This window comes from Nucisporomicrobium flavum (assembly GCF_016464385.1).
Classification (GTDB): Bacteria; Actinomycetota; Actinomycetes; order Mycobacteriales; family Micromonosporaceae; genus Actinoplanes; species Actinoplanes flavus_A.
Map to the genome: position 1 here is coordinate 113,669 of NZ_JADMLH010000016.1, position 57,161 is coordinate 170,829.

50 protein-coding genes and 2 tRNA genes (2 of these 52 running past the window's edge) are annotated in these 57,161 nt (G+C 71.5%); 29 read left to right on the forward strand and 23 right to left on the reverse strand.

The features are described 5' to 3' along the window. The 5 genes from IT780_RS30925 to IT780_RS43280 form a co-directional block, all read left to right on the forward strand. A protein-coding gene (locus IT780_RS30925; RefSeq protein ID WP_199515348.1) for a copper resistance CopC/CopD family protein crosses the window boundary here: on the forward strand, window positions 1-1,117 show its 3' portion. The gene continues 536 nt to the left of window position 1, outside the view; 1,117 of the gene's 1,653 nt are visible here — the last part of the coding sequence; its start codon lies beyond the left edge, outside the window; it ends in the stop codon at window positions 1,115-1,117. 165 nt (window positions 1,118-1,282) lie between these two features. Beyond that, window positions 1,283-4,435 carry a hypothetical protein gene (locus IT780_RS30930; RefSeq protein ID WP_199515349.1) on the forward strand — a complete coding sequence of 1,051 codons (3,153 nt, stop codon included), beginning with the start codon at window positions 1,283-1,285 and terminating at the stop codon, window positions 4,433-4,435. Between the two features lie 298 nt (window positions 4,436-4,733). Continuing rightward, entirely contained in the window at window positions 4,734-5,324 is a 591-nt protein-coding gene (gene orn / locus IT780_RS30935) for an oligoribonuclease (RefSeq protein WP_199515350.1), read from the forward strand. A 219-nt stretch (window positions 5,325-5,543) separates the two neighbouring features. After that, a tRNA-His gene (locus IT780_RS30940) sits at window positions 5,544-5,619 on the forward strand. A gap of 155 nt (window positions 5,620-5,774) precedes the next feature. Further along, complete coding sequence (locus IT780_RS43280; RefSeq protein WP_199515351.1) at window positions 5,775-7,172, forward strand: hypothetical protein; 1,398 nt, start codon at window positions 5,775-5,777, stop codon at window positions 7,170-7,172. A 228-nt stretch (window positions 7,173-7,400) separates the two neighbouring features. Here the strand turns inward: IT780_RS43280 and IT780_RS30950 are convergent, their stop codons facing one another. Next, entirely contained in the window at window positions 7,401-7,892 is a 492-nt protein-coding gene (locus IT780_RS30950; RefSeq protein ID WP_199515352.1) for a MarR family winged helix-turn-helix transcriptional regulator, read from the reverse strand. A gap of 108 nt (window positions 7,893-8,000) precedes the next feature. On the opposite strand from IT780_RS30950, the gene IT780_RS30955 reads away from it, so the two are divergent. The 12 genes from IT780_RS30955 (at window position 8,001) to IT780_RS31010 (ending at window position 22,693) form a co-directional block, all read left to right on the forward strand. Continuing rightward, on the forward strand, window positions 8,001-8,375 hold the full coding sequence (locus IT780_RS30955; protein WP_199515353.1) for a DoxX family protein: 375 nt from the start codon (window positions 8,001-8,003) through the stop codon (window positions 8,373-8,375). A 206-nt stretch (window positions 8,376-8,581) separates the two neighbouring features. Continuing rightward, window positions 8,582-10,216 (forward strand): DHA2 family efflux MFS transporter permease subunit, encoded by a 1,635-nt coding sequence (locus tag IT780_RS30960; protein ID WP_199515354.1) that lies wholly within the window; start codon window positions 8,582-8,584, stop codon window positions 10,214-10,216. Between the two features lie 70 nt (window positions 10,217-10,286). Beyond that, window positions 10,287-11,288, forward strand: a complete 1,002-nt coding sequence (dhaK, locus tag IT780_RS30965; protein WP_199515355.1) for a dihydroxyacetone kinase subunit DhaK — start codon at window positions 10,287-10,289, stop codon at window positions 11,286-11,288. After that, window positions 11,288-11,911 carry a dihydroxyacetone kinase subunit DhaL gene (gene dhaL, locus IT780_RS30970; protein ID WP_199515356.1) on the forward strand — a complete coding sequence of 208 codons (624 nt, stop codon included), beginning with the start codon at window positions 11,288-11,290 and terminating at the stop codon, window positions 11,909-11,911. The genes dhaK and dhaL overlap by 1 nt, the downstream gene beginning before the upstream one ends. A gap of 17 nt (window positions 11,912-11,928) precedes the next feature. Further along, window positions 11,929-14,340, forward strand: a complete 2,412-nt coding sequence (gene ptsP, locus IT780_RS30975) for a phosphoenolpyruvate--protein phosphotransferase (protein WP_199515357.1) — start codon at window positions 11,929-11,931, stop codon at window positions 14,338-14,340. A gap of 75 nt (window positions 14,341-14,415) precedes the next feature. Then, complete coding sequence (locus tag IT780_RS30980; RefSeq protein ID WP_199515358.1) at window positions 14,416-16,122, forward strand: YncE family protein; 1,707 nt, start codon at window positions 14,416-14,418, stop codon at window positions 16,120-16,122. 4 nt (window positions 16,123-16,126) lie between these two features. Then, the gene (locus IT780_RS30985; RefSeq protein ID WP_199515359.1) at window positions 16,127-17,134 is read left to right on the forward strand and encodes a hypothetical protein; all 1,008 of its coding nucleotides are present in this window, start codon (window positions 16,127-16,129) and stop codon (window positions 17,132-17,134) included. Window positions 17,135-17,176: 42 nt separating this feature from the next. Beyond that, window positions 17,177-17,980 (forward strand): DUF1206 domain-containing protein, encoded by an 804-nt coding sequence (locus IT780_RS30990; RefSeq protein ID WP_199515360.1) that lies wholly within the window; start codon window positions 17,177-17,179, stop codon window positions 17,978-17,980. A gap of 75 nt (window positions 17,981-18,055) precedes the next feature. Continuing rightward, window positions 18,056-18,589 (forward strand): SigE family RNA polymerase sigma factor, encoded by a 534-nt coding sequence (locus tag IT780_RS30995; RefSeq protein ID WP_199515361.1) that lies wholly within the window; start codon window positions 18,056-18,058, stop codon window positions 18,587-18,589. Next, window positions 18,576-19,766: a hypothetical protein gene (locus IT780_RS31000; RefSeq protein ID WP_199515362.1), complete on the forward strand. Its 1,191-nt coding sequence runs from the start codon at window positions 18,576-18,578 to the stop codon at window positions 19,764-19,766. The genes IT780_RS30995 and IT780_RS31000 overlap by 14 nt, the downstream gene beginning before the upstream one ends. Window positions 19,767-19,924: 158 nt before the next feature. Beyond that, entirely contained in the window at window positions 19,925-21,385 is a 1,461-nt protein-coding gene (locus tag IT780_RS31005) for a GGDEF domain-containing protein (RefSeq protein ID WP_199515363.1), read from the forward strand. Window positions 21,386-21,463: 78 nt separating this feature from the next. Further along, a complete protein-coding gene (locus IT780_RS31010) occupies window positions 21,464-22,693 on the forward strand; it encodes an alpha/beta hydrolase (protein WP_199515364.1) in 1,230 nt (409 codons plus the stop codon). A gap of 43 nt (window positions 22,694-22,736) precedes the next feature. Here the strand turns inward: IT780_RS31010 and IT780_RS31015 are convergent, their stop codons facing one another. After that, window positions 22,737-24,377 (reverse strand): glycoside hydrolase family 44 protein, encoded by a 1,641-nt coding sequence (locus IT780_RS31015; RefSeq protein WP_199515365.1) that lies wholly within the window; start codon window positions 24,375-24,377, stop codon window positions 22,737-22,739. 63 nt (window positions 24,378-24,440) lie between these two features. Continuing rightward, window positions 24,441-25,004, reverse strand: a complete 564-nt coding sequence (locus IT780_RS31020; RefSeq protein WP_199515366.1) for a dihydrofolate reductase family protein — start codon at window positions 25,002-25,004, stop codon at window positions 24,441-24,443. A 95-nt stretch (window positions 25,005-25,099) separates the two neighbouring features. Between IT780_RS31020 and IT780_RS31025 the strand changes: the two genes are divergently transcribed. Continuing rightward, entirely contained in the window at window positions 25,100-26,062 is a 963-nt protein-coding gene (locus IT780_RS31025) for an RNA polymerase subunit sigma-70 (protein ID WP_199515367.1), read from the forward strand. Here IT780_RS31025 and IT780_RS31030 read toward each other — a convergent pair. The 7 genes from IT780_RS31030 to IT780_RS31060 form a co-directional block, all read right to left on the reverse strand. Further along, window positions 26,052-27,134 carry an amidohydrolase family protein gene (locus IT780_RS31030; RefSeq protein WP_199515368.1) on the reverse strand — a complete coding sequence of 361 codons (1,083 nt, stop codon included), beginning with the start codon at window positions 27,132-27,134 and terminating at the stop codon, window positions 26,052-26,054. The genes IT780_RS31025 and IT780_RS31030 overlap by 11 nt on opposite strands. Continuing rightward, complete coding sequence (locus tag IT780_RS31035) at window positions 27,131-27,748, reverse strand: hypothetical protein (protein WP_199515369.1); 618 nt, start codon at window positions 27,746-27,748, stop codon at window positions 27,131-27,133. Before IT780_RS31035 ends, IT780_RS31030 begins: the two co-directional genes overlap by 4 nt. Further along, window positions 27,730-28,407 carry a hypothetical protein gene (locus IT780_RS31040; protein WP_199515370.1) on the reverse strand — a complete coding sequence of 226 codons (678 nt, stop codon included), beginning with the start codon at window positions 28,405-28,407 and terminating at the stop codon, window positions 27,730-27,732. Before IT780_RS31040 ends, IT780_RS31035 begins: the two co-directional genes overlap by 19 nt. Further along, on the reverse strand, window positions 28,404-28,721 hold the full coding sequence (locus tag IT780_RS31045; protein WP_199515371.1) for an antibiotic biosynthesis monooxygenase: 318 nt from the start codon (window positions 28,719-28,721) through the stop codon (window positions 28,404-28,406). Before IT780_RS31045 ends, IT780_RS31040 begins: the two co-directional genes overlap by 4 nt. Window positions 28,722-28,730: 9 nt before the next feature. Beyond that, on the reverse strand, window positions 28,731-30,068 hold the full coding sequence (paaK, locus tag IT780_RS31050) for a phenylacetate--CoA ligase PaaK (RefSeq protein ID WP_199515372.1): 1,338 nt from the start codon (window positions 30,066-30,068) through the stop codon (window positions 28,731-28,733). Window positions 30,069-30,234: 166 nt separating this feature from the next. Continuing rightward, entirely contained in the window at window positions 30,235-30,843 is a 609-nt protein-coding gene (locus IT780_RS31055) for a TetR/AcrR family transcriptional regulator (protein ID WP_199515373.1), read from the reverse strand. Window positions 30,844-30,879: 36 nt separating this feature from the next. Then, a complete protein-coding gene (locus IT780_RS31060; RefSeq protein WP_199515374.1) occupies window positions 30,880-31,173 on the reverse strand; it encodes a putative quinol monooxygenase in 294 nt (97 codons plus the stop codon). Between the two features lie 105 nt (window positions 31,174-31,278). Between IT780_RS31060 and IT780_RS31065 the strand changes: the two genes are divergently transcribed. Beyond that, window positions 31,279-31,917: an NAD(P)-dependent oxidoreductase gene (locus tag IT780_RS31065; RefSeq protein WP_199515375.1), complete on the forward strand. Its 639-nt coding sequence runs from the start codon at window positions 31,279-31,281 to the stop codon at window positions 31,915-31,917. Here the strand turns inward: IT780_RS31065 and lpdA are convergent. From lpdA to IT780_RS31090, 5 genes are all read right to left on the reverse strand, one after another. After that, window positions 31,907-33,289 (reverse strand): dihydrolipoyl dehydrogenase, encoded by a 1,383-nt coding sequence (gene lpdA, locus IT780_RS31070; protein WP_199515376.1) that lies wholly within the window; start codon window positions 33,287-33,289, stop codon window positions 31,907-31,909. The genes IT780_RS31065 and lpdA overlap by 11 nt on opposite strands. A 473-nt stretch (window positions 33,290-33,762) precedes the next feature. Further along, complete coding sequence (locus IT780_RS31075) at window positions 33,763-35,472, reverse strand: amylo-alpha-1,6-glucosidase (RefSeq protein ID WP_199515377.1); 1,710 nt, start codon at window positions 35,470-35,472, stop codon at window positions 33,763-33,765. 21 nt (window positions 35,473-35,493) lie between these two features. Next, a complete protein-coding gene (locus IT780_RS31080; RefSeq protein ID WP_199515378.1) occupies window positions 35,494-36,303 on the reverse strand; it encodes a carbohydrate ABC transporter permease in 810 nt (269 codons plus the stop codon). Beyond that, window positions 36,300-37,244 (reverse strand): carbohydrate ABC transporter permease, encoded by a 945-nt coding sequence (locus tag IT780_RS31085; RefSeq protein ID WP_199515379.1) that lies wholly within the window; start codon window positions 37,242-37,244, stop codon window positions 36,300-36,302. Before IT780_RS31085 ends, IT780_RS31080 begins: the two co-directional genes overlap by 4 nt. A gap of 3 nt (window positions 37,245-37,247) precedes the next feature. Further along, the gene (locus tag IT780_RS31090) at window positions 37,248-38,513 is read right to left on the reverse strand and encodes a sugar ABC transporter substrate-binding protein (RefSeq protein ID WP_199515380.1); all 1,266 of its coding nucleotides are present in this window, start codon (window positions 38,511-38,513) and stop codon (window positions 37,248-37,250) included. Window positions 38,514-38,844: 331 nt separating this feature from the next. Between IT780_RS31090 and IT780_RS31095 the strand changes: the two genes are divergently transcribed. The 3 genes from IT780_RS31095 to IT780_RS31105 all read left to right on the forward strand — a co-directional run bounded on the left by IT780_RS31095 (window position 38,845) and on the right by IT780_RS31105 (window position 43,244). Beyond that, the gene (locus IT780_RS31095) at window positions 38,845-39,858 is read left to right on the forward strand and encodes a LacI family DNA-binding transcriptional regulator (protein WP_199515381.1); all 1,014 of its coding nucleotides are present in this window, start codon (window positions 38,845-38,847) and stop codon (window positions 39,856-39,858) included. Window positions 39,859-39,987: 129 nt separating this feature from the next. Then, on the forward strand, window positions 39,988-41,784 hold the full coding sequence (locus tag IT780_RS31100; protein ID WP_199515382.1) for an RICIN domain-containing protein: 1,797 nt from the start codon (window positions 39,988-39,990) through the stop codon (window positions 41,782-41,784). Next, complete coding sequence (locus tag IT780_RS31105) at window positions 41,781-43,244, forward strand: arabinofuranosidase catalytic domain-containing protein (RefSeq protein ID WP_233413779.1); 1,464 nt, start codon at window positions 41,781-41,783, stop codon at window positions 43,242-43,244. The genes IT780_RS31100 and IT780_RS31105 overlap by 4 nt, the downstream gene beginning before the upstream one ends. Window positions 43,245-43,331: 87 nt before the next feature. Here the strand turns inward: IT780_RS31105 and IT780_RS31110 are convergent. Further along, window positions 43,332-43,407, reverse strand: a tRNA-Lys gene (locus tag IT780_RS31110). Window positions 43,408-43,584: 177 nt separating this feature from the next. Between IT780_RS31110 and IT780_RS31115 the strand changes: the two genes are divergently transcribed. Then, complete coding sequence (locus IT780_RS31115; protein WP_199515383.1) at window positions 43,585-44,859, forward strand: L,D-transpeptidase; 1,275 nt, start codon at window positions 43,585-43,587, stop codon at window positions 44,857-44,859. 225 nt (window positions 44,860-45,084) lie between these two features. Beyond that, a complete protein-coding gene (locus IT780_RS31120; protein WP_199515384.1) occupies window positions 45,085-46,335 on the forward strand; it encodes a L,D-transpeptidase in 1,251 nt (416 codons plus the stop codon). A gap of 5 nt (window positions 46,336-46,340) precedes the next feature. On the opposite strand, the gene IT780_RS31125 is transcribed toward IT780_RS31120, so the two are convergent. Next, complete coding sequence (locus IT780_RS31125; RefSeq protein ID WP_199515385.1) at window positions 46,341-46,754, reverse strand: hypothetical protein; 414 nt, start codon at window positions 46,752-46,754, stop codon at window positions 46,341-46,343. A 73-nt stretch (window positions 46,755-46,827) separates the two neighbouring features. On the opposite strand from IT780_RS31125, the gene IT780_RS31130 reads away from it, so the two are divergent. After that, window positions 46,828-47,598 (forward strand): nucleotidyltransferase domain-containing protein, encoded by a 771-nt coding sequence (locus tag IT780_RS31130; RefSeq protein ID WP_199515386.1) that lies wholly within the window; start codon window positions 46,828-46,830, stop codon window positions 47,596-47,598. Between the two features lie 115 nt (window positions 47,599-47,713). Here IT780_RS31130 and IT780_RS31135 read toward each other — a convergent pair whose 3' ends face one another. From IT780_RS31135 to IT780_RS31145, 3 genes are read right to left on the reverse strand one after another with little or no spacing between them, the layout of a single operon-like run. After that, a complete protein-coding gene (locus IT780_RS31135; RefSeq protein ID WP_199515387.1) occupies window positions 47,714-50,464 on the reverse strand; it encodes an AfsR/SARP family transcriptional regulator in 2,751 nt (916 codons plus the stop codon). A gap of 5 nt (window positions 50,465-50,469) precedes the next feature. Next, on the reverse strand, window positions 50,470-50,925 hold the full coding sequence (locus IT780_RS31140) for a PRC-barrel domain-containing protein (protein ID WP_199515388.1): 456 nt from the start codon (window positions 50,923-50,925) through the stop codon (window positions 50,470-50,472). Between the two features lie 38 nt (window positions 50,926-50,963). Further along, entirely contained in the window at window positions 50,964-51,395 is a 432-nt protein-coding gene (locus IT780_RS31145; RefSeq protein WP_199515389.1) for a response regulator, read from the reverse strand. A gap of 281 nt (window positions 51,396-51,676) precedes the next feature. Here IT780_RS31145 and IT780_RS31150 point away from each other — a divergent pair, with 281 nt between their 5' ends. Continuing rightward, window positions 51,677-54,331: a transglycosylase domain-containing protein gene (locus IT780_RS31150; RefSeq protein WP_199515390.1), complete on the forward strand. Its 2,655-nt coding sequence runs from the start codon at window positions 51,677-51,679 to the stop codon at window positions 54,329-54,331. On the opposite strand, the gene IT780_RS31155 is transcribed toward IT780_RS31150, so the two are convergent. Both IT780_RS31155 and IT780_RS31160 read right to left on the reverse strand, forming a co-directional pair. Further along, a complete protein-coding gene (locus IT780_RS31155; RefSeq protein WP_199515391.1) occupies window positions 54,289-54,630 on the reverse strand; it encodes a DUF2750 domain-containing protein in 342 nt (113 codons plus the stop codon). The genes IT780_RS31150 and IT780_RS31155 overlap by 43 nt on opposite strands. Before the next feature lie 78 nt (window positions 54,631-54,708). Next, window positions 54,709-55,182 carry a DUF2000 domain-containing protein gene (locus tag IT780_RS31160; RefSeq protein ID WP_199515392.1) on the reverse strand — a complete coding sequence of 158 codons (474 nt, stop codon included), beginning with the start codon at window positions 55,180-55,182 and terminating at the stop codon, window positions 54,709-54,711. 71 nt (window positions 55,183-55,253) lie between these two features. Here IT780_RS31160 and IT780_RS31165 point away from each other — a divergent pair, with 71 nt between their 5' ends. From IT780_RS31165 to IT780_RS31175, 3 genes are read left to right on the forward strand one after another with little or no spacing between them, the layout of a single operon-like run. Beyond that, on the forward strand, window positions 55,254-55,724 hold the full coding sequence (locus IT780_RS31165; protein ID WP_199515393.1) for an Lrp/AsnC family transcriptional regulator: 471 nt from the start codon (window positions 55,254-55,256) through the stop codon (window positions 55,722-55,724). A 5-nt stretch (window positions 55,725-55,729) separates the two neighbouring features. Then, entirely contained in the window at window positions 55,730-56,227 is a 498-nt protein-coding gene (locus tag IT780_RS31170) for a GNAT family N-acetyltransferase (RefSeq protein ID WP_199515394.1), read from the forward strand. 9 nt (window positions 56,228-56,236) lie between these two features. After that, window positions 56,237-56,680 carry a hypothetical protein gene (locus IT780_RS31175; RefSeq protein WP_199515395.1) on the forward strand — a complete coding sequence of 148 codons (444 nt, stop codon included), beginning with the start codon at window positions 56,237-56,239 and terminating at the stop codon, window positions 56,678-56,680. A gap of 10 nt (window positions 56,681-56,690) precedes the next feature. Here the strand turns inward: IT780_RS31175 and IT780_RS31180 are convergent, their stop codons facing one another. Further along, window positions 56,691-57,161, reverse strand: the 3' end of a protein-coding gene (locus tag IT780_RS31180) for a lipopolysaccharide biosynthesis protein (RefSeq protein WP_199515396.1). It continues 2,124 nt past the right edge of the window; only the last 471 of its 2,595 coding nucleotides appear in the window; its start codon lies off the right edge, out of view; it ends in the stop codon at window positions 56,691-56,693.

Below are 57,161 nucleotides of genomic sequence, written 5' to 3' on the forward strand. Positions count from 1 at the left end.
GTCCCGGGTGGGGCCGGCCCGGCTGGTGTGGACCGGTGTGGGTCTCGTGCTGGGCAGCACCGTCCTGGCGCTGTGGCTGCAGGCCCCGTACACGACCGGCACGGGGCTGTTCGACGTCTCCGGCGGCGACCTGCGCGACGTGCTGGGCAGCACGTTCGGCGCGGTCATGCTGGTGCGTCTCGGCGTGATCATCGCTGCGGCGTTGCTGCTGCGGCCGCTGCTGACCGGCTCCGGCGGCGACTCCCGTGCCGACCTCGCGCTGCTCGGCGTCCTCGGCGTGGCGGCGCTGGCCACCTGGCCGCTGACCGGGCACCCCACCGCCTCGCCGGTCGCCGGGGTCTCCGTCGTGGTCGACGCGATCCACCTGGCGGCGATGTCGGTCTGGCTCGGCGGGCTGGTCATGCTCGTCGGGTTCCTGCTGCGCAGCGCCGACGAACGCGAGCTGGGCGCGATCCTGCCCATCTGGTCACGCTGGGCGGCCACCGCGGTGGCGGCGCTCATCCTGGCCGGGACGGTGCAGGCGCTCATCGAGATCGCGTCCTTCAAGGGCCTGTACGACAGCACGTACGGGCGGCTGATCCTCGTGAAGGTGGCGCTGGCCGCGACGGTGATCGGCGTGGCCGCGTACTCGCGGAAGCTGGTGCGCAGCCGCAGCGCCGAGACCAGCCCGGGCACCCTGCGCCGCGTCGTGGCGGCCGAGCTGGCCATCACCGCGGTGGTGCTCGGCGTGACGGCCGCGGTGGTGCAGATCGCGCCGCCGCGCACGGCCGAGGCGGCGGAGACCGCGCAGACCAGCACCACGATCACGCAGACGATCTCCGACGACGCGATCAGCCTGCAGGTCGACGTGTTCCCGGCGACCGTGGGCAACAATTCGCTGCACCTGTACGCGTACACGCGCGACAACAAGCCGCTGCCGGTCGTCGAGTGGACCGCCACGGCGGCGCTGCCCGCCAAGGGCATCGAGCCGATCGAGGTGCCGCTGCTGCGCATCACGGACTTCCACGCGGTCGGCGACATCGCGCTGCCGGCGGCGGGGGAGTGGACGTTCAAGTTCACCGTACGCACCAGCGACATCGACCAGTCCACGCTGACGATGAAGGCGACCATCTCGTAACCGCCCCCTTTCCGATGAGGCCCGCGCTCGTGGAGCGCGGGCCTCTGTTTTTGCTCGTCAGCGGCGCATCTCATGCTTATAGGGTCTAAGTAACCGTTTATCCATTTTGGTGTTATTTGGGTCTGTATGGTCTGCGCAGTACGCACCGAGAAGGGGGAGATCGAGATGCGGGTGCTCCGCACGATCCTCGGCATGCTGTTGCTGACCGCCGGGCTGCCGGCACTGCTCGCCGGGGGTGCCTTCTGGGCCGCCATGCAGCACCGTGACGCGGGCGGCGCCTTCAGCGGCACCATGCAGCGGGTGGCGACCTCCGGCTACGCCGTGGTCGTCGACGACGTGGACGAGCTGCTGCGCAAGGACGCCCCGTTCGCCCGCGTCGGCGACACGCGGCTGCGCATCACGGCCACCTCGGGCGACGCCCCGGCCTTCGTGGGCCTCGCACCCCGCGACCGCGCCGACGCGTACCTCGCCGACATCCCGCGCATCTCCGTCTCGGCGATCGACCTGGGCACGGGCGCGCTGCCGGTGACCAGCAAGCTCGTACCGGGCACCCGCGCCCCCGAGCAGATCCCCAACCGGGAACGCTTCTGGCTCGCCGCGGGCGTCGGCTCGGTCGACTGGAACCCGACCATGCTGCGCGACACCCGCTACAGCCTCATCATCATGAACCCGGCGGCGCAGCCGGGCGTACGCCTCGAGTCGACGGCCGCCGTCCGCCCCGGCTGGCTCAACCAGGCCACCTGGGCGCTGCTCATCGGCGGCACCCTCCTCGTGATGCTCGGCATGATCATCCTCGGCTGGCCGGCCCGCCGCCGCGAGGTCGTCTACGTCGTGGAACCCAGCCAGGTCCCCGACCTGATGCAGGCCATCGGCGCCCCGCTCCCGCTGAGCCGCGTCGGCGGAGGCCGCCACTCGGCCACCCACCGCCCCCGTACGCTCGCCGATTGCCAACCCCGAAGCCGCCCGCCGGCGCTGACGTGGCCGCCCGCGAGCAAGACCGGCAACCCTTCGGAGCGGGGCGCGGCCATCCCGATGCCCGCGACTGCTTCCGCCGCTGCTCCTGCGCCTGCTGCTCCTTCTTTGGCTACCGCCTCGGCCGCCGCTTCTGGTTCTGCCGCTTCTGGTTCTCCGGCTCCTGGTTCTCTCGCTTCTGGTCCTCCGGCTTCCGTTTCTCAGGCTTCCCTTTCTCAGGACGCGGCCGCGCCGGCTCCGGGTGCGCCGCTCGGCCTCATCACGCCGCGCAACACTCCGGCCCCTGACGCTTCGCCGTCGGAGCCGCACGGCGCCCGTACGCCGGCCCGCCGCCGTCCCGCCGGGCCGCAGCCCACCGACCCGCCGATCTTCCAGGCGTCGGCGGTCGGCGCCTGGGTGGCGGAGACCGCTGCGGCCCGCGCTCGCGAGACTGAAGTACGCGCGGCTGCTGCGTTGAACGCTTCCCGCAAGGGCGGGGGAGAGCAGGCGGCGACCTCCCGGGCGGCCGCGACCCAGGCTGCCGGCGCGGCTTCGAGCGAGCCTGTTCCTGCCAGGACTCCGGGCGCTTCCGCCCCTGAGGCTCCGGCCGCTCCTGTGGCTCCGGCCGGGGCGGCGGGCGGTTCGGGTACGGCCTCTTCCGCGGCTTCTCCGGTGCGGCCGACCGAGTCGGTGCCGGACGGTTATGACGTTGTCGTGGTGGGACTGTCGGTGCCGAAGGGCGCGGAGCCCGGAGCGCCGGCTTTCGTACCGCCGGCCTCGGCGCCCGCGGCCGCGGTTACGGACAAGCCGACTGCCGAACCGGCGGCGGCGGGCAGGACCGAGGCGACGAAGCCGACTGCCGCCCGCGTTCCGGCTGAGCCGGCCACGGTGGACAGGCCCGAGGCGACGAAGCCGACTGCGGCGAAGGTCGAGTCGAAGGACCCGGCCGAGCCCGCGGTGGATTCGCTCCCGGCGAAGCAGGGCACCGACACTTCGCGGCAGCCGGCGGTGACTCCGTTGGCGCCGTCCGCGACGAAGCCGGTACGCCCGGCGAAGGCTGCCCCACGAAACGCGCTGTTCGGCGGCCCGCCGACGAACGCGTGGGCAGCGACCGGCCTCACCCGCGCCGACTCCGGCCGCGTGGGCGCCGCCGCCGACGCCCCGAAGCCACCCACCCCGCCGACGGCTCCCGAGAGGAAGCCGTCCACCGCCCCGGCGCCGCAGTCGTCCACCCCGGCCGCAGCCAAGTCGCCGGCTGCCCCGGCCCCGGCAGCGAGCCCGGCCCCGGCAGCGAGCCCAGCCCCGGCAGCGAGCCCAGCCCCGGCTCCGGCTGCGGCCAAGCCGTCGGCTGCGGCCAAGCCGTCGGCTGCGTCCATCCCGCCCGCCGCGAAACCGTCGATCCCGTCGACCGCTCCGATCGCGAAGCCGTCCGTTCCGCCGGCCCCGCCGGCAGCGAAGCCGTCGACCGACCCCGCCGCCGCCCCGAAGCCGCCGCAGCACGACGCGGCCGGGACGCCGGTCAAGCCGGTTCAGCCGACGGAGGCCTTGCCTGCGGCCAAGGCGGAAGTCCGGCCGGCACCCGGCGACGGGGGGACGGCGGCTGCGCCGGCCAAGGGTGACACCGCGCCGACGCCTGCCAAGCCGGTCTCTCCCGCCCCGGTTCCCTCGGCACCGGTTCCGGCCCCGAGTTCTCCCTCGGCGCCGAGTTCGCCGGCTCCTGCTCGTCCGGCCGTACCTGCGCCGTCGCGGCCGACCGAACCGGCTCGGGAGCCGGTGCCGGCGGGCTCGGCCAAGGGGGAGAGCGCCAGGCAGGCCTCGCCGGCTCAGGGTCAGGGACACGGCGAGAAGGTCGCGGACGGGTCGGAGGCTCGGATCGCCGGGCAGCGTACCGAGCAGCGCAGCCCCAGTGCTCCGCTCGCTCCGGTACGGGCAGACCAGGGCAAGACGACGCCCAGCCAGAAGCTTGCTGAGCAGCTGAAGAAGCAGCCCGAGCAGCCTCAGGTCACCGACCAGCACAAAGCCGGTGCCCAGCACGACCCAGCCGCCCAGCCGAAGGCGGCAGAGCAGCCCGCGGAGCAGGCCAAGCCCACGGGGCAGGCCAAGGTGGCCGAGCGGCCTGCGGAGGTCGCGCAGGTGCAGGTCGCTGAGGGTGCCAAGCCGGCGGACCGGCCGAAGGCGGCTGCGCCGAAGAAGGGGCTTCTCGGCAGCTACAAGGACGAGGTCGCCGAGTTGCTCAGCGGCGGGAAGGCGAAGCGGCGGCGGAATGTCACCGCTTCCGGGTTGCCCGCTCCCGATCCGGAGATGCAGGAGCCTCCGATCAAGCTGACCCGGCCGCCTCGCCGCAGCCGGGGGACAGGCAAGGACTGACCTGACGACATAGAGGAAGCCCCGGGCGTAGTCGCCCGGGGCTTCTGTCTTGACGCGATGAAACAGGGGAGCCGAAAGGGCCCTCCGCGCTGCCGACGCGGAGGGCCCTTTACCGGGGGAACGGAGTAACCGAAGGGGGGCTTCGTCCGTTAAGCACAGTTTAGCGCCTCGACGGGCGAAGTGGGTAGTCCTGGGGCTAATACGGACAATCTAGGGTGAATAAGCGTTCGGGTCCCGAACAGGTGGGTACGGTGCCACGTGGCCGCGCATGCCGCCCTGTACCGCGTAGGCTGATCGCGTGGCGGATCTTCTGGTATGGATCGACTGTGAGATGACCGGGCTCGACCTCGGCAAGGATGCCCTGATCGAGGTGGCGGCCCTCGTCACCGACCCGAACCTGAACGTGCTGGGCGACGGCATCGACCTCGTCATCCACGCCGACGATGCCGCGCTCGACGCGATGCCCGACGTGGTCCGTGAGATGCACGCGAAGTCCGGCCTCACGGACGAGGTACGCCGCTCCACGGTCACGATGGCCGAGGCGGAGGAGGCCGTCCTCGCGTACGTGAAGCAGTTCGTGACCAGCCCGCGCACCGCCCCCCTGTGCGGGAACTCGATCGCGACCGACCGCGGTTTCCTGGCCCGCGACATGCCGGCGCTCGACGGCTTCCTGCACTACCGCATGATCGACGTCTCGTCGATCAAGGAGCTGGCCCGCCGGTGGTATCCGCGCGTGTACTTCGGCCAGCCGCAGAAGGGCCTGGCGCACCGGGCGCTCGCGGACATCCGGGAGAGCATCCGGGAGCTCGAGTACTACCGCCGCACGATCTTCGTCCCGCTGCCCGGCCCGGACGTCGACCAGGCCCGAGCCATCGCCGCGGAGCTGTAACCCGCGCCGCCCCCGCCCGGCAACAACTGAGCCGCCGCGCCGACCCGGGCCGAGCCGAGCCGCGCCGCGCCGACCCGAGCCGGGCCGGGCCCGAGGCCGTGCTGCTCGGGGCCGGGGGCGACCGCGGCACGCCGGGCGGTAACCCGGTCGACGGCCGGGCGGGGGATCCGGCTATGCTTGTCCGGCGCACGCTGCGGGGGCTTCCTCGCCGGCGGCATGGTGGTCGTAGCTCAGCTGGTAGAGCACCGGGTTGTGGTCCCGGGGGTCGCGGGTTCAAGTCCCGTCGATCACCCCAAGAAAAGCCCGCTCCTAGGAGCGGGCTTTTTGCTGTCCGGAAGCGGATGTCAGATGGATCGGGGCTTTTGTCATGCATCGCCCGAGCGGGTCCCCGCGGCGGACCGCGAGTGAGTAGGGTCTGGCCCTCTTCCACCGCACGGGGGTTAACACCGAATGACCAGATACCTACGATTGGTAGTCGCATCGGCCGCGGTTCTGCTCGGGTCGGCCGTCCTGCCGGGGGTCGCCGCCGCGGCTCCGGACACCCCTGATTCCGTACGCCTGGAATCGGTCGGTCTGCGCTCGATCGAGTCCGGGCGCATGCACGGGCTGGACTTCCGCCCCGGCGGCATCACCCGTGATCCCATGGGCGTGCACAACCGCAACGGGTCGACCGTCGACGGCCTCGTCGCGCACCTGACGTTGCCCAGCGACGACATCGTGTTCGCCCGCCAGTACGACAACTGCTGGTACGCGCTCGACGGCAAGCCCGATTCCGCCTGGTGCGAGTTCGACGCGAAGATCCCCAACCGGGCCACGTTGCAGCTGGCCGGGCCGGTCGTGAAGGCCACGGACGACGCGGTCCAGGTGGTCGACGACATGGTCGTCGTACGGTGGGTCAGCCGCGCCTGGGCGGAGGCGGCAGGCGGCATCGAGGCGCTGGCCAACGAGGACGCCACCGAGGGCACCTCCGCCGTGCGCGGCGCCGAGGGCACGTTGACGCTGGAGCCGGGCTCCCCGTGGCTCAGCACCTTCATGGGCGCCTCCACCATGTTCCCGGTGCACGTCAAGGCGACCGCGGGACCGTCGGGCGCCCCGAACATCCTGCCGCCGTCGAACCCGGACAGCGCCGACCTCGAGGCCGTGCAGGAGCGTACGACCGCAGGCGAGCGCCCGGCGGTCCAGGACGGCGAGCGCGGCAAGGTCGTACCCGGCGTGATCGGCGTGCGCAACGCGGGCGACGCGGCGGTCGACGGCCTCGTCGTCGAGCTGCGCCTGGCCGACGAGGACATGGTCTTCGCCAAGAGGTACGACAACTGCTGGTACGCCCTAGAGGGCAAGCCGGACTCGGCCTGGTGCGAGTTCGACCGCGCCCTCGCACCCGGCGCCACGCTGAAGCTGGCCGACGGCGTGGCGATCGCCACCCAGCAGATCCTCGGCGACATCACCAAGGACATCCGTTTCCACTGGGTGAGCGCCGGCTGGGCCGAGGGCCACGGCGGCATCCGCGACCTCGCCGAGATGTCCGCCACCCCCGGCACCGGCGTGGTCCGCGGCACCGAGGGCACGCTGACCCTCGAGACCGGCCCGGCGGCCCTCAAGCCCGGCCTCACCGGCCCGGTCGACTACATCCTGTTCACCGTCCCGCCGCTCGGCGACCCGGCCACGACGCCGCCGGCAACCCCGCCCGCGACGCCGGGCACGGGCACGGGCAATGGCGAGGGCGGCGGGGGTCTGCCCATCACAGGTACGCAGACCGCGGTCATCGCGGGAGTCGGCGGCGGATTGCTGGCGGCAGGCCTCATCGGGTACGCGACAGCCCGCCGGCGCAGAACCCGCTTCGTGGCCTGACCGGCCTCGTCGTCGGCGCGAGACGCCCGCGAGCCACCTGCACTGTCCGGTGTGGTGGCCCGCGGGTACGAAAAAGCGCCGTTGCGAATTCCACGGGGGAAGAACTCGCAACGGCGTTGTCAGTGAGAGTAGTCGATGGAGTGTCAATCGTCCATCTCGGCCGTCGAAAATGGCGCAACAGGCACCACGAGCAGGGCCGGTATGCCCGTGCCACCCCTCAGGTAGGGGTCAGTCGATCGCGGGACGTTCCCCCGGGCAGCGGCTCTCCGGGTCGACCGCCCGCAGGATCCGGCGGCTGATCTCGGTCAGCTGGCGGGCCTGCGCCCTGGTCAGCGGGTCGAAGACGTACGTCCGGGTCGCCTCCACATGGCCCGGTGCCGTCTCCCGCACCTTCTCCCACCCGGCCTCCGTGAGGATCGCGAGCGTGAACCGCCCGTCGGTCGGGTCCGGGGTTCGGCGTACCCAGCCTCGTTTCTCCAGGCGGCCGACCGCCTGGGACATCCGGGGGAGGGAGCCCTCGGCGAGCATCGCCAGGTGGCTCATCCGCATGCTGCGCTCCGGCGCCTCCGACAGCGAGGCCATCGTCTGGTACTCGAAGAGGCTGATGCCGGCGTCGCGCTGCAGCTGGGCGTCGAGGGCCGACGGGAGCCGTACGAGCAGGCCGGCCAGCGTGTACCAGGTCTGCAGCTCCTCGGCGTCCAGCCAGCGCGGCTCCTCCATGGGCTCACTATAACTTAAGCAATTAACCGAACATGGCTTGCATGTTTAAGTAACGACGCACTACGGTTCACTCAACTGTTGAAGTCATTCGAGCCCTTTGGGGGCAGTATGGGCACCGTTCTGTGGGTGATCGCGATCCTTCTCGCCGTCGCGTTCCTGGCGGGCGGGGTGATGAAGCTGGTGCAGCCGAAGGAGAAGCTGGCGGCGTCCGGCATGGGCTGGGCCGAGGGCTACAGCGCCGGCGCGGTCAAGGCGATCGGCGCGCTCGAGGTGCTGGCCGCGATCGGGCTGATCCTGCCCGCGGTGCTGGACATCGCTCCGATCCTGGTGCCGCTCGCCGCCACGGGCCTCGTGCTCGTCATGATCGGCGCGATCGTCACGCACGCCCGCCGCGGCGAGACCCAGCCGATCATCATCAACGTGGTCCTGCTGATCCTGGCCGCCGTCGTGGCGTGGGGCCGCTTCGGCCCGTACTCGTTCTAGCTTGCCGGATCAGCAAACAGATTTGCCGAACCAACAGCCTTTGCCCATCATGGTCGCCGGGTGGAAGACGTCCGCAACTGGGAAAACCCGGGGCGCGGCGCCGCCCGCCCTGTTACCGTCCGCCAGCGAAGCCGCGACCGCGCAGCGAGCAGGACCCCGGTCGCGGCCCTCGCCGAAGAACTGACCTGACGCCGCCCGCGGGGGAGATGCGCGGCCATCGGCGCCCGCCGCACTACCGGAGAGATTTGCTTGTGACCAGTCAACCCGTGGCCGCGCCCGACAAGCTGGACGCCGCCGTACTCAAGATCGCCGGGGTCGTGGTCCTCGGCGCGATCATGTCGATCCTCGACGTGACCGTGGTGAGCGTCGCGCTGCCCACGTTCCAGACCGTGTTCGACGCCTCGTACGCCCGGGTCGCCTGGACCATGACCGGCTACACGCTGGCGCTGGCCACGGTGATCCCGCTGACCGGCTGGGCCGCCGACCGGTTCGGCACCAAGCGGCTCTACATGACCGCGCTCGTGTTCTTCACGCTGGGCTCCGGGCTGTGCGCCACCGCTGACTCGATCGGCGAACTCATCTCGTACCGGGTGCTGCAGGGCCTGGGTGGCGGCATGCTGATGCCGCTCGGCATGACGATCATGACCCGGGCCGCGGGCCCGCAGCGGATCGGCCGGCTGATGGCCGTGCTGGGCATCCCGATGCTGCTCGGGCCGATCGGCGGCCCGATCCTCGGCGGCTGGCTGATCGACATCGCGAGCTGGCACTGGATCTTCCTGATCAACCTGCCGATCGGCGCGGTCGCGCTGCTCTACGCGTGGCGCGCGCTCGCGAAGGACGCCCCGGAGCCGTCCGAGTCGTTCGACTTCATCGGCATGCTCATGCTCTCGCCCGGTCTGGCGCTGTTCCTCTACGGCGTCTCCTCGCTGCCCGAGGCCGGCACGTTCTCCGCTACCAAGGTGTGGCTGCCGATGGTGGCCGGCGCCCTGCTCGTGGTGGCGTTCGTCCTGTACTCGTTCAAGCCGAAGCACCCGCTGCTGGACCTGCGCCTGCTGCGCGACCGCAACCTGACGGTCGCGTCGATCACGATGGCGGTGTTCGTGGTCGCGTTCATGGGCGCGGGCCTGCTGTTCCCCAGCTACTTCCTGCAGGTACGCGGCGAGTCGACGCTGCACGCCGGCCTGCTCATGGCGCCGCAGGGCATCGGCGCGATGGTGACCATGCCGATCGCAGGCACACTGGCCGACCGGATCCCCGTGGGCCGTACGGTGCCGTTCGCGATCGTGCTGATGGCCGCCGGCTTCTTCACGTTCACCCAGGTCGGCACCGACACGTCGTACGTGCTGCTGTGCGGGTCGCTGTTCGTCATGGGCCTGGGCATGGGCGGCACGATGATGCCGATCATGACTTCGGCGCTGAAGACGCTGACGAACCAGGAGGTGGCCCGCGGGTCGACGCTGCTGAACATCGTGCAGCAGATCGCCGGGTCCATCGGCTCGGCGACGATGTCGGTGATCCTGACCAGCGACCTGAACGACTCGCCGGCCATCCCCGGCGTGGTGGACCCGCAGACCGGCGCACCGGTCACCGAGGCGGGCCTGGCGATCGCCGCGCAGCAGAACCCGGCGCTCACCCAGCAGTTCCCGGTGGAGCCGAGCGTGCTGCAGCGCGGGCTGGAGTTCGTGGCGGACGCCTTCGCGTCCACGTTCTGGGTGGGCTTCGTGCTGATGCTGCTCACGCTGGTGCCGGCGTACTTCCTGCCGCGCCGCCGTCAGGTCGCCCACCTGAACGACGACGCGCGCAGCGGCGAGGCCGCACCCACCCCGGTGGTTCTGCACTGAGAAAAAGGTCCAGGTCGGCGTAGCTTGTTGGTTGGCAGCTCACTCCAGCACACCGGCGAGGAGTCAGGCGATGAACAAGCTCATCAACGACCCGTCCACTGTGGTGTCCGACGCGCTCCGCGGGATCGCCGCCGCCCATTCCGAGCTCCATGTCGATCACGAGAACCGGGTCGTGCATCGCGCCGACGCCCCGGTCCGCGGCAAGGTCGGCCTCGTCTCGGGCGGCGGCTCCGGGCACGAACCGCTGCACGCGGGCTTCGTCGGGCCCGGGATGCTGGACGCCGCCTGCGCGGGCGAGGTCTTCACGTCCCCCGTACCGGATCAGATGGTGGCCGCCACCAAGGCGGTCGACGGCGGCGCCGGGGTGCTGCACATCGTCAAGAACTACACCGGCGACGTCATGAACTTCGAGATGGCCGCCGAGCTGGCCGAGGCGGAGACCGGCGTGTCCGTGGTCTCCGTCGTGACCGACGACGACGTGGCCGTGCAGGACAGCCTCTACACGGCCGGGCGCCGCGGCGTGGGCGTCACCGTGCTGGTCGAGAAGATCGCCGGCGCCGCGGCCGAGGAGGGCCGCCCGCTCGCCGAGGTCGCCGACGTGGCGCGCAAGGTCAACGCGAACGGCCGCAGCATGGGCGTGGCGCTGACCTCGTGCACCGTCCCCGCGGCCGGCAAGCCCACGTTCGACCTGCCCGACGGCCAGATGGAGGTCGGCATCGGCATCCACGGCGAGCCGGGGCGCCGCCGCGTGCCCACCGCGCCCGCCGCGGAGATCGCCGAGATGCTGGTGCAGCCGATCCTCGCCGACCTCGACTTCACCGGCGGCGACGGTGTGATCGCGTTCGTCAACGGCATGGGCGCCACCCCGCTGCTCGAGCTGTACGTGATGTACCAGGAGGTCGCCACGCTGCTGAGCAAGGCCGGCGTGTCGATCGCGCGGTCGCTGGTCGGGCCGTACATCACCAGCCTCGACATGGCCGGCTGCTCGGTGACGCTCGTGAAGGCCGACGACGAGCTCCTGCGCCTGTGGGACGCACCGGTGCAGACCCCGGCGCTGCGGTGGGGGCGCTGATGGACGCCGCAGCTGTGGCCGCCTGGCTGCGCGAGTTCGCCCGGCTCATCGCGGAGAACAAGGAGCTGCTGACCGAGCTCGACTCGGCAATCGGCGACGCCGACCACGGCACCAACATGGACCGCGGCATGACGGCGGTGCTGACCGCGCTCGACGGCGCGGCCGGGACCCCGGGCGCGCTGCTCAAGCGCACCGGGATGACGCTGGTCAGCACGGTCGGCGGCGCCAGCGGCCCGCTCTACGGCACCGCGTTCCTGCGCATGGCGACGGCCGCCGGCGACGCCGACAGCCTCGACGCTGAAGGCTTCGCCAAGGTGCTGCGCGCCGGTCTCGACGGGGTCGTGGCCCGCGGGAAGGCCGAGATCGGCGACAAGACGATGATCGACGCGCTCACCCCCGCGGTGGACGCGCTGGACGCCGCACTCGCCGACGGGCAGCCGCTCGGCGAGGCGCTGCGGGCCGCGGTCCGCGGCGCCGAGCAGGGCCGGGAGGCGACGATCCCGCTGGTCGCCCGCAAGGGCCGCGCCAGTTACCTGGGCGAACGCAGCGCCGGCCACCAGGATCCGGGCGCCACCTCGGTGACGATGCTGGTGGCGGCCGCCGCGAAGGCGCTCGGGGCCTGAGCCCGATGGTCGGCCTGGTGGTGGTCAGCCACAGCCGCGCGCTGGCCCGCGCGGCGGTGGCGCTGGCCGCCGAGATGACGCAGGGCCGGCCGGTGCCGCTCGAGATCGCCGCCGGGCTCGACGAGACCACCACCGGCACCGACGCGGTCGCGATCACCACCGCGATCCAGGCCGCCGACCGCGGAGACGGCGTCGTCGTGCTCATGGACCTCGGCAGCGCCGTGCTCTCCGCCGAGCTGGCGCTCGAGATGCTCGACGACGACGCCCGCGAGCGGGTCGTGCTCTGCGCGGCCCCGCTGGTCGAGGGTCTGGTCGCCGCGGTGGTCACGGCCGCCGGCGGCGCCGGCCGCAAGGAGGTCGCCGGGGAGGCGATGGGCGCGCTCGCCGGCAAGCTCGCCCACCTGGGCGGCCAGGAACCCCGCCAGCCGGAAGGTACGGGCACAGACTCCGACGCCGATTTCGTGGTGCGGATCCCTCACGGACTGCACGCCCGTCCCGCCGCCCGCCTCGTCACGCTGGCCCGGGACTTCGACGCGCGGGTGGAGCTCCGCAACGGCACGACCGGATCGGGCTGGGTGCCGGCGTCCAGCCTCTCCCGGGTCGCCACCCTCGGCGTCCTGCCGGGGCACCGGGTCGACGTCCGCGCGTCCGGCCCGCAGGCGCGGGAGGCCGTCGACGGGATTCTCGCCCTGGCCGCCGCCGACTTCGGCGAAACCGAGGGGGACAGAGCCGTCCCCGAGCCGCCCGCCCGCGCGCCGGTGGGCGCCGGTGTGCCCGCCTCCCCGGGCATCGCCGTCGGCCCGGTCCGGCACGCCGCGTCCGCCGTGCCGGAGGTTCCCGACGAGCCGTACCGGGGGGCTGAGCAGGAACGCGGCCGGATCGAAGCGGCAACCGCCACGGTCCGCGACGAGCTGAGGAGGCTGCGCGCGGCCACGGCCCGGGAGGCGGGCGAGGGGCACGCCGGCATCTTCGACGCCCACCTGCTGCTGCTCGACGACGCCGACCTGCTCGACGACGTCCGCGCCCGCATCGACGACGGCTCCCCGGCCCCGCGAGCCTGGGCCGATGCCACCGGGCGGGTCGCCGCGGAGTTCGACGCGCTGGAGGACCCGTACCTGCGGGGGCGGGCGTCCGACGTGCGCGAGGTCGGCTCGCAGGTGCTGCGTACGCTGCTCGGCGCCGGTTCCGCCGCCATGCCCGGGGCGGGAGTGCTCGTGGCCCCCGATCTCAGTCCGGCGGAGGCGGCGGTCCTGGATCCCGAGCGGGCGGCCGGGGTGCTGCTCGCGTACGGAAGCCCCACGTCACACGGCGCGATCCTGGCCCGTACCCGGGGAATCCCAGCGGTGGTGGGCCTGGGCCCGGCCATCCTGGAGGTCCCGGACGGCACGCCCGTCGCGCTGGACGGCGGCACCGGCGAGGTCGTCGTCGCCCCCGCCGATTCCGTCGTCGCGGAGTTCACGAAGCGGTCCGCCGAGCAGGCGTCGCGGCGCGATCGGGCGGCGGCCCGCGCGTCCGCACCGGCGGCGACCCGCGACGGCGAACCGCTGACGGTCGGCGCGAACGTCGGCTCGGTGGCCGACGCGCGGGCCGCCGCCGGCAGTGGGGCTGACCTGGCGGGCCTGGTCCGCACGGAGTTCCTCTTCCTCGACCGCGACGCGGCGCCCGATGCCGACGAGCAGGAGGCCGTCTACCGGCAGATCGCGGAGGCGCTGGGCGGCCGGCGGCTCACGCTGCGCACCCTCGACGTCGGCGGCGACAAACCGCTGCGCTACCTGCCGGCGGCCGCGGAGGCCAACCCGTTCCTGGGCGTACGCGGCATCCGGCACTCCCTCGCCCACCCCCACCTCCTCGCCGACCAGCTCCTCGCGTTCGTCCGGGTGGCGTACGACGTGCCGGTCAGCGTGATGGTCCCCATGGTCAGCACGGTCGCCGAGGTGGTGACCGTGCGGCGGATGCTCGACGAGGCGGTCGCCCGGGCGGGCCGCGGAACCCCGCCCGGCCTGCGCGTGGGCGTCATGACCGAGGTGCCCGCCACGGCGCTGAAGACGGCCGCGCTCACGCCGTACGTGGACTTCTTCAGCATCGGCACCAACGACCTCACCCAGTACGCCCTGGCCGCCGAGCGGGGCAACGCCGCGCTGGCCGGGCTCGCCGACGGCCTGGACCCCGGCGTGCTGCGCCTGATCGACGCGGTGTGCCGCGGCGCGGACGGCAGGGCGACGGTCGCGGTCTGCGGCGAGCTGGCGTCGGACGAGGCCGCGGTGCCGCTGCTGGCCGGTCTGGGCGTGCGGCAGCTGAGCGTGGTGCCGCGGATGGTTCCGCTGGTGAAGGAGGCCGTCCGGGCCACGGACCTCGCCGCGGCCACCCGGGCCGCCGCCCGGGCGCTGGACGCCCCGGACGCCGCAACGGTACGCGGGCTCATCCCTTGATAACGATGCATGCCAATTTCGTCTGACGGGTTCCCCTGACCCCTTTGGTCACTGCATGCTGATCGAGGGGGCACTATGAGTGAACATGGCTTGCCACCGCAGGTGCTGACGGAGATCGACAGCCCGGTCCGGGAGACCCGCCTGACCGGGGTGGAGGAGCTGGCCCGGCTCGCGTACGGTGCCGACCTGGCCACGGCCGCGGCTGCCCGGGCCGTCCTCACGCGCCTGACCGGCGATGACAGCCGGAGCGTCGCCGCCGCCGCGGCCGCCGCGCTGGAGCGCACGTCGCTGCGCCTCGAACCGGACCGCGTCGACTTCGGCCAGGTCGCGTCCGGTACGCCGCGGCTGCTGGCCGACGTGCTGGTCACCGGTCCGCCGCTGGCCTTCGCCTCCGCCTCGGTCGCCGTGTCCGGCCCGGGCCTGCGCGCGGTGCTGATCGGCCGCCGGCTGCGCATCGAGTGGCAGCCCCGGACGTCCTGGCTGGACGGTGCGGTGACCGTACGCGGCCACGCCGGCTGGGCGGAGGTGCGGGTGACCGGCCAGGTCGAGGCCGCCACCACCGAGGTCGAGGCGCTGCTGGAGTCCGCCGGCGACTCCGGGTACCTGCCCGAGGGGCGGGTGACCGTCCTCTCCCCGCCGCCCCCGCGCCGTCGCCGCCGGGGCGCCACCGCCCTCGTGGCCGGGCTGACCGCGCTCTTCGTGCTCGGCGGTGTCGGCGTCGCCGTGGCGCTCACGCGGGACCGGCCGGTGCTGCGTAGCGAGGCCGCTCTGCCGTCCGTCGCGGCCACCGCACCGGCCGAGCCCACCCCCGCGTCGACGACCGGCGCCGCTCCCGCGCCGGCGGCCGTGGCCCGCGTACCGCTGGCCGCGCGCGTGGTCAGCGTCGCCAAGCCCGCCGTCACCGGCACGATCCGGGTGGGTGACGAGCCTGAGGGCGTGGCCGTCGCACCGGACGGCTGGACGATCTACGTGGCCAACCAGAACTCGCGCGTCCTGTCCGTCGTCGACACCCGGACGCGGCGGGTCAGCTCCATCTGGCTGCGCAACACGCCCCGGTTCGTGACGATCTCCCGGGACGGGGAGCTCGTCTACGTGTCCATGTATGAGAAGGACAAGTCGGGCAGCGGGATGGCCGTGGTCCGCGCCGCCGATCGCAAGGTCATCCGGTACGTGGCCACCGGGCAGCAGCCGTACGCGCTGTCCGTGGGCCCGGACGGCCGGGTGTGGGTACCCATCCACAGCCAGCGCAAGGTCGAGGTGTACGCACCCGGCCGCACGGAACCGGCCGCGCAGGTGACCGTCCCGCCGAACCCGCACGCGGTGGCGTTCTCCGCCCAGCTCCATCGGGCCTTCACCGCCAACCACGAGTCCAATGCGCTGTCCATCATCGATACGCAGACCGACCGGCTGCTCGCCTCCGTACCGGTCAGCAAGGCCCCGCACAGCGTCGCGGTCGCCCCGGACGGCCGGACGGTGCTGGTCGCCGGCTACGAGGCGGACACCGCCGACCTCATCGACGCGGTCACCATGCGGCGCATCGGCCCGCTCCGGGTCGGCGACATGCCGCAGAGCGTCGCGTTCGCCGCCGACGGGGCCCACGCGTACGTGGTCAACGAGGGCGACGACACCGTGTCGGTGCTCGACGGGCGTACGGGCAAGGTCACCGCGACCGTGGCCGTGGGCGGCAGCCCTCGCACGATCGCCGTCGCACCGGACGGGCGGTGGGCGTACGTGTCCAACGGCGACGACGACACCGTCTCGGTGCTGCGCGTGGGGGAGTGACGCGATGATGACGACGGCGGGCTGGATCGCGCTGGGCATCACCGTGTTCGGCGCCTTCAGCTACGCCACCGCGTCGATCCTGCAGGCCGTCGCGGCCCGCCGCAGCAGTGGCACGGTCGAGACGATGCGCCACCCGCTGTACCTGCTCGGCATCCTCTGCGACATGCTCGCCTGGATCGGCGCGATCGTCGCCCTCCGCGAGCTCGCCGTCTACGTCGTCGAATCGATCCTGGCCGGGTCGCTGGCCATCACCGTGGTGGCGGCCCGCATCGTCCTCAAGTCCCGCCTGCGCGGGCGCGACGTCACGGCCGTCATCGTCTCCGTCGCCGCGCTGACCGTCCTGGCCATGTCCGCCGGCCCCCAGCACGACGTCGTGGCCACCACCGCCCTGCGCTGGTCCATCTGCGCGGCCGCGCTCGCCATGGCGGTGCTCGGCTGGAGCGCGGCCCGGGCCGCGCCGGCCGGGGTGATCGCGGCGATGGGCGGGCTGTGCCTGGGCGGTGCGGCCATGACCGGCCGCGCGCTCCCGCGCGCGCCGATGGACATCGTCACGGACCCACTGACGGCGGCCCTGTTGACGTTCGCGGTGACGGGCATGCTCATGTACGCCCACGCGCTCGGCAAGGGCGAGGTCGGCCCGGTCACGGCGATCCACTGGACCGCGGAGGTCGTCGCGCCGTCCGCCGTCGCCCTGCTGCTGCTGGGCGACAAGGTGCGGACCGGGTGGGAGATCCCCGCGGCGGTCGCCGTCGTCGTCACCATCGCGGCGGCTGTCATGCTGGCCCGGGCGCCGGCGAGCGAGGCGGCCGCGGGCGAACCGCTGGCCCTCGAGTGCCCGCTGACCCCGTCGATCGAGGCGCCGCCGCTGCCGGTGCTCGCCCGGGCGGGCATCCCGGTGGTCGCGCACCGCGCCGGCACGACGGGTGAGCGGATCATCTGGTGGGGACCGCCGCCGATCTGGCGCCCGCCGGCCCGGCCCCGCCCGGCGTCGCAGCCCGCGAGCCGGCTGTAACGTACACGTTTTGCCGGCGGGCGGATCGGTGAAGGCGTCGGCATGCCCTCCGCCACCTCGCAAGCGCGCGGCGCCGCCTCCCGCGCGGCCGACAACACCTGGCTCGAGCGCCTCATCCGCGCCGGCTTCATCTGCTACGGCGTGCTCCACCTGCTGTTCGCGTACCTCATCGCGCAGATCGCCTTCGGGGTCGGCGGCGCGGACGGCGACCAGTCGGGCGCGATGCACAAGCTCGCCGGGAAGCCGTACGGCACCGCGCTGATCGTGGTCCTGGTCGTCGGCCTGGTCGCGCTGGCGGTCTGGCAGCTGCTCGAGATCGTGACCGTACGCAGCCACCTCGAGCGCCTCGCGTCCGCCGGCCGGGCCGCGTTCTACCTCTACCTGGGCTGGAACGGCGTCAAGGTGCTGCGGGGCAAGAAGACGTCCAGCGCCGACACGCAGCAGGACGCCACCGAGGGCCTGCTCGGCTCGGACCTGGGCCGCTTCACCGTCGGGCTGGCGGGCGTGGTGGTCGCGGCGATCGGCGTCGGGCTCGCCTACGCCGGCCTCACCCGGCGCTTCGAGAGGCACCTCAAGATCAGCCGGATGAACGCGGCGACGCGACGGGTGATCGGCCGCCTCGGCACCGCCGGGTACACCGCCAAGGGCATCGCGTACGGAATCGCCGGGGTGCTGTTCGTGGTGGCCGCCGTGCGGTACGACCCGGACAAGGCCCGCGGCCTGGACGCCGCGCTGCAGGAGCTGGCCGAGCAGAGCTACGGGACGTGGTTGCTGCTGCTCACGGCCGCCGGCTTCGCCGCGTACGGTTTGTTCGCCGTCGGTGAGGCCCGCTACCGCAAGGTCTGAGATTTCTCGCCGGCCCGTGCAACGTTTGGTCCGACGGCTGACGTTCTACCTCCGTCATGAGGGAGGCAGCCGAAGGTGAAAGCCGAAGACGAGCAGGCGTTCCGGGAGTTCGTGACGTCGCAGATGGCGTCGCTGCGCAAGCTGGCGTACATGACCTGCGGTGACTGGCACACGGCGGAGGACGCCGTGGCCAACGCGCTGGTCAAGTTGTACCCGCGCTGGCGCAAGCTGGAACGACCCGACCTGTACGCGAAGACGATGGTGTACCGGGCCGCGATCGACGAGAGGCGCCGTCCGTGGCGGCGCGAACGGTCGGCCGGCGAGGCGCTGCCGGACGTCGCGATGCGGGATCCAGCCGGCGCGACCGACGAGCGGTTGCGCATCCGCGCCGCCCTCGAAGCGGTGCCGCCGAGGCAGCGGGCCGCCGTGGTGCTCCGGCACTACCTGGGCCTGAGCCTGGAGGACACCGCCGGGGTTCTCGGCTGCAACGTCGGGACCGCCAAGAGCCAGACGTCGCGCGGGCTGGCCAAGCTCCGCGAGCTGCTGGCCGCCGAACGCATCAATCTCAGCGGGGGACCGGTAGAGGAGTGGACCAGTGCAGTTGCATGAGATCGTCGACGCGGTGACCGCCGACGAGCCGCCCCTGGCACACAGGGTCGACGACATCATCGCGGCCGGCCGGCGGGCCGAGCGCCGCCGCCGGGCCGGGTTCGCCTCGGCGGGAGCGGCCGGCCTGGTCGCCGTCGCGGTGGGCGGCGTGTTCGCGCTGTCGCCCGGCGGCAGCCCGGCCCCGGACGGCACCCGTACCGGCACCGTCGGCGCGGCGTCCAAGGGCACCAAGGCCGCCGCCACGTGGGGCGCGTCGGAGCCGTTCACCTTCACCTTCCAGGGGTACGACGCCGGCAAGTTCCAGGTGCAGGACCCGATCGTGGCGTCGACCGCGTACCAGATCGCGTCGGTCTACGAGAAGGGCCGCACCACGAACGACAGGCCCTCGACGGAAGACGCGACCGGCGGCCTCGAGGAGAAGAAGCGGGGCGGTGGCGACCCGACGCTGTACGCGTACCTGACCCTCTACCGGCCGGGCGCGTTCGACCCCTCCGGGATCAAGGGCGGCAAGGCGGTGACCGTGGCCGGGCACAAGGCGGTGCAGTCCTCGCTGCCGGTCGGGCTCGACCCGAAGAACGCGATCGATCCCGCCAACAAGCAGCTCGCTTGGGAGTACACCGACGACGCCTGGGCGGTCGTGACGTCGATCTCCAGCGACGAGGCCGACCCGTCCTTCGCCGACCTCGGTGAGCTGGCCGCGGGCCTGAAGCCGAGCACGCCCCGGCCCGCCACGGTGCCGTTCACGGTCGGGTACACGCCCGCCGGGTTCGAGCCGGTCCAGACCGGTACGCACGCCCTGCCCGGCCTCGACGGCATCGCCTCCGCCCGCGAGGGCGACTACGGCGGCGCGACGTTCGCCAAGCCGGCCCCGGCCACGACCGGCCTGACCGAGCCGTTCGACACCGGTGAGAACGGCGTCAAGGGCAGCTTCCAGATCTTCGTCACGCCCAGCCGCAACTCGAACCAGAAGGCGCAGGCCGGAAAGACGAAGTGCTACGCCAACGGCTTCTGCAACGTGTGGAGCGCCGACGGCAAGGTGCAGGTCCAGGTCAGCGACGAGGGTACGGGCGCGGACCTGCCGGAGGCCGAGCTGAAGAAGATCGCCCAGTCGGTCAAGGTCGCCGACGTGACCGACGCGGGCAGCTGGACCCCGGCGGCGAAGGCGCTGCGGCCGTAGCACCCGGACCGGTACGACCACGACGACGGCGCCGCACCACCGCGGCGCCGTCGTCTCCGTCTTTCCGTCGGGCACTCCGATTGGTCCAGTTCTGCTACTTCCGCCTGGTCCACTGACGTTCCGGTGTCCCGCCGGAGGATCAACGTCGGGGAGGGCGAATGCGGCGAGCGACAGTGCCACCGTGGTGCTGGTATCTGGCCTTCTCGGCGGCTGCCGTCATCGGGTACTTCCAGACACCCGACACCTGGGTGCAGACCGTCTGCTACGACACGATCGCGGCGTCCGGCGTCGTCGCCATGGTCGTCGGCGTCCGGCGCAACGGCGGGGCCGCCGTCCGGCTGTGGCTGATGTTCGCCGCCTGCCAGCTGATCGCGGTGTGCGGCGACTTCACGTACGCCTGGTACGCCCGCTACCTCGACAACTCGTCCTACCCGGCGCCCGCCGACGCGTTCTACCTGGCCGCCGGCGTCCTGGAGGTCGTGGTCCTGATCCTCGTGCTGCGCCGCCGGCTGCCCGCCCGCGACGCCGCCGGCGTCATCGAGGCGTTGATCATCGCGGGCGCGTTCGCGCTGATCGCCTGGGTGTATCTGATGAAGCCGGTGACCCAATCCAGCGACTTCACGATCGCCGGGAAACTGGTGGCGATCAGCTATCCCGTCATCGACCTGCTGCTGCTCGCGCTGCTGGCGCGCATGCTGGTGGGCGGCGGTGCGCGCAACGGCGCCTTCCGGCTGCTCGCGGCGGGTATGACGAGCTACCTGGCGGCCGACTACGCCTGGGCGCTGACCGACCATTTCCAGTTCGAGGCGGGCACCTTCGCCAGCCACCTGATGGACGCCGGCTACCTGCTCGCCTTCGTCCTGTACGGCGCCGCCGGCCTGCACCCGGGCATCCGTACGCTGGCCGAGCCCGTCCAGGTCGCCGGTCAGCGTTTCTCCCGGTGGCGGTTCGTGCTGCTGACCACCGCCACGATGATCGCGCCGCTGCTGCTCGCCGCCCAGGCGTGGCGCAACGACAACCGCGTGACCGACGCCGGTGCCATCGTGCTCGGCTGCGTCGGGATGTTCGTGCTGGTGGTGACCAGGATGGCCGGGCTGATCCGGCAGATCGAGCGGCAAGCGTCGATCCTGGGACGGCAGACCGAGGAGCTGACCGAGCTGGCGCAGCGCGATCAGCTGACCGGCCTGGCCAACCGGCGCGCCTGGGAGCGGGCCCTGCCGCTGGCCCTGGAGCACGCCCGGCGCGACGGCACCGTGCTGACCCTCGCGGTCATCGACCTCGACCACTTCAAGCACTTCAACGACCGGTACGGCCACCAGGCCGGCGACCGGCTGCTGAAGGAGGCCGCCGCGGCCTGGATGAGCGGGCTGCGCGGCAGCGACGTGCTGGCCCGGTACGGCGGCGAGGAGTTCACGCTGATCGTTCCGGACGGCGGCGCCCAGGCGGCCGCGCTCCTGGACCGGCTGCGCCCCCTGACCCCGTCCGGGCAGACCTTCTCCGCCGGCTTCGCGGTGTGGAACGGCGAGGAGTCGCCGGATGCGCTCTTCGCCCGCGCGGACGCCGCCCTGTACGACGCCAAGGGCGCGGGCCGCAACCGGGTGGCGGTCGCCGCGGCCTGACAGGTACAGCAGCCTGTACCCGAAGACGGCGGCCAGCAGGATCGATCATGGAGGCCACCGGCCATAGCGTTTCTGCGTATGACAGCCACGAAGAGCCACCGCAAGCTGACGATCGGCATCACCACCGCCGCCATCCTCGCCGCGGGCGTGGGAGTCGCCAACGCTGACGTCTCCCCGAGCGCCCCCGCCGGGGCCGTCGCCGGGTCCTCCCGGCACTCCGGCTGGGCGGGCATCACCCGGGAGCAGGTGCAGATCGACTTCGGCAAGGGCTGGGTCACGAAGGCGGAGCTCACCTATCCGAGCAACGCCCGGGGCCGCCTGCCGGTCGTCGTCTTCCTGCACGGAAGCGGGCACAACGACATGAACCAGACGCTGCCCGAGGGCAAGGGCTCCACGTTCGTCCCGCTCGCGCAGGCCGCCGGCCGGGAGGGGTTCGCGACCCTGCGCTTCAACAAGCGCGGGGTCACCGACATCGGGCCCGTGGAGAGCACCGACCCGGCCCAGCTGCTGCCGGAGAACCCGTACCGGCAGATCCAGCTGGACGCCGCCTCCGTGATCCGGTTCGCGGCCCGGTCGCCGAGGATCGACCCCTCGAAGATCTACCTGCTCGGCCACAGCGAGGGCACCAACGTGGCCGCGAACCTCGCCGGTGACCCGAAGAAGTACGGCATCCCGAAGCCGGCCGGCGTGGTCGAGATGGGCGTCGTCGGCAAGCCCATCGAGGATCTGCTGACGTTCCAGATCTACGGCCGGCTGCTGCTCCAGCTGCACGACGAGTTCGACGTCGACGGCGACGGCCGGCTGACCGCCACCGAGGCGACCGACGGCCTCGTGGGCCTGCCGAAGGCGGAGGCCGACCAGTTCCGCTCCGTCCTGCTCGACGGCCGCAAGGTGTCGGCCGCCACGGACCGCGACCACGACGGCCGCATCGCGATCGACGCCGAGGCCGGCGCCGTGCTGCGCGAGACGACCCACATCGACGACTACCCGAACGTGCCGGGCCTGGACCCGTACGTGGTCAGCTACGCGAAGGACTTCGCCCGCTTCCCGACCGTGACCCAGGCGTTGCCGAAGTTCCGCGGCCCGACGCTGATGCTCAACGGCGAGAACGATCTGCAGACCCCGGCCCGTGCCGCGATCGCCGCCGACGCCGCGGTCGCCGCAGCCGGGAACAAGGACCACAAGCTGGTCATCTACCCGGGCATGGCACACACCATGAACATCACGCCGAAGTTCCACCCGGTGTTCGGCGAGCCCGACAAGCAGGTCATCACGGAGATCCAGGGCTGGCTCAAGTCCCACCGCTGACCCATCGCCGACGAAGCGGCCGCCGGGGAGGCGGCCGCTTCGGTCATGCTTTCGGCAGCACCAGCATCGTGATGGAGTTCGCCGGGTACGTCGCCACGGCGCTGCCCCGGTTCACCGTGAGATCGTCGCCGCGGACGATGGAGCTGAGATCCGCGGGGCTGTAGGTGTAACGCTTCGCCGTGCCGGTGGTGCGGCAACCGGCGATCGACAGGGACGAGGTCAGATCGTCGCCCGTCTTGTTGACGACCATGAGGGTCAGCGCCTTGTCGGACGAGCGCTGTGCGGCGTACACGGCGAGCTGTCCCTGGTCTCCGCTGGTCGCCGACACGCTGACGTCGCCGAACCGGCCGCCCGCGCCGTCGTAGTTGCGATACATCCGGAACGCGTACGCGCCGGGCTGCGTCGGCTGGGGTTCGCCCCACATGGTGGCCAGATCGAGCCCTTCGCGCCCGAAGATCCCCAGGACGTCGGCCTCGGCCAGCGCGCCGTTGACGGTGTCCAGCGCACCCCAGTTGTACTCGGTGATCGCGACCTTCGTGCCGGGGTAGTACTGGGCCACCCACGCCTTCATGGTGCGGATGAACTGCAGCGGCGGGGCGTTCACGCCACTCGGGCCGATCCACGACTCCTCGACGTACGCGGGATCCCACAGCGAGCGGGTGGACCGCAGCCGCAGCGCGTTCGCGTCGGGGTCCGTACCGCCGCCGATCTGCGGGTAGTAGTGCTGATCGAAGTAGTCGAGGAAGCGCTTGCCGCCGTGGGCCGCGCCGTAGTCCCTCATGTTCTTCAGGTACCACTGGGAGAGGTTGAGCCCGCCGTGCGCGGCCGCGTCGGCGCCCGGCGCGCACCCGTCGGCCCCGGAGGCCACCCACTCGCAGTAACCCCAGCCGGACGGGCCCAGCACGGCGGCACTGCGGTCGGCCGCCTTGATCGCCGCGGCGGTCGCCGTACCCTTCCCGCCCAGCTCGTCGTAGGTGACCGCGTCGGGGTGCACGTCGCGGTGGGTGGAGCTCCACAGCACCGGCTCGTTGTCGAGCTCGTAGATCCGTACGCCGCCCCGCGCCGCCGTGCCGAAGTTCTTCACGAGGTGCGACACCATCTCGCCGCCGAACGAGGGACCCACCGGGATCGACGTGTCGGCCGGGTCAGCGCCGGTGAGGTTCGCGCCGTCGAGCTTGCCGTTGCCGCAGTTGGGATCCCACTGATCGAAGCTGTCCTGCGCCGGGAAGCGGGTCGCGGGGAAACCGCAGGCGAACGGGTGCTCCTGCGGCGAGTCCTTGGCGACCCACCCGATCAGCGGAACCGTGACGATCTGCTTCGTACCGTGGTCCCGGTTGGTCTGGACGAACGCCTCGACCGTCTTGTCCGGCGAGGCCACGATGTTCTCGAAGTACCAGTCGCTACCGGTGTTGTAGGTGTGGTTGCGGAAGTTGTAGCGGCTGCTCGCGTTGCCGCCCCAGCGCGCCACCGGCATGCCGATCTCGGCGGCGAACGCGGGGTCGGCCCCGTTGAGCCCGTAGATGTCCGGGCTGATCGCGTGGCGGGCGGCGGACACGTCGACCGACAGCGCCGGCCCGGCCGCGGCGGCCAGCGCCGCAGCCGGGTGGGCGGTCAGGACCGCCGCGACGAGGGTCAGCGCGCTGCCGCCGGCCGTGATCCGGAGTTTCCGCCGCCGAGTACGCATCGCCGCCTCCATCGATATACGTCACTGGAGTCGTACGGTAACACGTTTGGGAGCGCTCCCATATCACTCCCGGTCGCGGCGCAGCATGGTGAGTACCGCCGGCCCGGCGGACTCGACGCCGGTGAACTGGAAGTCGGCGGGCGTGCCGGTGGCGAACAACCGGTCGCCCGCTCCGGCGACCGTGGGGAAGGTCAGCACCCGGTACTCGTCGACCAGGTCGGCCGCGGCGAGCGCGTGCACCACGCTGAGGCTCCCGATGACCACGACGTCACGCCGGGCGCGCTCGCCGGCGACCCAGGCGAGCAGGTCACCCTCGACGGCCGCCGAGTTCGGCCAGGCGCCGGCGTCGATGCCGGTCCGGGTCGCCACCCGCTTGGGCACGGTGTTCATCAGCTTCGCGAAGTCACCGTCGCGGCCCGGCCAGAGCTGCGCGAAGTGCTCCCACGTACGCCGCCCGTACAGCTGCACGCCCTGTTCCATCCGCGCGCCGAGGCGGAACTTGTCGTCGGTGACCGGTCCCGGCCCGAACCGGAACGCCCAGCCGCCGTAGCCGGTGCCGGCCCGGCCGTCCGGGTCGGAGACCACGCCGTCGAGCGTGGCGAACTGGATGACGATGACGTCGCCCATCAGGAGTTCCTTCCGCAGGAGCGGCCCCGATCGGCCGCCGTCTGCGTGCACATACCGCGCGGCCGGCCCGAACTCATCGGTCCTAGGCTCGCCCCATGGGGGATGCGAGCCGGCGCGACTGGGACGAGTGGCACGAGACCTACCGCGGCGACGTGCTCGCCCACTGCTACCGGATGCTCGGCTCCGTCGACGAGGCCGAGGACCTGGTGCAGGAGACGTTCCTGCGGGCCTGGCGGGCGGCCGACCGGTACGACCACAGCCGCGCGTCGGTCCGCACGTGGCTGCACCGCATCGCGACCAACGTCTGCCTGACCGCCCTGGAGGGACGCGCGCGGCGGCCGCTCCCGAGCACGCTGGGCCCGGCCGGCGACGACCCGTACGCGCCGCTGACCCCGAACCTGGACGTACCGTGGCTGCAGCCGTTCCCGGACGCCCGGCTCGGCGACCCCGCGGAAACCGCCCAGCAGCGCGCGGGCCTGCGGCTGGCGCTGATCGCGGCACTGCAGCTGCTCCCGGCCCGGCAACGGGCCGCGCTCGTGCTGCGTGAAGTGCTGGAACTGCCCGCGGCCGAGGTCGCCTACGCGCTGGACAGCACCGTGGCATCGGTCAACAGCAGCCTCCAACGGGCCCGGGCGACCCTGCGCGCCGCGGGCCCCGTCCTCGAGGGACTCCGCGAGCCGGCCGACCCGGGCGACCGGGCCGTGGTCGAGCGCTACCTGAAAGCGTTCGAGGCGGCCGACATCGAGGGCCTGACCAGGCTGCTCGCCGAAGACGTCGCCCTGGAGATGCCGCCGGTCGACCTGTGGCTCGCCGGGCGCGGCCACTACCGCGAGTTCATGGAGCGCGTCTTCGCCATGCGGGGCACCGGCTGGCGTCTCGAACCGGTGCCGGCCAACGGAGGCGTCGCCCTGGCCGCGTACACCCCGGATCCGCAGACGGGGGTGCTGCGGGCCCATTCGGTGCAGGTGTTCACCGTGGCGGAGGGCCGGATCCGGCGCTGCGTCACGTTCGCGGACCCGGCGGTCTTCGACCTCTTCGGACTACCTGCTACGGCCTGACAGCGTCACCCTGGCCGGGTGGGTCGGGCAGACCGAACAAGTCCCGGGTGTTGGCCTCCAGCAGCCGGCGGGCCACCGCCGGTTCGAGCCGCTTGACCAGCCGGACCAGGCTGCGGTTGTAGGTCTCCCGCAGCTCGAGGTTCGGCGGCTCCCGGACGAAGTGCGTGGGCCCGTCCGTCGCCGCGTCCGACCCGAAGAGCACCCGCTCCGGGCCCACCTCGTCGATCAGCCGCTCGACCTCGGCGGAGCCGCACCAGGACGTCTCGAGGTACAGGTTGGACAGCCGCCGGGCGTGCCGGCTCGCGCGCAGCCGCCCGTTCCCCGGACCGAGAAACGTGTGGTAGAGCACGAAGCTGACCTCGGGAAAGCGTTCGGCCAGCCGCCGGATCAGATCCGGATCGGCCGGTCCCGGGCCGCTGTGTACGGTCACCGGCACCCGCGCCTGCTCCGCCACTTCCAGGTACGGGTCGAGCCCCGCGCTGTCGGCAGGGTACGCGTCGTACGCGGGATGCAGCTTGAGCCCCGCCGCACCGTCCGCCAGCCGCCGCCGTACGTCCTCCGGGCCGGGACCGCCCGGCCGCACCCAGACCAGGGGCGTCAGCCACGGCGCCGCCTCGGCGGCGAGCTCCACGAAGTCGTTGTCGCCCCAGGACACCAGCGCGTGCGTCATCCCGCCGGAGTAGGCGGCGGCGCACAGGCTGCCGAAGCCGAGCGCATCGGTGCCCGGGGCGCGGACGTGGACGTGCGCGTCCACCGGGTCGAGGTCGATCCACAGCCGGTAGTCGGCGTTCTCGTTGTTGTCGCAGCCGGACCGGTCCTCCTCGCGGACGACGCAGTCGAGGACGTGCCCGGCGTCGACCTGCACGCCGGCCTCCCAGCTGCGGGCACCGGTCCTCTCCATCCGGATGTCCCGCGGCTTGGTCCAGCCGTCGTGGCCGACGTGCAGCACGAGCCGGCGACCGCCGCGAGCCAGGGAACCGGTGTAGCGGACCCGGGCCTCGCCGCGCCGCTGCGCCGCCGGTGCGAGCCATTGCAGCGGCCGGTCGAAACGTCGCGGCGGGTCCGCGCTCACAGCTCGACGACCCAGCCGGCGCCGGCGTTGTCGTCCCAGCTCTCGGCGTTGTCGGCCGGGTCGGGCCGCCCGTGCCGGATCAGGTGGTAGCCGTACCGGACGGAGCTGCCGCGGACACCCCAGACCGTGCCGCGGAAGACGTGCGGCAGCGGCTGGGCCCGGACGAACTCGTAGATGCTGCCCTCCTCGGGCGCCTCTCCCACCGACTCGAACGGCAGGCCGTCCATCGCCATGCTGGTGTAGTTGGGCGTCTCGCCGTCCGCGTTCCACATCACGCCGACCGACGTGTACGCGCCGTCGGGGTCCGCGTAGGTGATCTCGCGGGCGACGACCTCCTCGGTGAAGATCGGTGAGGCGGCGCGGTCGCCCGCGGTCACCACGAAGAAGAAGTAGTGCAGCGAGAGCTCGGTGCGGGGAACCTCGAGCACCGCCGTACGCCGCGGGCCACCGTCGGACGGGGCGAGCACGACCTGCTCGGCGTCCGCCCAGTCCGGCGCGGCGCCCGGCGCCGACCAGGTGTAGTGCGCCCACACCATGGCGATGCCGGGCCCGGGGTCGACCCAGGTCTTGCGCAGGCCGAAGATCGGCGCCGTGGTCACAGGTGGTGTACCCAACAGTTGCCCCCTCCCGGTGCCGACGGGCCGTCGGGGCCCAGCCAGGTCTCGCTCTTCTCCTGCGGCGGATACATGCGCCCGATGTGGTACTGCTGCACCAGCGTCGAGTCGCGGGGGCCCCACATGCGGGAGTGGAACCGGTGCGGGAGATCCAGGGCGTACAGCATGTGGTACTTCTCGTGGTGGAAACGGTCCTTGTCCTCGTACGTGTAGTAATTCTTCGCCAGGAACTCGGAATCCGCCGGGATCCTCGGCTCCTCCATCGGGCTGTACACCGGGGCCGTCCAGTCACCGACCGACCAGTAGATGCAGATGTTGGTGAGCCAGCCGTCGTTGTCGGTGTACTCGAGATCGCGGTACACGATCTCCTCGGTGAACAGGTCGGTCGTCCACCGGCTGCCGTGCTGGTACACCTCGAAGTAGTAGTGGAAGCGGTATTCGGGGGTCGGCCAGCCGTGCTCCATGTCCCACACCTGGCGGGGCATGCGCAGCACCTTGAGCCGCTGCCGGGGATAGCCGCCGAGGTCCTGCAGCACCCGGGCGTCGTGCCCCCAGCTCCAGTCCGGCCACTGGCCCGGCGGCGTGCAGGTGTAGTGGATCAGGACCTGCTCGATCCCGTCCTCCCGGTCGGTCCAGCCCTTCGGGTAGTACCAGCTCACGCCGACCGCCACCCGTCGCCGGCGCCGTCGGGGCTGATCACCTCGAACGTCCGCACGCTCGGCATGCCCATCAGCAGCTCGGGCAGCGCGCGGTAGAACGTGCCGGTCACCGGCCGGTCGAGGTAGCGCTGCATGTCCTCGACCGAGCGCCAGCTGGACACCGCGAGCACCCGGTCGCCGCTGCGCAGGGACTGGACGAAGACGATGCCCTCGGCGTGGGCCACCACCTCCTGCTGCTGCTGGACCAGCAGCTCCGCGACCCGGTCGATGGAGCCGGGCCGCGCGGTGGCCTCGAGGATGCGGAAAACCGCCATGGATCCCCCTCAACGGTTGCGGTGATCGACGAGTCGCTGGATCTTGCCCTGGGAACGGGACAGCGTCTCCGGCCCCACGACCACGATCTCGACGCTGCTGCCGATCGTGTCCTTGACCGCCTTCGCCACCTCGGCGGCCGCGTGCCCGCGCCGTGCGGCCGGGCAGTCCAGGCGCGCCTCCACCTGGACCGTGAGCTGGTCCATCCGCCCCTTGGTGGTCAGCACCAGCTGGAAGTGCGGGGCGAGTCCCGGGGTACGGAGGATGATCTCCTCGATCTGGGTGGGGAACAGGTTGACCCCGCGCAGGATGATCATGTCGTCGGTCCGGCCGGTGACCTTCTCCATCCGCCGCAGCCCCGGCCGCGCGGTGCCGGGCAGCAGCCGGGTCAGGTCGCGCGTGCGGTACCGGATGACCGGCATGGCCTCCTTGGTGAGCGAGGTGAAGACCAGCTCCCCGCGCTCGCCCTCGGGCAGCACCGCGTCGGTCACCGGGTCGATGATCTCGGGGTAGAAGTGGTCCTCCCAGACGTGCAGGCCGTCCTTGGTCTCGACGCACTCCTGGGCCACGCCCGGGCCCATCACCTCGGACAACCCGTAGATGTCGACGGCGTGGAGGCCGGCCCGCTCCTCCATCTCGAGCCGCATCTCCTCGGTCCACGGCTCGGCGCCGAAGATCCCGATCTCCAGGCTGGACTCCCGCGGATCCAGCCCCTGCTTCTCGAACTGGTCGATCACGGTGAGCATGTAGGACGGCGTCACCATGATGATCCGCGGGCGGAAGTCGACGATCAGCTGCACCTGGCGCGGCGTCATCCCGCCCGACACCGGGATGACCGTGCAGCCCAGTCGCTCGGCGCCGTAGTGCGCGCCCAGCCCGCCGGTGAACAGGCCGTACCCGTACGCGTTGTGCAGCCGGTCGCCGGCACGCCCGCCGCCGGCCCGGATCGAGCGGGCCACCACGTTCGCCCAGACGTCCAGGTCGTGCTCGGTGTAGCCGACCACGGTGGGCCGCCCCGTGGTGCCGGACGACGCGTGCACCCGCCGGACGTCGGCCTCGGGGACGGCGAACATGCCGAACGGATAGTTCTCCCGCAGGTCGGCCTTGCTGGTCGTCGGGTACCGGGCGAGGTCGGAGAGCTCACGGCAGTCCTCCGGGCGGACGCCGGCCGCGTCGAACGCGCGCCGGTAGTGCGGCACATGCTCGTACGCGTGCCGCAGCGTCCTTTGCAGGCGCTCGAGCTGCAGGTGCCGGAGCTCGTCCACGCTCATCCGCTCGGCCGGGTCGAGCAGCTCGGCCGGGGGAGCTTCGCCGACGGGCGTACGGGATCGGTCGGCCGGAGTCGTCATGGCACTCCTCCATCGAGCGCCCGGACGCCGGCGGCATCAGTCAGTGACCGTCGATGGACGCTCCGTCAACCAAAGACGTCGGCGGGGAGGCCTGTCAACGGAATCCAGCTCTTTCGCGGTCTCTGCTCAAGTGAACAAATGGCACGCCTGAAGGCCGAGCGAGAGCTCAGGCCGGCCGGGGCCGGAGCCCGTCGCAGGCGATCTCGATCATGCGTTGCTGCGCGGCGCCGTCGCTGCCGCGAGCGATGCAACCGGCGATGAGGGCCTTGATGTCGGCGCTGTCGGCGTCCCCGCGCACCGCTCCGGCCTGCTGCGCCCGGCTGAGGAGACCCGACAGGGCCGCGCCGAAGTCGTGGATGGCCGTCGAGGCTGCGGACTGGAGGTCGAAGCCGGCGCCGGTGAGGGCGTCACCGACGGCGTGGTCGGCGGCGCTCTGCCGCACAAGGAGCGCGAAGAACGTGAAGAAGGCGTCCGCCGGCTGCTCCCGGGCAGCTATCTCTTCCGCGCTGCGCACGAGCTGTTCGATGCGGTGGAGCGCCACGGCCCGGAACAGGGCCTCCTTGGTGGGGAAGTGCCGGGTGACCGTGCCGGTGCTGACGCCGGCGCGGCGGGCGATCTCGCGGATGGAGACCGCGGCGCCGTGCGCTGCGAAGGCGGCGAAGGCTTCCTCCAGTACGCGCGCCTGATTGCGTCTGCCGTCGGCGCGCTGGGCCCTGGCCGGCTCTGCGGCGACGCTGACGTGCGTGGCGTCCGGGTTCCGGTCCGACGGTGACATCGTTGCGATCGTAGCCGTGCCACCCCCGCGGGTCCCTCAGGCCTGCAGGGGCCGGAATCCGCTGACGTCGTATCGCACGATGTCCACACTCCGGACGTCCGGCATCGGCGGCGCGGTCTGCCCGATGCCGGCCAGGTGGGCGGTGAGGTGCGCGTCGGACTCCCAGCGTTCGTAGATGTTGACCCGGTCCGGCTCGATCGGGTCGGCTGCCACGACGTAGTCCAGGCATCCCGGCGCGGTCCGGACTTGGCGCACCGCGGAGGCAAGACCTCCGAGGAGGGCCTCACGGCGGTCGGGGTCCACGTAGCCGGTTCCGGCAACGATCAGCATGACTGGCCTCCAGGGTTGACCGCTCGGTGTCTTCCGGGGCACTGTAACAGCTAAACGGCACACACGTGCCGGATAAGTTGATCAAGCTCTGGGTGAGGTGACCCCGTGCATCTGGCCGTTTTCGGTGCCACTGGCCGCGCCGGCCGCGTCGTCGTCGACGAGGCCCTGCGGCAGGGCCACGAGGTCCGGGCGCTCACCCGCGACCCCGCCCGCATCCGCCCTCGTGCCCGGCTTCACGTGGTCGGCGGCGACGTGCGCGACCCCGTCGCGGTGGCTCGGACGCTGGACGGCACCGATGCGGCCGTGAGCACTCTGGGCAGGCAGCGGCGAGGCCCGGACGTCTGCACCGAAGGCATCCGTACGGTGCTGTCCGCCGCAACCCGCACCGGCCCGCGCCGGCTCGTCGTGCTCAGCAACTACGGGGTCGGGGACAGCCGTCGCCGCACCCCGTACGTCGCTGTGTCATGGCTGCTCGAACGCGCCGTACTTCGTGACAAGGAACAGATGGAAGCGCTGATGCTGGCCGGCGACACCGATTGGACCATCGTGCGCGCACCCGTCCTCACCGACGGGCCCCGGACCGGCCGCTACCGCACCGGGACCGACCTTCAGCTGTCCTTCACCGCGAGAGTGTCCCGTGCCGACCTCGCCGAGTTCATGCTCACCGAGCTTGTCCACAATGCCTACGTACGCCGATCCGTCGCCATCAGCACGTCCGCACGCCACCGGCCCGCTAGAGGTTGATCATGTGACCGGCGATGCCCTCGATCGCCTCCTTGACCGCCTCGGACAGGGTCGGGTGGGCGAAGATGTTGCGGGCCACCTCGTCCGCCGTCAGGTCCCACATCTGGGCCAGGGTGAGGGCCGGCAGCAGCTCGGTGACCTCCGGGCCGATGAGGTGGGCACCGACGATCTCGTTGTGCTCGGCGTCGGCGACGATCTTGACGAAGCCGGCGGTCTCGGCCATGCCGCGGGCCTTGCCGTTCGCCGAGAAGGGGAACTGGGCCACCTTCACGTCGTAGCCCTTGGCCCGGGCCTGCTCCTCGGAATAGCCGAACGAGGCGATCTGCGGCTGGCAGAACGTGGCCCGCGGGATCATGTCGAAGTTGATCTCCTGGGTCTCGGCGCCGGCGATCGTCTCGGCGGCCACCACCCCCATCGCCTCGGCGGTGTGCGCGAGCATCAGCTTCGCGGTCACGTCACCGATGGCGTAGACGCCCTCGACGTTCGTACGGCCACGGGCGTCGACCTCGATCGCGCCGCGGTCGGTGAGCTTGACCCCGGTGGCCTCCAGCCCGTACCCCTCGGTGCGCGGGGCGAAGCCGAACGCGGCGAGCATCCGGTCGGCCTCGAGCACCGTCGGCTCGCCGCCGCCGGCGGGGCTCACCGTGACGCGTACGCCGGTGCCGGTGTCCTCGACCTGCTCCACCTTGGTGCTCAGCAGCACCTTCACGCCCAGCTTGCGGTAGTGCTTGAACAGCTCCTTCGACACGTCGGCGTCCTCGGTCGGCACCATCCGGTCGAGGAACTCCACGATCGTCACGTCGACGCCGAAGGTGGCCATCACGTACGCGAACTCCACGCCGATCGCGCCGGACCCCCCGATGATGATCGAGCCGGGAAGCTTCTCGTCGAGGATCTGCTCCTCGTACGTGACGACGTTCTGGCTGGTCACCATGCCGGGCAGCATCCGTACGGTGGCGCCGGTGGCGATGATCAGGTTGTCGAAGGTGTGCTGCTCGCCGTCGACGTCGATCGACGTCGGCCCGGTCAGCGTGCCCCAGCCGTTGATCTCGGTGATCGAGTTCTTCTTCATCAGGAAGTGGACGCCCTTGGCGCTCGCCTCGGCCACCTTGCGGCTGCGCTGATGGGTGGGCGGGAACGACATGCTGACGTCGCCCTCGATCCCGAACGTCTTCTTCTCGCGCGTGACGATGTGTGCGATCTCGGCGTTGCGCAGCAGCGCCTTGGACGGGATGCAGCCCACGTTGAGGCACACCCCACCCCAGTACTTGTGCTCGACCACGGCAACCGTCTTGCCGAGCTGCGCAGCGCGGATGGCGGCGACATATCCCCCGGGCCCGGCGCCGAGGACAAGGACATCAAAGTGGCTCACCCGGCAAGCCTATTCGGTGTTGTCAGCGCATGCGGCTGTGCGCACTGCTTCGGCGACCGCTCACCGCAGCAAGCGGAACACCTGCTGGATCCGGCGGCGTTCGACCGCATCCCGACCCAGCTCAACGAGTACGCCGAACCCTGCCGGCTCATCGTTCCGGGCGGCCAGCGGCCAGCAACCGGCCTCCCCGCAGTCGCAGCGAGCAGAGTGGTGACTAAGAAGCCTGTCGGATCAGGAGGGCGTGCCTTCTGGTTCGTCGAGGTGGCCGGCCGTGGGGGCTTCGGGCCGTCGATGCTGGCGATCATGATCGGGGCGGCGGGTTTGCTGCTGGCCTACCGGCCCGCTCGCCGTGAGGCTGCCGGCGTGCTGGTCGGGGTCGCGCTGCAACGGCTGACGTACCGCTCATCAGCATCCGGACCAGACGGCAGGTGCGACGCACTCTCATCGGCGGATCCGCGACGGACAGCAGGGCCTCACGTTCCCTGATGATGCGCCGCGGCGAGGACGAGATATACGGCGGCGGTCCAGGTGTACGCGCGGTCTCGCAGGCCGGCGCCGGTGTCCGCATTGAAATTCTCCGCGAAGCCTGACGTCTCGCAGAGCCGCCGGAAGCGGCTGCTGATGTCGTCGGCGAGATCGATGTGACCGCCCCGCCGGAGACCGTCCTCGATCAGCAGCGTGGCCGGTGCCCAGATGGGGCCCCGCCAGTAGCCGTCGGCGGCGTACTGGTCGGAGCTGATCGGTTCCGTCGCGAGGCCGTGTGCGGTCAGGTGGGCCTTGAGCGCGGTGATCAGGGCCGTGCGGACCTCGGCGGGCAGGTCGTCGCCGAGGACGAGGGGCATGAGCGCGAGCAGGCTCGTGCTGTCGTGCGTCGCGCCGGTCCTCGGGTCGCGGGCGTGGAATCGGCTGCCGTCCCACAATGTCGCCAGCAGTGCGGCCTGCATCTCTTCGGCGGTGTCGTGCCACCGTACGGCGTCCGCGGCGTCGCCGAGTTCGGCGGCGAGGGTGCTGAGCTCGCGCAGCTGGATGATCAGGAAGGCGGCCAGATCGGCGGTCTCGAGGACGCGGCCGGCGTCGAAGACGGTGGCGTTGTCCCAGCCGCTGTCGTTGCCGTGCTGGTAGTGGGGAAGAAGGTGGCCGGGCAGGCGACGCTGCGTGAGCCAGAAGGTGGTCCAGCGGCTGAGCCGCTGGTACACCTCCGTCAGCCGGTGGCGGTCGACGGGCTCGGTGAGCCGGCGGCGCAGCCGGGCCAATGCCCAGCCGTGGATCGGTGGTTTCACGAAGTTGTAGAGCACTTCGGAGTGGGTCACCGAGTCCGGCAGCGCGCCGGTCGGGTCCTGGTGGTCGAAAGGTATGTGGAACTGGTCCCAGGCCAGCTCGGGGTCTCCTGCGGCCAGCGCGAGGGCGTTGAAGCAGTGATCCCAGCTCCAGACCTTGTCCATCCAGTGCTTGGACATCAGCACGGCGGGCCGGGTGAGGAACCCGCCGGGCGCCACCGTCGCGGACCAGAGCACGTACGTGGCGAGTTCCGCTGCCGGCGTCCGGGGGCTCCGCCACGGCGCCACCGTCTGCAGGTACCGGCGGAACGTGTCCTGCGCCTGCCGGGCCACCTCGTCGAAGGGTGCCGAGGGCTGGTACGGGTCGCGGCTGGTCGCGTACTCCTCGATGGCCACCTCCCACGACGAGCCACTTGCCATTTCCAGATGCCGGTCGCGGTCGCCGAGCTGTTCGGGTCCCGCCGCCTCGTGAGGGCTCTGGGTGAGCAGCGTGACCCGGTAACGCTGTCCGGTCTCATAGGAGGTGAAGACGAACGAGTCGTCCCGTGGGTCGCGGAACAGGTAGATGCCGGAGAAGGGCGTCAACGCCGGTTCGGCGGCGCCGATGCGCAGGCCCAGGCCGGCGCCGCGCAACCGGATCGTGTCGGCGCTCTCGTAGACCAGGTCGATGGTGCCGTCCTGGTGCGTCCATCGCAACCGCGCGGCCGAGGCCGTGACCGGCGCCTCGACCGGCTCGTCGGCGGACCGGGGCTGAAGGCACAGGACCGGGTGCATTCCGTTGCGGTGCGAAACCAGGTGTACGTCATCGGCGTACGTCTTCTCCGCGATGACCGGGGAGAGGTTGAACCAGGATCCCGCGTAGCTGAAGGGAATTTCCGTTATGGAGAAGGTGGTGAGCGCGGACATGGATGCCTTTCGCGGGGTGGCTCAATCTTTCACGGCGCCGGCGGTGATGCCGGCGGCGACGTAGCGCTGCGCCAGGATGAGCAGCAGCGTGGCGGGGATGGAGGCGATCACGGCGGTGGCCATGATCGCGTTCCACTGCTGGTTGTTGTTACCGATGTAGTGGTAGATGCCGAGGGTGATGGGCTGCTGCGACCCACCGCCGTCGAGGGTCGTCGCGAAGACGAAGTCGGACCAGGCCCAGAGGAAGGTGAACAGGCCGACCGTGACGATCGCGTTGCGGCTGACCGGCAGGACGATGGACCAGAAGGTGCGGAATCGCCCGGCGCCGTCAACCACCGCCGCATTCATCAGGTCGTCCGGGATGCCGGACATGAACGCCGTGAAGATCAGTACGCCGAACGGCACCGCGATCGTGGAGTCGGCCAGTACGAGACCCGCCGCCGAGTTGAGCACCCCGAGCCGCAGATAGACGGCGTAGAACCCCATCGCCATGATGATCCCGGGGATCATCTGCGCCATCAACAGCACGAAACTCAGCACGCCGCCGCCGGCCGGCCGCAACTTGGCCAGTGAGTAGCCGGCCGGCGCCGACAGGACGAGGGTCAGTACGACCGTGCCGAGCCCGATCAGCAGACTGGTGCCGAGGTAGGGGCCCTGCTGGTCCAGAACGGCTCGGTAACCCTCGAGCGTGCCGTGCACCGGGAAGAGGTGGGGCGGCTCGTGCCGCATGTCGGTGTCCCGGGTGAAGGACACGTTGATCATCCAGTAGACCGGGAACAGCATGATCGCGGTCAGAGCCAGACCGGTGAGGGTCTTCACCGAGCGGGTCATGACTGCTGCCGCCGCTGGATGCGGATGTAGAGCAGCCCGAAGGCGAACGCCATGAGGATCAGCAGGTTGCCGACCGCGGCGCCCGGCCCGAACTGCGGTAGCAGGTTGCCGAAGCTGAACCGGTAGGACCAGGTCGCGAACGTGGTGGACGAATCGGCCGGGCCGCCCTTCGTCATGATCCAGATGATGTCGAAGACCTTGAGGGTGTAGACCAGGCCGAGCAGCAGGGTGATCGCCGATACCGGACGCAGGAGCGGGAAGGTGACCCGGCGGAAGCGCTGCCATCCGGAGGCGCCGTCCAGTTCGGCCGCTTCGTAGATGTCCGTCGGGATGGCCTGCAGCCCGCTGTGGAGCACGACCAGGTTGAACGGGATGCCGATCCAGATGTTCGCGATGATCACGCTGGTCAGCGCCCAGGTGGGCGAGGTGAGCCAGTTGACCGGGTCGAGTCCGAGCAGGCCGAGCGTCCAGTTCACCACGCCGGAGTCGCTGTTGAGCATCCACGACCAGGTGGAAGCCGACACGATGAGCGGCAGCAGCCACGGTACGAGGAACAGCGCCCGCAGCGTGCCGGACAACGGGAAGTGGTTGACGAAGAACACCGCCAGAGCCATCCCGATGCCGAACTGGAAGATCAGCGAGACGCCGGTGAACAGGACCGTGTGCAGCAGGGCCGGACCGAATGTGGCGTTCTGGACCACTGCCCGGTAGTTGTCGAGGCCGCTGAACGGGGCCCCGCCCTGTACGAACGAGCGGACCGTGTAGTGCCGCAGGCTGAGGTCCAGGTTGCGGTACAGAGGGTAGGCGTAGAACGCGGCCAGGTAGGTCACGACCGGCAGGAGGAACCCCCAGGCCGCCCACTGCTCCGACCGGCGCCCCGGCCGTCGCCGGGTGCCGGCCCGGACGGTGGACGCCGGCCGGGCCATCACGTCGTCTGCCATGGGTTACTTGATCGCCGCGGCGGCGGTGCTCTGCGCGGCGGTCAGCGCGTCCTTCGGCGACTTGCCGCCGGAGAGCGCGGACTGGAACGCGGTCCACATCGGCTCGGAGATCCTCGGATACTTGGTGCCGAGATTGTCGCTGGTACGGCCCTTGGCGGCCTTGACCGCCTCCACCCACACCTTGAGATCCGGGTTCGCGGCGACCTGCTTCTGTTGCACCGCTTCGGTCGCGGCGACGTAGGACAGGGTGGTGTCGGTGGTGAGCGCGTTGTCGGCGTTGGTCAGGCAGCCGATGATCTTTTCCGTGGCGGCGTACCGGCCGGTGTCCTTCTGCACCGGAGCGGTGACGAACTCACCTCCGGTGGGCGCCGGTGCGACGCCACCGGCCTGCGACGGGATCGGGATGATGCCCCAGTCGAAGCCGGTCTTCCCAGCGTTGGCCAGCTGCCACGTGCCGTTCTCGCTGAACGCGACGTTGCCGGTGGCGAACTCCTGCCAGCTCGTCGTCTGGGTGTTGTTGATGACCGAGTTCGGCGCGTAGCCCTGCTTGAGCCAGTCGGTCCACAACGTCAGCGCGGCCACGCCCTGGGCCGAGTCGAGCTGGGTCAGGTCAGCGCCGGAGCCCCAGAACCAGGGCAGGAACTGGAACGAGCCCTCCTCGGTGCCGATGGCCGAGAACGTGATGCCCTTCTTGCCGGTCGCCTTGACCTTCGCCAGCGCCGCGGTCAGTGACGTCCAGTCCTTGATCGTGGCCGGGTCGACCTTCGCGGCGCTGAGCACCTTCTTGTTGTAGTAGAGGGCCAGGGTGTTGGCGCCGATCGGGACGCCGTACGTCTTTCCGTCCAGTTGGCCGGCAGCCAGCAGGTTGGGCTCGATCCCGGAGGTGTCGAGCTTGATGTCGCCGGTGGTGGTCAGCACCCCCGCCTCGGCCAGGGTCGAGATCACCGGGTTGTCGACGATCAGCAGGTCGGGGGAGGTGCCCTGCTGGGCGGCGAGCAGGGCCTTGTTGGTCAGGTCGGTGGTGTCGTACCCGGTGCGCTTGACGGCGACGCCCGCGTCGGTGCCGCACTTGGTGAGCAGCTTGACCCAGTCGGAAGAGTCGTCGAACTGCGGGTAGGGGTCCCAGACGGCGTAGGTGCCGCCGCTGCCGGACGAGCCGGTCGCCGGGCTGGTGCTGTCGGCGTGCGAGCACGCCGTGGTGAGACAGGCCAGGCTCACCGTCAGCACCGCGCAGCCGAGGGCCCGGTGCCTGGTCAGGGATGTCGTCATATGGGTCGCTCCTCATGCCATGCGGCGTCGCGGATACCTGTGCGGGCGGCGAAGCTTGACGTTTAGCGAATCGATTCGACACATCGGTTCGCCGACCATAGGTCGCCTCCTGCGCACGGTCAAGACTCATTTGACCTGCCTGTAAACGGATCTTTCATCGTCACGACATCCCGTTGACATCGGCATCGGTCTCTATCTACCGTGAGAAGCGAATCGGTTCGACAACATAGTGTGCCCCGGTCCGCGGGTCGTTCGGCGGATCGGCCGCTGCCTGGACGCCGTCCGGCAGCCTCGCCGACAGTCTCGATACGCTCAGTCAGATGAGGTGGGGATGAACATCGGGGAGATCGCGCGCCGGGCCGGGGTGTCGCGCAGCACTGTGTCGTACGCGTTGAGCGGCCGCCGCCCGGTCGGCCCGGAGACCAGGCAGCGCATCCAGGCCGTGATCGACGAGATCGGCTACCGCCCCAACGCCGCCGCGCGTGCCCTCAAGGAGGGGCGCACCCGCACTCTCGGGCTCGTCATCCCCCCGGCCAGCCTGCTGCTGACCGACATGCAGCTGGGCTTCGTCGCCAGTGTCGTCGAGGCCGCCGCCCACGATGACCTTGACGTGCTGTTGTCGCCGTCCGGCGGTGACCACGACCGGTCCTTCGAGCGTCTGATATCCGGCCGCCGGGTCGACGGCGTCATCCTGATGGAGATCCGGCTGGAGGATGAGCGGGTCACCCGCCTGCAGCAGGCCGGCCTGCCGTTCGTCACCATCGGGCACACGGCCCATCCGCACGGAACCTGCTGGGTCGACGTCGACTACGCCACGCTCGTCGCCCGGTGCGTGCACCACCTCGCCGATCTCGGGCACCGGGCGATCGCGTTGATCAATCGGTCCACCGAGCTGGTCGCTGTCGGGTACGGACCGGCGCATCGGGCTCAGGCGGCCTTCGGTGAGGCCGCGGACCGGCGTGGCGTGACCGGCATGAATCTGCCCTGCGCCGATGACCCGGCCGGCGGCGAGGAGTGCTTCGAACAACTCCGCGAGCGGCACCCGGAGATCACCGCGATCGTCACCATCAACGAGGCCGCGCTGCCCGGGATCCAGCGCGGCATCGAGCGGGCCGGCCTCACGGTCCCTCGGGACCTGTCCATCGCCGGCGTCGCCGCCCGGCACTGGGCGGAGGGCTTCCGCCCCCAGCTCACCGCCGCCGACGTTCCCACCCTGGAAATGGGCAAGCACGCCGTCGACCTTCTTCTGGAACGCATAGCCACACCGGACGGTGCGCCGCGGCACCTGCTGCTCGCCCCGCCGATCTCCCTGCGGGACAGCACCGGACCGGTGCCCGCAGTCTGACCCTGTCCGAACAGCCCGGGACGAGCCGCCGGCTCGCCTCGCGATTCCTGCTGCCCGCGTCCCGGAGCCACATCCAGATCCCCCGTAACTGTCGCTTCCCTATCGTCGACTCGACCCCCGGAGACATCGATGCAGCAGAGAAGAAGACTCCACCGGTTCGCCACCAGAGCGTCGCTCGCGATCGGCATGGTCCTGGCGGCCGCCGTCCCGTTCACCGGGGCGCAACCCGCCCAGGCCGCCGCCGGCGTGGCGCTCAACGTCGACCTGGCCTCCAGCCGCGGCACGTCCACGCTGGTCGGCGAAGGTGTCCTCTACGGGATCAACCAGGACGCCACCCTGCCGGCCGACCAGTTCATCCAGCCGCTGAGACTCAACGCCTTCCGGGGCGGCGGGTGGTTCTCCGGCGGCTGGATCAAGGACAACTACCAGTACGGCCCGGCCACTCAGGCCGACATCACGTCGATCATCGCGCAGGCCCGGCGGTTGAACCAGGTCGGCGATCACCCGCAGTATCAGGTGCTGCTGAGCGACCTGTACGGGCTCAACGCCGGCCAGCCGTCGAACACGGTCTACCCGTGCGACAACGGCAACTGCTCGAACTGGGCCACGTTCATCGACACAACCGTGGCGGCGCTGCAGGCCAGCGGTCTGCCGTTCGCGTACGACATCGACAACGAGCCGGACATCTCCGCCTTCTGGAAGGCGGGGGTCAACAGCACCCAGTACTTCCAGATGTGGGACACCGCCTACCGCGAACTCCGCAGGGTCGCCCCGGGCGCGCAGATCGTCGGCCCGTCGTTCGCCTACACGCCGCAGGCCCGGCCGGCGCAGTGGAGCACCTTCCTCAACCACGTCAAGGCCGCGGGAACCGTGCCGGACTGGATCACCAACCACGACGAGGGCGACGTCGACGACCCGGTCACGGTGGCGCAGGCGCTGAACAGCCAACTGGCCGCGGCCGGGATCGCCGCCCGGCCCCTGTCGGCCAACGAGTACCAGCCCGCCGACCGGCAGACCGCGGGCGTCACCGCCTGGTACCTGGCCCGGTTCGCCCAATCCGGCTACACCAACGCGATGCGCGGCAACTGGGTCTGCTGCATGACCCCGAATCTCACCGGCATCCTGACTCAGAGCAATGGCACCTGGACCACCAGCGGCAACTGGTGGACGATGCGGTCCTACGCCGACATGACCGGCACCCTGGTCAACACCTCCGGACAGGTCGGCAGCACCGCGGTCTCCGCGTCGATCGACAGCACCTACCGGCGGGCCGTCGCCATCATCGGCGACAGCAACGGCTACACCGGCAGCGCGACGGTGACCTTCAGCGGCGTGTCGGCCCACACCTGGCTGGCCGGCAACGGCCGGGTCAACGTCGTGGTCGACCGGATCCCGGACCAGGCGACGCTCAACGCACCGCAGGTCGTGCTCAACCAGACCATGACCGTCTCCGGTGGCGCCATCACCGTGCCACTGACGTTCCAGGCCTCGCACGACGCCTTCGCCGTCTACGTGACCCCGGCCTCGACCAGCGGTCAGCAGGGTGTGGAGCTGGTCGGCGCCCAGTCGGGCCGATGCGTCGACGTACCCGGCGGATCGACGACCAACGGCACGCAAACTCAGCTGTACGACTGCTCCGGTGGCGCGTCGCAGCGGTGGACCTACACCGCAGGCAAGCAACTGCAGGTGTACGGCAGCAAGTGCCTCGACGCCAGCGGCCGTGGCACCACGAACGGGACCGCGGTGATCATCTGGGACTGCAACGGGCAGCCCAACCAGCAGTGGAACCTCGATGCCAACGGCACGATCACCGGGGTGCAGTCGAGCCTGTGCCTGGACGCCAACGGTGCCGGGACAGCCAACGGCACCCCATTGATCCTCTGGTCCTGCAACGGCGGCGCCAACCAGAAATGGAGCACGCGATGAACGGGATGATCCGCAGCTTCATCGCGGCCGTCGCGACGCCACCCGCGCTCCTCGCCGCCACCGCGACCGCAGTGCTCACGGGCCCATCCAGCGCCCAGGCCGCCACCGCCGGGCCGTGCGACATCTACGCCTCGGGCGGCACACCCTGCGTGGCCGCGCACAGCACCACCCGGGCGTTGTACGGCTCGTACAACGGCCCGCTGTACCAGATCCGCCGGTCGTCCGACAACACGATCAAGGACGTCGGCGTCCTGAGCGCGGGTGGATACGCGGATGCGGCGAGCCAGGACTCCTTCTGCGCCGGCACGAGTTGCGTGATCACCGTCATCTACGACCAGTCCGGTCGCGGCAATCGCCTCACCCAGGCGCCGGCCGGCTACTGGCCGGGACCGGCGGCCGGCGGCGCGGACAACCTCGCCGATGCGAAGGCGGCTCCGGTCACCCTTGGCGGCCACAAGGCGTACGGCGTCTACGTCGCCCCGGGAACCGGTTACCGCAACAACAACACCAACGGAGTCGCGAAGGGCGACCAGCCCGAGGGAATCTACGCCGTCGTCGACGGTACCCACTACAACAACTGGTGCTGCTTCGACTACGGCAACGCCCAGACCGACGGGCAGGCCGATTCGCCGGCGATCATGGAGACCGTCTACTTCGGCGCCGACAAGCAGTGGGGCTGGGGCGACGGCAACGGCCCCTGGGTGATGGGTGACCTCGAGTGGGGGCTGTTCTCCGGCTCGAAGGCCGGATACAACCCCAACCCGACGATCAACCAGCGTTACGTCACCGCTGTGGTGAAGGGCGAACCCAACCACTGGGCCATCCGGGAGGGCAGCGCCCAGTCCGGCGCGCTGTCCACCGTCTTCGACGGGGTACGCCCGAGCGGCTACAACCCGATGAAGAAGGAGGGCGCGATCCTTCTCGGTATCGGCGGGGACAACAGCACCTCCGGCGCCGGAACCTTCTTCGAAGGGGTGCTCACCTCCGGCTACCCGTCCGACGCGACCGAGAACGCGGTGCAGGCGAACATCACCGCCGCCGGCTACGGAGCCGGGAGCGGTGACCCGCAGCCGGGCGCCCAGATCGTCGGCAACCAGTCCGGGCGCTGTGTCGAGGTGCCGGCCAGTTCCACCGCGAACGGCGCCCAGGTGCAGTTGGCCGACTGCCAGAACGCCGACCGGCAGCGCTGGACGTACACGTCCGGCCGCGCGCTGCAGGTGTACGGCAACAAGTGTCTGGACGCGAGTGGCCAGGGCACCGTCAACGGCACCAAGGTGATCATCTGGGACTGCAACGGTCAGCCGAACCAGCAGTGGACCCTGAACGCCGACCGCACCGTCACCGGAGTCCAGTCCGGGCTGTGCCTGGACGCCGAGGGAGCGGGAACGGCGAACGGAACCCGGCTCATACTGTGGGCGTGCCACGGCGGCCCGAACCAGCAATGGAGCCTGCGCAATTGATGGAGCGAGAAGGTCATGGACCCGCCGGACGGCCCGAAAATGATCGTGGGCATCCTCCGAGGAATCAGAGAATGCCCAGGTCATGCTTGGTGCGCCGCGTAGGACTTGAACCTACAACCCGCGGATTAAGAGTCCGCTGCTCTGCCAATTGAGCTAGCGGCGCTCGCTGGCAACGGAGAAACATTAACACGGGCTCTCCGGGTCCCCGAAATCGGGGGCCGGGCCTTGATCGTCGGGCGGGGCGGTGGGTCACGACATGATCGCGTGGCCTCGCGGGGGACTCCGGCGCTTGCCTTCGTAGGGCAGGATGTGCCCGCGGAACTCCAGATCGGGGCAGAGGATGGGCAGGATGCGTCGCTCGCTACTGGCGGTCATTGCGTTGGTGGTGGTAGCGCCGGTGGCGCTCGCGGCTTGCGGGGACGGTGGCGGGAAAGCCGCGCCTGTCGCGGGTGGCGGTTCGTCGGCGTCGGCGTCCGCTCCGGCGGCCCCGGATGGCGGTGGGTCCGGGCCGGGCGGCGGGGGTGACCTGTCACTCAGTGTGACTCCTGGCACCGGTAAGAAGGGCGTACCGGTCAGCGCCGAGATCGGGATCAAGGTCGCCGGTGGGAAGGTGACGGCCGTCTCGCTCAAGGACGACAAGGGCAAGGCGGTCGCCGGCGGGCTGCGGGAGGACGGGTCGGCCTGGGTGCCGGCCAAGCCCCTCAAGAACAGCAAGCGGTACGAGGCCGCGGTCACCGCCACCAGCGACGGGGGTGGCGCGAAGACCGTGAAGACGTCGTTCACCACGATGGGGGCGCCAGCGCGGAAGACGGGTACGGGCCTCTACCTGTTCGACGACCACACGTACGGCGTCGCGATGCCCGTCGTGGTCGAGTTCAACCCGGGCATCAAGAAGAAGGACCGGGCCGCCGTACAGAAGCGGTTGTTCGTCAAGAGCGAGCCCGCGCAGCCCGGCACCTGGTCGTGGACCTCGAGTGGCACCCAGGCCTTCTACCGCCCGCCGAAGTTCTGGCAGTCCGGCACGAAGCTGACCGTCCGCATCGCCGTGGGCGGCCTGCCGACCGGCGGCGGCCGGTACGGCGACCGGGACCGGTCCGCCTCGGCGAAGATCGGCCGGTCGTTCGTGATGAAGGTCGACAACAAGACCAAGAAGATGACCGTCTGGCAGGGCGGCAAGGCGACCCGCACCATGCCGGTCAGCCTCGGCAAGCACAGCACGCCCTCCTCCAGCGGCACGATGGTGGTCATGGAGAAGATGGCGGCCACCGTCTTCGACACCCGGGCCGAGCTGGGCCCGCGCGACGGCTACCGGACCGAGATCGAGTACGCCCAGCGCCTGACCTGGTCCGGCCAGTACATCCACTCGGCGCCGTGGTCGGTGGGCTCGCAGGGCCGCCGGAACGTGTCGCACGGGTGTGTCAACGTGTCACCGTCCAACGCGCGCTGGCTGTTCGACAAGACCCTCATCGGTGATCCGGTCACCGTCCGGGGTACGGAGGACAAGCTGGTGTACGGCAACGGCTGGACGCCGTGGGACGTGAGCTGGAAAGAGTTCGTGAAGGGCAGCGCCCTGCCGGTGCCGGCCGACCTGGCCGCACAGGAGGGCCAGGCCTGAGCAGCCCGCCCGAGGCTTGGCCCTTCCGGGCTGGGCCGGCCCTTCCGGGCTGGTCCGGCGCGGACGGTGCCGCGCCGGAGGCCGGCCGTGACGTTCGGCGCTCGATGGCCCGGATTGTGCCGTCAAGTCCGGGTCCGTCAGTGAGGGGCGGCACGAATCGGGGATTGGGCGTCCTGGCATCCATGACGGATGATGGGCGCCGGGACGACAGCGGTGAGAGGGATCATGAGACTTCCTGGAGTGACCGGCCCGGCCGGGCGACGGCGGTGGCGCACCTCGGCGGTGGCGCTGGTGGCCGCGTCCGTGCTGCTCAGCGCCGGCTGCAGCGGTGACGACAAGTCCGGTTCCCCCTCCTGGCAGGGCGGCTCCCAGGGCGGCGACGCGTCGCCGGGCGCCTCCGGGGCGCCCTCGCCCGCGCCCACGCTGAGCACGGTGGCCGTGACCTCCCCGGCCGCCGAGGCGACCGGCGTGGAGGCCATCACCGAGATCAAGTACGAGTCCGAGGACCCGGGGAACACCACGGTCGAGGTCAAGGACGCCGACGGCAACGAGGTCAAGGGCACCCTCGACAAGGACGACAAGGTCTTCCGGCCGGCGAAGGCCCTCAAGTGGGGCAAGAAGTACACCGTCACCGTCAACGGCACCCCGTCGGGTGACAAGGGCGGCTCCACCTCCAGCTCCTTCACGGTGATGAAGAAGCCGTCGAAGCTGGTGCGCGTGTCGAGCTTCCTCGGCGACGGCCAGACCGTCGGGGTCGGCATGCCGATGATCGTCCGGTTCGGCCGGTCCGTCCCCGCGAGCTACCGCGACGACGTGGAACGCCGGATGACCGTGACCGCCACGCCGGCGCAGGAGGGCACCTGGCACTGGACCAGCCCGACCGAGGTGCACTACCGCCCCAAGACGTACTGGAAGCCGTACACGAAGATCTTCTACAAGGTCCAGCTGGCCGGGCTGCCGATGGGCAACGGCTGGTACGGCCGCTCCGACCTGACCGTGGACCTGAAGGTCGGGCGCTCCTTCGTCATGACGGTGGAGAACCGCACCAAGAAGATGACCGTGACGCAGAACGGCAAGGTCGTCAAGACGATTCCGGTCAGCCTCGGCAAGTCGAGCACCCCATCGTCGAGCGGCACGATGGTGGTCATCGAGAAGAAGCGGCACACCGTCTTCGACACGATGGACGAGCTGCCCAAGGGCCAGGGCTACCGCACCGACATCGATTTCGCGCAGCGGATCACGTGGAGCGGCCAGTACATCCACGCGGCCCCGTGGTCCGAGGGCGTGCAGGGCCGGCGCAACGTGTCGCACGGCTGCGTCAACGTCTCGATGGCGATGGGCAAGTGGCTGTTCGAGCGGACCCTCATGGGTGACCCGATCACCGTGAAGGGCACCGAGGAGAAGCTCAAGAACGGCAACGGCTGGACCGACTGGAACATGAGCTGGAGCGAGTACAAGAAGGGCAGCGCCCTCTAGAAAGCTCAGCCGGCGGTCGCCAGGCCCGAGTCGGCGCAGACGGAGACCATCTGGGCGGCCGCGGCGCTGACCGCTGCCACCCGGTCCGGTTCGTCGTCGCGGCCCTGTGCCGCGACGGCCCGGTCGTATGCCTGCTGGAGGCGGACGGCGGCGTCGGCCACCGGGGCGTCGGCCGTCGCGGTGGCCCGGCCCAGGTCCGAGACCACCCCCGGCTGCATCAGCGTCCCCTCGCGGACCGCCTCGCTGATCTTGCCGCAGGCGACGCTGCCCGGCGGGTCGTCCGCCACAGCGGCGCTCGGCGGGCGGGCCGGTGAAGCGGCGGGAGCGGGCGGGGTGGGAGATGGCGGGGCCGCCGGGGTGGAACAGCCGGCGAGCAGGGCCGCGAGCACCGGCGCGCAGAACGGCAGGAATCGCGACATACCGTTCACCGTAGGCGGTCGCCCCGGCCGTGGAGGCCGTTTCGGCTGGCCCGGGAACGCTACCGTCGCAGCGGTGACCTCCACCCTGGACGCCGGCGTCGTCGATGTCTGCCGGGCGTACCTGGCGCTCGCCGACCGGTACGAGCCCGGCCTCGTCCAGGGCCTCTACCTGCAGGGGTCGGTCGCGCTCGGCGACTACCGGCCCGGGGTCAGCGACATCGACTTCGTCACGGTGACCTCACGGCCGCCCGACCCGCGTGCGCTGCAGGCGGTGCACGCGGCGCTGCGGCGTACGCACGGCGGCACGGACTTCGACGGGCTGTACGTGCGCGAGGACGACCTGCGGCGCGACCCCGACCTGGTCCCCAGCGGTGCGGCGGTGCACGAGTGGCAGGTGGAGGCGGTGTCCCGCTTCGAGCGCACGCTGGTCACGTGGCACGTGCTCGCCCAGGGCGGCGTGGCCGTACGGGGGCCCGCGGCCGCCGAGCTCTGCGTCCACACCGACTGGCCGGCGCTGGCCGAGGCGACCCGGGAGAACCTCGCCGGCTACTGGACGACGTGGCGCAACCGTACGGTGCTGGGCCTGACCGGCACGAGCGACTGGGCCACCGCCTGGGGCGTGCTCGGCGTGGCCCGGCTGCGCCACACGCTCGCGGCGGGCCGGGTGACGTCGAAGACCGAGGCGGCGGCGTACGCGCTGGAGACGTACGACCGGCGGTGGCACCGCATCGTGCGTGAGGCGCTGCGTATCCGCACCGGCGTGGGGGAGCCGCAGTACGGCAACTCCGTGCGCCGCCAGGTCGACGTGGTCCGCTTCCTCAGCCACGTCCTGGACGCGGACTGAAGCGCCGCCGCGGACCAGCCGCGGACTGAAGCGCCGCCGCGGACCAGCCGCGGGCTGAAGCGCCGCCGCGGACCAGCCGCGGACCAGCGGGTCCGCGGCCAGGGCTGAAGCCAGGTCAGGGCCGCGGCCTGAGTTTGGCGCGCAGCGGCCCGCTGTCCTCGTGGTCGATGTCGGTGAAGATGGCCAGCGCCCGGGTCCACGCGTCGCGGGCGGCCGGCTCGTCCCCGGCGGCCCGGTGGGTGTCGCCGAGGTGGTCGAGGATCGTCGCCTCGAGGCGGCGGTCGCCCTGGGCGTGGAACAGCTCGTACGACCGCAGATAGCACCGCACAGCGTCGGCGTGGTGGCCCAAGTGGTGGTGCACGTAGCCGAGGCTGTCCCATGAGTGGGCCGCGCCCGTCCAGTTCTCCGCCTTCTCCTGCATGGCGACCGCCCGCTCGCAGTAGCCCAGCGCCTCCGCGTAGTTGCCGATCGTCACGTGGACCCAGCCGAGGTTGTTCAGCGCGCTGGCCATGCCGGAGACCTCGTCCACGCGGGCGTACAGCTCGTACGCCTGCTTGCCCTCGCGCAGCGCCTCCTCGTGGTCGCCGAGGCGGCGCGCGGTGGTGCCGAGGTTGAGGTGGATCAGCGCCCGTTCCACCGGGTCCTCGTTCTCGGGGAGCAGCCGGAGCGCCTCGAGGATGTGTTCCCGGGCCCGTTCGCCGTCGCCCAGCTCGCGGTACGCGTACCCGAGGTTGTAGTGGCTCCGCGCCTGCCGGCGGGGGTCGCCGATGCGCGTCGCCGCAGCCAGCGAGATCTCCATGCAGGTGATCCAGTCGCGGCCGTTCCACTGCCGTTCGAGGTACGTCGCCAGCGCCCAGGGCAGCAGCCAGGCGTGCAGGTCGAAGCCGAGCGTGTCGGCGTGGTCGACGGCCGCGCGCAACGTCCGTTCCTCGGTGGCGAACCAGGTCAGCGCCGCGGCGACGTCCGGAAGGTCCAGGGCGGTCACCCCGGGAGCCGGCGGGCCGGGGTCGTAGTGGTCGCGGCGGCGGTGCGGGTAGAGGACCGCGTCGCCGGCGAGCGCGGTGTGCACGTAGAAATCCAGCACGCGGCGGGTCGCGGCGCGCCGGTCCGCCTCCGGGTCGTGCCGGTCGGCCAGTTCCCTCGCGTACGCCCGCAGCAGGTCGTGCAGGCGGTACCGCCCGGCCGGCTGCTCACCGAGCAGGTTGGCCTGCACGAGCCGGGCCACCGCCGGGCGCGCCTCGGCGACCGGCAAGTTGAGCAGGTGCGCGATCGCCGGGAGTCCCGCGTCGGGGCCGGGATGCCCGCCCAGCAGCCGGAACAGCCGGGCCGCCGGGGCGTCGAGCGTCCGGTAGGACCAGGAGAAGACGGCCCGGACGTCCGCGGCCGGGTCGTCGTCGGCCAGCGCGTCGAGCCGGTGCCGCGCGTCGGCGAGTTCACCGGCGACCCCGCTCAGCGAGAAGCCGTCGTAGGTGGCCGCCCGCGCCGCCGTGATGGCCAGCGCGAGGGGGAGCCGCGCGCACGCCGCGAGGATCGCCTCCACCGCCGCCGGCTCGGCCGCCACGCGATCCGCGCCGACCCGGTGCGCCAGCAGGTCGCGTGCTTCGTCGTCGGTGAGCGTCTCCAGGCGTACGGGATGGGCGCCCTCGGCCGCGACCAGACCGCTGAGCCGGCTGCGGCTGGTCACCAGCACCATGCATCCGGCCGAGCCGGGCAGCAGCGGCCGGACCTGACCGGCGTCGGCGGCGTTGTCCAGCACGATGAGCATCCGGCGGCCGGTCAGCCGGCTGCGCAGCAGCGCCGACTGGGCCGCGATGTCGGCGGGCATCCGCTGGGGCGGCACACCCAGCGCCTCCAGGAAGCCGCGCAGGACCTCGGCGGGGGCGGCCGGGGGTCCGCCGGGGTCGAAGCCGCGCAGGTTCGCGTACAGCTGGCCGTCGGGGAAGCGCCGGCGGGCGTGGTGGGCCCAGTGCACGCCCAGGGTCGTCTTGCCGACGCCCGCGGTGCCGGACAGCGCGACGACCACCGTTCCGCCGGCGACGCCCTCGCTCAGCGCGTCGAGGCGGGTGAGGTGCTCGCGGCGCCCGGTGAAGCCCCGGACGTCCAGCGGCAGCTGACAGGGTCCGGCCGGCTCGGCGGACGGCGCGCTGTGCAGGGCCTGCCGCAGCTCCGGCCCGGGTTCGGTGCCGAGGTCGTCGCGCAGCCGGTCCCGGGTGCGGCAGAAGATCGCCTGAGCCTCGGCTTCGCGCCCGTCCGCGCGCAGCGCCCGGATGAGCAGGGCGGCCAGCGGCTCCACGAGCGGGTACGCGTCCAGCAGCGGGCGCAGCGACCCGGCCACGGCGCCGGGCGCGTCACCCCCGGCCAGGTCGATGCGGGCCAGCGCGAGCGTGGCGGTGAGCCACCGCTGGTCGAGGTCGTCGCGCAGGCCGGCGGCCCAGTCCCCGCCGAGGCCGGCCAGGGGCTGGTCGCGGCGCAGCGCCACCGCCTCCCGCAACGGCCCGGCCGCCTCGGAGGGGGCCGGCCCGGCCCGGCGTGAGCGGGACAGCAGGTCGTGGAAGCGGCTCAGGTCGACCCGGGTCTCGTCGGCGAGCAGGGCGTACCCGCCGTTGCGGAACTCCAGCGTGGGCGGCTCCGGCGTGATCGTCTCCAGCACGCGGCGCAGCCGCAGCACGTACGTGTGCAGCGCGTTGCGGACCGTCCGCGGCGGATCCTCGCCCCACACCCGGTCGATCAGCGCCTCGATCGGCACCGTGCGTCCCAGGTCGGCGGCGAGCGCGGCGAGCACGGCGCGCTGCTTGGCCGGGCCGAGGTCGAGCCGGTCCCCGCCCGCCCACAGCTCCACCGGACCGAGCAGACGGAGTTCCCACATGGGTTTCAGTCTTCATCAATCCGGATTTCAGCGTAAGCGGGCAGTATTCGCCCCGGCTCGATGTCACGGGGGTGGGTGGGGGGGGGGGGGGGGGGCCCCCCCCCCCCCCCCCCCCCCCCCACAGGGGGGAGAACACCCAAAACCGCGCGGCGCAGCCCGTCGGTGAGCGAGTCGTCGTCCGCCGTGGCGTCCTCGGCCGGCTCGGGAAGCTGCGCGGCCGGCACCGCGACGATCACGCCGTGCTCGAACAGGCCGTCGATCTGCGTGGCGGCCGCGTACCGGTGGCCCTGCGGCGTGTCCAGGACCAGGCCGTGGAAGATCTCCTCGCGGTCGTCGGCCAGGACGTGGGCGACCGTACCGGCCTTGTCGCCCGCGCGGTCGTAGACCGGGGTGCCGTCGGCCAGGACGAGGAAGGACTGCGGGGCCCCGAGGTCCTCAGGGGCGGTGTCGGTGTCGGACATGCCTGGTGACGTACCCCGGCGGGTGCGGCGGGTAACCGTCAGTCGGCCGGCGGCAGGACGGCGACCTCGCGGTAGAAGCGGTCGATCGTCCGGACGGTCGCCTCGAAGTCGTCCAGCTCGAACGGCTTCGTCACGTACGCGTTGGCCCGGTGCTGGTAGCTGGCCACGATGTCCGGCGGCGCGCCGGAGGTGGTCAGGATGACCACCGGGATCGCCTTGAGCCGGTCGTCGGTCTTGATCGCGGCGAGGGTCTCGCGGCCGTCCATGCGCGGCATGTTGAGGTCGAGCAGGATCAGGTCGGGCCGGTGCGCGTCCTGGTACGGCGTGACCCGCAGCAGGTAGTCCAGCGCCTCACGTCCGTCGGACACCCGGTTGACCCTGGTGTGGGTCTCGGAGCTCTCGAGCGCCTCCGAGATCATGAAGGCGTCGGCGTCGTCGTCGTCGACGACGAGGATGTCCAGCGTGCGCACGGAGCCCCCTTGTTTGCAGTGCGGCAAGCATAGGGTCCGCCGCCGGGAAGTACTACATCAGGGAGGTATGAAATCCCTCGGTAACGAGACATGTCTCATACCGGGCCCAGGCAACGTTCTCGAAACAGCAGGTCACTGCGCGTCGAAAAATTGTGCGCGCTCGGGCACGCAAAGTAGTCGTCGATCTCGTACAACAGAGCCGGGCGTCAATCCGTCCCGTATTTGTGACCACCGATATCCCCGACCCCGCGCGGCGCCGGCGGCGACGGTTCTGGCGCCGCATGCTGACCCGGCTGTTCGTGATCGTCGTGTTCTACTGCGGCACCGGTGCGGCGGTCGCCGAGGCGTACGTGGAATCCGTGCCGCTGCCGGCCGCGCCCGTCGAGCCCCAGGCATCGACCCTGTACTTCGCCGACGGGCGGACGATCCTGGCCCGGGTGGGCACCGTCGACCACAGCGACGTGCCGCTGTCGGCGGTGCCGGAGGCCGTACGCTCCGCAGTCCTGGCCGCCGAGGACCGCGACTTCTACAACCACGGCGGCGTCTCCGTCCGCGGCGTGCTGCGCGCGGTGGTGGCGGACGCCCGCGGCAGCCGGGAAGGCGCCTCCACGGTCACCCAGCAGTACGCCCGCAACGCGTTCCTCACCCAGGACGTGTCGGTCGAGCGCAAGGCGAAGGAGATGGCGCTCGCGATCCAGTTGGAGCGCAAGTACACCAAGAACCAGATCCTCGAGCGGTACCTCAACACCATCTACTACGGCCGGGGCGCGCAGGGCATCGCGGCGGCGGCGCACGCGTACTTCGGGGTGACACCGGACCGGCTCACCGCGGCGCAGGGTGCGGTGCTCGCCGCCGTCATCAAGGATCCGTACGGGTACGACCCCGCGCACAACGCCGAGGCGGCGCGACGGCGGTGGAACTGGGTCGTCCGCTCGCAACGTGACCTGGGGTGGCTCAGCGGCGAGGTCACGTACCCGAAGGTGTTGCCGGCGTCGGCGAAGAACCCGGGCCCGGACGGCATGGTCATCGACCGCGTGGAGCGGGAGCTGGCGGCGCACGGCGTCACCCCGCAGGCGCTGCACACCCAGGGTCTGTCGGTGGTGACGACCCTGGACGCGGCCGCCCAGCGGGCCGCGGTCACCCAGGTGGACCGGCATCTGGCGAAGCAGCCGAAGGCTCTGCGGACGGCGCTGGTCGCGGTCGACCCGAGAACCGGAGGGGTACGCGCCTACTACGGCGGCCGGCAGGGGCGGGGTTTCTTCGACGACGCCTCCGCCGCCCACCCGGCCGCGTCCACGTTCAAGCCGGTGGTGCTCGCCGCCGCCCTGCGCCGGGGGATCGGCGTGAACTCGCGCTGGGACGGCAGCTCGCCCCGGATCTTCCCTGGCCGGCTCGGCGTGCCGTTGCAGAACCAGAAGGACCTGCAGTGCCCGGACTGCACGCTGAAGAAGTCCATGATGGAGTCGCTGAACACCCCGTTCTACGCGGTGACCGAGCAGATCGGCGCGACGGCGGTCCGGGACATGGCCCACGAGCTCGGCATCTCGAAGCGGTACGCGGGCGCACCCTCCCTGGTGGACGCGAAGGGTGACCCGCGCCCCGGCAGGACCCGCCCGGACATTGCCATCGGCCGGTACGCGGTGACCCCCGCCGACCTGGCCACCGTCTATGCCACGTTCGCCGCGGGCGGGGTACGCCACGAACGGCACTTCGTGGAGTCGGCGACGGACGCGGGCGGCAAGCGGGTCTGGACGGCCTCGCGCGCGTCCCGTACGGTCCTCGACCCGGCGGCGGCCGCGGATGTCACGTCGGTGCTCAGCGCGACGCTGCGCGCCGACGGCGCCCGGCCGGGCCGCCCGGCGGCGGGCAAGACCGGCACCCAGCAGTGGGCGGACACCCGGGACAACCAGGACGCCTGGATGGCCGGCTACACCCCGGACCTGGCCACCACGGTCTGGATCGGCAAGTCGCGTCCCGGGCCGATCCGGGACGCCAAGGGCAAGGCGATCGAGGGCCGGACGATCCCGGCCCGGCTGTGGCGGGACTTCACCCGCGCCGCGCTCGCCGGCTCGCCGGTGGTGCCACTGCCGGCGGCCGCGAACATCGGGCGTACGGATGTCGGCGACGCCGGCAAGGTGCACGCGTCGAAGCCGGTGCAGAAGCGGGGTGAGAAGCAGGGAGAGCAGCAGAAGCAGGCCCCGAACCTGGTGGTCGTCCACACCGCGGGTCAGGGCAAGCGGCTGGCGCTCACGTTCGACGACGGCCCGTCCGAGTACACGCCGGAGGTGCTGGACCTGCTGGCGCAGTACGGCATCAAGGCGACGTTCTGCATGGTCGGCGAGGAGGTGCAGCGGTACCCGGAGCTGGTCCGGCGCGTCATCGCCGAGGGTCATGAGCTGTGCAACCACTCGTGGAAGCACGACGATCTCGGGGCGATGTCCGCGGCGGCGGCCCGTGACGACATCGAGCGGACGGACGCGGCGATCGCGGCTGCCGCGCCGGGGGTGACCGTGCCGTTCTTCCGGGCGCCGTACGGGTCCTGGGGCCACTCGGCCAAGGAGGGCGTCAAAGCCGGGCACACCCCGCTGGGCTGGGTCGTGGACCCGGACGACTGGCTGCTGCCCGGCGCGGACGTCATCGCCGACCGCATCGAGCAGCAGCTCACGCCGCGCGCGGTGGTGCTGGTCCACGACGGTGGCGGTGACCGCGCGCAGACGGTCGAGGCACTGCGCAAGCTCATCCCGAAGCTGAAGAGCCAGGGCTGGACCTTCGACCTGCCGGAGCGGACGGTGGCGTCGAAGCCGCTGACAGCTGAGCCTTCGCTCTCGCCCTCGCCCTCCGTTCCGCCCAGCACCAGCCCGTCGGTGACGCCGCCGGGCAGTCCGGAGCCGAGTCAGTCGAACCAGGAGGAGACGCGGTCGGGCTCGACGTCGTAGCCGGTGGCGCGGGCGCCGGCCCAGTTCACCCCGACCAGCACGCCGTCGCGCCGCAGGCCGGGCAGCCAGTCGCCGACCCATTCGCGCAGCGGGATCTCGACCACCTCGAAGCCCTGGTACGCCTCGATCCCGCCCACCACGCGCTGGGCCCGCGACGGCTTGGACCAGAAGGGCATCGCCCGGGTGCCGTCGCCGGCCCGGGGCGCCGGGAAGCCGCCGGCGTCCCGGATCGACCAGACCCGGCCCTCCACGGGCACTTCGCGGCGGAACGCCGCCGTGTGGGCCGCGCTGAGCGACATGGCCGTCCCCCTCCGTGAATTCCGGCGCTGTCCCTATCGTGGCCCGTCGAGCGGTTCCAGGTGATTTGAACCGGCAAATCAGCCGAGCAGGCTGAGCCGGTGCACCAGCTTGTCGATCCGGTTCCGCGGCCCGACCAGGCCGATCGCGTGGTACGCGAGCTCCGCCGTCGCCGTCTCGCCCACCCGCTGCAGGTACTCGTCGTACACCCGGGTGCTCTGGCCGTCCGTGGGCATGTCGGCGACGAAAACACCGAGCGACTCCACCGCCTTCGCGCGGATCTCACCCAGCTTCGCGGCCGGCGCGCCCAGCACCGTGCAGCCGGCCCAGGGCAGCCCCGGGTGCAGCGAGCCGCCCGCGTCCTTGGCGTCGGGGCCGATCAGCCCGGTGACCGACGTCGCGGTCGCGGCGGCCACACAGATGGCGGCGTTGACGGCCCGGCCGGCGGGCAGCGCCTCGTCGACCACGATCACCCACTTGAGCCGGGCCGACCGGGTGGGCTCGTCGGTACGGATCTCCTCCGGCTCGAAGCCGACCTGATGAATGGCACTCATGAGGCAAAAAGCTAGGCATTACCACGGTTGCTCGGCAATAGTTTCGTACTTGATTCGGATACGGTGCCGATATGGCTGCTCTCGACGAACTTGATACGGCGATCCTGCGGGAATTGCAGGTGGACGCACGGCGTACCAACCGGGACATCGCCGCGGCGGTCGGCGTCGCGCCCACCACGGCACTGGACCGGACCCGGGCGCTGCGTGAGCGCGGCGTCATCCGGGGCGCGAGCCTGAACGTGGACCTGGCCGCCATCGGGCGGCCCGTGCAGGCGCTGATCGCCGTACGGATCCGCCCGCCGTCGCGCCGCAACATCGAGGCTTTCCGCAACTGGGCGGCGGCGCTGCCGGACACCCTCGGCGTCTTCGTGACCTCGGGCACGGAGGACTTCCTCATCCACGTGGCGGTGCCCGACAACGACAGCCTGTACGCCTTCGTCATCGACCGGCTCACCGAGCACGCGCACGTGGCGGACGTACGGACCTCGGTGGTCTACGAGCACCTGCGCAACGACCGGATCAGCCCGGTGGCGCGAGAATGAGGCCCATGGAGATTCGTGAGGCGGCCGCCCGGGACTGGCCGGCCATCTATCCGTTCTGGTCACGCATCGTCGAGGCGGGGGAGACGTACGTGTACCCGCTCGGCCTCGGCAGCGACGAGGCACGGGCGCTGTGGATGGAGCAGCCACCGGGGCGCACCGTGGTCGCCGTGGACGGCGACGACGTGCTGGGGTCCGCCAAGATGGGGCCGAACCGGCCGGGCCGGGGCGCGCACATCGCCACGGCGAGCTTCATGGTCGACCCGGAGCGGCACGGCCGCGGGGTGGGCCGGGCGCTGGGGGAACACGTCCTCGGCTGGGCGCGTGCCGAGGGCTACCACGGCATCCAGTTCAACGCCGTGGTCGAGACCAACACCGCGGCCGTGCACCTGTGGCAGGCCCTCGGCTTCGAGATCATGACGACGATTCCCGAGGCGTTCGACTCCGCGTCGCACGGTCTCGTCGGCCTGCACGTCATGTACCAGAAAATCCGCTCTGACCGGTAAGGTCAGCCCATGATCAAATACCGACCGATCGCCGTGGCCGCCCTGGCCGTGGCCGCCGGACTGGCCACGGCGCTGACCGGTACGCCCGCCGAAGCCGCCGCGGGCGGGCCGTCCCCGATCACGACCTGGCTGAACCCCGTCAAGCCGCACAAGGCCACCTGGGTGAACGTGCACTGGACCACCGGCAGGAAGATCTGCGACGCCGAGGTGCGGGTCGAGGGCGACAAGGTCGACGTCTCCTACCCGAGCAACACGGACACGTACTCGTCGTTCTCGCAGAGCGACTCCCTGCGCGGCGGTCACGTCGACCGGACTGCTGTCAACGTGACCGCGCACTACGGCAGGACCGCGTTCGTGCCGCTCGAGGCCACGATCACGTACACCACCTGCAAGAGCGACGCCGTACGGTCGAAGACGTTCTGGCTGACGCTCCCGGTCCTCAAGACCTACTGAGCGGAGCCCCCTACCGCGCGGCCATGATCAGCGCGGCCGGGTCGGCGCAGACCAGCTCCAGCGCCCGGGCCACCACGGCCGGGTCGTACGTCGACGCGTGGAACGTGGCCTCGAGGTGCAGCACGCCGCCCATCTCCGAGGTGGTCAGCGTGACGCCCTCGGGGCCGTTCAGCGTCGGCACGCTCTGGTTCACCCGGCCCGCCGCGTCGACGGCCCACGGCAGGTCGCCGAGCACGTCGTGGCGGCCCTGGTTGCTGAAGGTCAGCCGGGGCCGCGGCCGCGCCGGCGCCTCGGCCGGGTACGGGTCCGGCATCCCGGGCGCCCCGGCGACGAGGATCTTGCCCTCGCGCAGCAGCATCATCGTCAGGATCCGGCCGGTCGCCAGCTCCGCCTTCAGCGTGGTGTGGATCGACCGGGGGTCGGTCAGGTCCCCGGGCGTCAGGTACGGGCCCATGCAGAAGTTGCTGTCGATGCTGACGTC

Bases quoted from the DNA above. Each gene is read 5' to 3' on its own strand.
- IT780_RS30930 (WP_199515349.1), top strand. From the start codon at position 1,283: ATGCGGGTGCTCCGCACGATCCTCGGCATGCTGTTGCTGACCGCCGGG.
- IT780_RS43280 (WP_199515351.1), top strand. From the start codon at position 5,775: ATGACCAGATACCTACGATTGGTAGTCGCATCGGCCGCGGTTCTGCTC.
- IT780_RS30950 (WP_199515352.1), bottom strand. From the start codon at position 7,892: ATGGAGGAGCCGCGCTGGCTGGACGCCGAGGAGCTGCAGACCTGGTAC.
- IT780_RS30955 (WP_199515353.1), top strand. From the start codon at position 8,001: ATGGGCACCGTTCTGTGGGTGATCGCGATCCTTCTCGCCGTCGCGTTC.
- IT780_RS30960 (WP_199515354.1), top strand. From the start codon at position 8,582: ATGCGCGGCCATCGGCGCCCGCCGCACTACCGGAGAGATTTGCTTGTG.
- dhaK (WP_199515355.1), top strand. From the start codon at position 10,287: ATGAACAAGCTCATCAACGACCCGTCCACTGTGGTGTCCGACGCGCTC.
- dhaL (WP_199515356.1), top strand. From the start codon at position 11,288: ATGGACGCCGCAGCTGTGGCCGCCTGGCTGCGCGAGTTCGCCCGGCTC.
- IT780_RS30980 (WP_199515358.1), top strand. From the start codon at position 14,416: ATGAGTGAACATGGCTTGCCACCGCAGGTGCTGACGGAGATCGACAGC.
- IT780_RS30985 (WP_199515359.1), top strand. From the start codon at position 16,127: ATGATGACGACGGCGGGCTGGATCGCGCTGGGCATCACCGTGTTCGGC.
- IT780_RS30990 (WP_199515360.1), top strand. From the start codon at position 17,177: ATGCCCTCCGCCACCTCGCAAGCGCGCGGCGCCGCCTCCCGCGCGGCC.
- IT780_RS31005 (WP_199515363.1), top strand. From the start codon at position 19,925: ATGCGGCGAGCGACAGTGCCACCGTGGTGCTGGTATCTGGCCTTCTCG.
- IT780_RS31010 (WP_199515364.1), top strand. From the start codon at position 21,464: ATGACAGCCACGAAGAGCCACCGCAAGCTGACGATCGGCATCACCACC.
- IT780_RS31015 (WP_199515365.1), bottom strand. From the start codon at position 24,377: ATGCGTACTCGGCGGCGGAAACTCCGGATCACGGCCGGCGGCAGCGCG.
- IT780_RS31020 (WP_199515366.1), bottom strand. From the start codon at position 25,004: ATGGGCGACGTCATCGTCATCCAGTTCGCCACGCTCGACGGCGTGGTC.
- IT780_RS31025 (WP_199515367.1), top strand. From the start codon at position 25,100: ATGGGGGATGCGAGCCGGCGCGACTGGGACGAGTGGCACGAGACCTAC.
- IT780_RS31045 (WP_199515371.1), bottom strand. From the start codon at position 28,721: ATGGCGGTTTTCCGCATCCTCGAGGCCACCGCGCGGCCCGGCTCCATC.
- paaK (WP_199515372.1), bottom strand. From the start codon at position 30,068: ATGACGACTCCGGCCGACCGATCCCGTACGCCCGTCGGCGAAGCTCCC.
- IT780_RS31055 (WP_199515373.1), bottom strand. From the start codon at position 30,843: ATGTCACCGTCGGACCGGAACCCGGACGCCACGCACGTCAGCGTCGCC.
- IT780_RS31060 (WP_199515374.1), bottom strand. From the start codon at position 31,173: ATGCTGATCGTTGCCGGAACCGGCTACGTGGACCCCGACCGCCGTGAG.
- IT780_RS31075 (WP_199515377.1), bottom strand. From the start codon at position 35,472: ATGTCCGCGCTCACCACCTTCTCCATAACGGAAATTCCCTTCAGCTAC.
- IT780_RS31080 (WP_199515378.1), bottom strand. From the start codon at position 36,303: ATGACCCGCTCGGTGAAGACCCTCACCGGTCTGGCTCTGACCGCGATC.
- IT780_RS31085 (WP_199515379.1), bottom strand. From the start codon at position 37,244: ATGGCAGACGACGTGATGGCCCGGCCGGCGTCCACCGTCCGGGCCGGC.
- IT780_RS31090 (WP_199515380.1), bottom strand. From the start codon at position 38,513: ATGACGACATCCCTGACCAGGCACCGGGCCCTCGGCTGCGCGGTGCTG.
- IT780_RS31095 (WP_199515381.1), top strand. From the start codon at position 38,845: ATGAACATCGGGGAGATCGCGCGCCGGGCCGGGGTGTCGCGCAGCACT.
- IT780_RS31100 (WP_199515382.1), top strand. From the start codon at position 39,988: ATGCAGCAGAGAAGAAGACTCCACCGGTTCGCCACCAGAGCGTCGCTC.
- IT780_RS31105 (WP_233413779.1), top strand. From the start codon at position 41,781: ATGAACGGGATGATCCGCAGCTTCATCGCGGCCGTCGCGACGCCACCC.
- IT780_RS31115 (WP_199515383.1), top strand. From the start codon at position 43,585: ATGGGCAGGATGCGTCGCTCGCTACTGGCGGTCATTGCGTTGGTGGTG.
- IT780_RS31120 (WP_199515384.1), top strand. From the start codon at position 45,085: ATGAGACTTCCTGGAGTGACCGGCCCGGCCGGGCGACGGCGGTGGCGC.
- IT780_RS31125 (WP_199515385.1), bottom strand. From the start codon at position 46,754: ATGTCGCGATTCCTGCCGTTCTGCGCGCCGGTGCTCGCGGCCCTGCTC.
- IT780_RS31135 (WP_199515387.1), bottom strand. From the start codon at position 50,464: ATGTGGGAACTCCGTCTGCTCGGTCCGGTGGAGCTGTGGGCGGGCGGG.
- IT780_RS31140 (WP_199515388.1), bottom strand. From the start codon at position 50,925: ATGTCCGACACCGACACCGCCCCTGAGGACCTCGGGGCCCCGCAGTCC.
- IT780_RS31150 (WP_199515390.1), top strand. From the start codon at position 51,677: ATGCTGACCCGGCTGTTCGTGATCGTCGTGTTCTACTGCGGCACCGGT.
- IT780_RS31155 (WP_199515391.1), bottom strand. From the start codon at position 54,630: ATGTCGCTCAGCGCGGCCCACACGGCGGCGTTCCGCCGCGAAGTGCCC.
- IT780_RS31160 (WP_199515392.1), bottom strand. From the start codon at position 55,182: ATGAGTGCCATTCATCAGGTCGGCTTCGAGCCGGAGGAGATCCGTACC.
- IT780_RS31165 (WP_199515393.1), top strand. From the start codon at position 55,254: ATGGCTGCTCTCGACGAACTTGATACGGCGATCCTGCGGGAATTGCAG.
- IT780_RS31170 (WP_199515394.1), top strand. From the start codon at position 55,730: ATGGAGATTCGTGAGGCGGCCGCCCGGGACTGGCCGGCCATCTATCCG.
- IT780_RS31175 (WP_199515395.1), top strand. From the start codon at position 56,237: ATGATCAAATACCGACCGATCGCCGTGGCCGCCCTGGCCGTGGCCGCC.